At 64.9% G+C, this 56,646-nt stretch carries 52 protein-coding genes and 2 pseudogenes (1 of these 54 only partly in view); 27 read left to right on the top strand and 27 right to left on the bottom strand.

Annotated features, from left to right (window positions below; translation table 11 throughout):
* Nucleotides 1-221, bottom strand: the start of a protein-coding gene (locus FAZ98_RS23265) for an aromatic ring-hydroxylating oxygenase subunit alpha (RefSeq protein ID WP_233272893.1). 1,087 nt of this gene lie to the left of the window's left edge; only the first 221 of its 1,308 coding nucleotides appear in the window; it begins with the start codon at nt 219-221; the stop codon falls past the left edge of the window.
* Between the two features lie 137 nt (nt 222-358).
* Between FAZ98_RS23265 and FAZ98_RS23270 the strand changes: the two genes are divergently transcribed.
* The 5 genes from FAZ98_RS23270 (at nt 359) to FAZ98_RS23290 (ending at nt 5,668) form a co-directional block, all read left to right on the top strand.
* The gene (locus FAZ98_RS23270; protein WP_158954486.1) at nt 359-1,009 is read left to right on the top strand and encodes a TetR/AcrR family transcriptional regulator; all 651 of its coding nucleotides are present in this window, start codon (nt 359-361) and stop codon (nt 1,007-1,009) included.
* 47 nt (nt 1,010-1,056) lie between these two features.
* A complete protein-coding gene (locus FAZ98_RS23275; RefSeq protein WP_158954488.1) occupies nt 1,057-1,647 on the top strand; it encodes a TetR/AcrR family transcriptional regulator in 591 nt (196 codons plus the stop codon).
* A gap of 306 nt (nt 1,648-1,953) precedes the next feature.
* The gene (locus FAZ98_RS23280) at nt 1,954-3,261 is read left to right on the top strand and encodes an MFS transporter (protein WP_158954489.1); all 1,308 of its coding nucleotides are present in this window, start codon (nt 1,954-1,956) and stop codon (nt 3,259-3,261) included.
* Nucleotides 3,262-3,441: 180 nt separating this feature from the next.
* Nucleotides 3,442-4,539: a porin gene (locus tag FAZ98_RS23285; protein ID WP_233272894.1), complete on the top strand. Its 1,098-nt coding sequence runs from the start codon at nt 3,442-3,444 to the stop codon at nt 4,537-4,539.
* 46 nt (nt 4,540-4,585) lie between these two features.
* A complete protein-coding gene (locus FAZ98_RS23290; protein ID WP_158954493.1) occupies nt 4,586-5,668 on the top strand; it encodes a porin in 1,083 nt (360 codons plus the stop codon).
* 21 nt (nt 5,669-5,689) lie between these two features.
* On the opposite strand, the gene FAZ98_RS23295 is transcribed toward FAZ98_RS23290, so the two are convergent.
* The 5 genes from FAZ98_RS23295 to FAZ98_RS23315 form a co-directional block, all read right to left on the bottom strand.
* Nucleotides 5,690-7,252, bottom strand: a complete 1,563-nt coding sequence (locus tag FAZ98_RS23295; protein ID WP_158954495.1) for a methyl-accepting chemotaxis protein — start codon at nt 7,250-7,252, stop codon at nt 5,690-5,692.
* A 437-nt stretch (nt 7,253-7,689) separates the two neighbouring features.
* Nucleotides 7,690-7,977: a PTS sugar transporter subunit IIB gene (locus tag FAZ98_RS23300; protein ID WP_158954497.1), complete on the bottom strand. Its 288-nt coding sequence runs from the start codon at nt 7,975-7,977 to the stop codon at nt 7,690-7,692.
* A gap of 14 nt (nt 7,978-7,991) precedes the next feature.
* Nucleotides 7,992-8,453 carry a PTS sugar transporter subunit IIA gene (locus tag FAZ98_RS23305; protein ID WP_158954499.1) on the bottom strand — a complete coding sequence of 154 codons (462 nt, stop codon included), beginning with the start codon at nt 8,451-8,453 and terminating at the stop codon, nt 7,992-7,994.
* A 39-nt stretch (nt 8,454-8,492) separates the two neighbouring features.
* Nucleotides 8,493-9,908, bottom strand: a complete 1,416-nt coding sequence (locus FAZ98_RS23310) for a PTS galactitol transporter subunit IIC (protein WP_158954502.1) — start codon at nt 9,906-9,908, stop codon at nt 8,493-8,495.
* Between the two features lie 382 nt (nt 9,909-10,290).
* The gene (locus FAZ98_RS23315) at nt 10,291-10,581 is read right to left on the bottom strand and encodes a DUF1330 domain-containing protein (protein ID WP_158954504.1); all 291 of its coding nucleotides are present in this window, start codon (nt 10,579-10,581) and stop codon (nt 10,291-10,293) included.
* 266 nt (nt 10,582-10,847) lie between these two features.
* On the opposite strand from FAZ98_RS23315, the gene FAZ98_RS23320 reads away from it, so the two are divergent.
* The 6 genes from FAZ98_RS23320 to FAZ98_RS23345 all read left to right on the top strand — a co-directional run bounded on the left by FAZ98_RS23320 (nt 10,848) and on the right by FAZ98_RS23345 (nt 17,251).
* The gene (locus FAZ98_RS23320) at nt 10,848-11,450 is read left to right on the top strand and encodes an amino acid synthesis family protein (RefSeq protein WP_158954506.1); all 603 of its coding nucleotides are present in this window, start codon (nt 10,848-10,850) and stop codon (nt 11,448-11,450) included.
* Nucleotides 11,419-12,237 carry an alpha/beta fold hydrolase gene (locus FAZ98_RS23325; RefSeq protein WP_158954508.1) on the top strand — a complete coding sequence of 273 codons (819 nt, stop codon included), beginning with the start codon at nt 11,419-11,421 and terminating at the stop codon, nt 12,235-12,237. Before FAZ98_RS23320 ends, FAZ98_RS23325 begins: the two co-directional genes overlap by 32 nt.
* Before the next feature lies 1 nt (nt 12,238).
* Nucleotides 12,239-13,210 carry a flavin reductase gene (locus tag FAZ98_RS23330; RefSeq protein WP_158954510.1) on the top strand — a complete coding sequence of 324 codons (972 nt, stop codon included), beginning with the start codon at nt 12,239-12,241 and terminating at the stop codon, nt 13,208-13,210.
* Between the two features lie 10 nt (nt 13,211-13,220).
* Nucleotides 13,221-14,258 (top strand): LLM class flavin-dependent oxidoreductase, encoded by a 1,038-nt coding sequence (locus FAZ98_RS23335; RefSeq protein ID WP_158954512.1) that lies wholly within the window; start codon nt 13,221-13,223, stop codon nt 14,256-14,258.
* 12 nt (nt 14,259-14,270) lie between these two features.
* A complete protein-coding gene (locus FAZ98_RS23340) occupies nt 14,271-15,740 on the top strand; it encodes an aldehyde dehydrogenase (protein ID WP_158954514.1) in 1,470 nt (489 codons plus the stop codon).
* 95 nt (nt 15,741-15,835) lie between these two features.
* Nucleotides 15,836-17,251, top strand: a complete 1,416-nt coding sequence (locus FAZ98_RS23345) for a purine-cytosine permease family protein (RefSeq protein WP_233272895.1) — start codon at nt 15,836-15,838, stop codon at nt 17,249-17,251.
* Between the two features lie 81 nt (nt 17,252-17,332).
* Here FAZ98_RS23345 and FAZ98_RS23350 read toward each other — a convergent pair whose 3' ends face one another.
* The 14 genes from FAZ98_RS23350 to FAZ98_RS23415 form a co-directional block, all read right to left on the bottom strand.
* Nucleotides 17,333-18,895, bottom strand: coding sequence for a methyl-accepting chemotaxis protein (locus FAZ98_RS23350; RefSeq protein WP_158954516.1), 1,563 nt, complete (start codon nt 18,893-18,895; stop codon nt 17,333-17,335).
* A gap of 22 nt (nt 18,896-18,917) precedes the next feature.
* Nucleotides 18,918-20,378, bottom strand: coding sequence for an NADP-dependent succinate-semialdehyde dehydrogenase (gene gabD / locus FAZ98_RS23355; RefSeq protein WP_158954518.1), 1,461 nt, complete (start codon nt 20,376-20,378; stop codon nt 18,918-18,920).
* Nucleotides 20,379-20,468: 90 nt separating this feature from the next.
* Nucleotides 20,469-21,638: a porin gene (locus FAZ98_RS23360; protein ID WP_158954520.1), complete on the bottom strand. Its 1,170-nt coding sequence runs from the start codon at nt 21,636-21,638 to the stop codon at nt 20,469-20,471.
* Between the two features lie 182 nt (nt 21,639-21,820).
* Nucleotides 21,821-22,528, bottom strand: coding sequence for a GntR family transcriptional regulator (locus FAZ98_RS23365; RefSeq protein ID WP_158954522.1), 708 nt, complete (start codon nt 22,526-22,528; stop codon nt 21,821-21,823).
* A 12-nt stretch (nt 22,529-22,540) separates the two neighbouring features.
* A complete protein-coding gene (locus FAZ98_RS23370) occupies nt 22,541-23,629 on the bottom strand; it encodes an ABC transporter ATP-binding protein (RefSeq protein WP_158954524.1) in 1,089 nt (362 codons plus the stop codon).
* A 17-nt stretch (nt 23,630-23,646) separates the two neighbouring features.
* Entirely contained in the window at nt 23,647-24,444 is a 798-nt protein-coding gene (locus FAZ98_RS23375; RefSeq protein ID WP_158954526.1) for an ABC transporter permease, read from the bottom strand.
* A gap of 1 nt (nt 24,445) precedes the next feature.
* The gene (locus tag FAZ98_RS23380; protein ID WP_158954528.1) at nt 24,446-25,327 is read right to left on the bottom strand and encodes an ABC transporter permease; all 882 of its coding nucleotides are present in this window, start codon (nt 25,325-25,327) and stop codon (nt 24,446-24,448) included.
* Nucleotides 25,328-25,490: 163 nt separating this feature from the next.
* Nucleotides 25,491-26,537 carry an ABC transporter substrate-binding protein gene (locus FAZ98_RS23385; protein ID WP_158956429.1) on the bottom strand — a complete coding sequence of 349 codons (1,047 nt, stop codon included), beginning with the start codon at nt 26,535-26,537 and terminating at the stop codon, nt 25,491-25,493.
* Nucleotides 26,538-26,688: 151 nt separating this feature from the next.
* The gene (locus FAZ98_RS23390; RefSeq protein WP_158954530.1) at nt 26,689-27,645 is read right to left on the bottom strand and encodes a flavin reductase family protein; all 957 of its coding nucleotides are present in this window, start codon (nt 27,643-27,645) and stop codon (nt 26,689-26,691) included.
* Nucleotides 27,638-28,624, bottom strand: coding sequence for an alpha/beta fold hydrolase (locus tag FAZ98_RS23395; RefSeq protein WP_158954532.1), 987 nt, complete (start codon nt 28,622-28,624; stop codon nt 27,638-27,640). Before FAZ98_RS23395 ends, FAZ98_RS23390 begins: the two co-directional genes overlap by 8 nt.
* A gap of 354 nt (nt 28,625-28,978) precedes the next feature.
* Nucleotides 28,979-29,668: a GntR family transcriptional regulator gene (locus FAZ98_RS23400; protein ID WP_158956431.1), complete on the bottom strand. Its 690-nt coding sequence runs from the start codon at nt 29,666-29,668 to the stop codon at nt 28,979-28,981.
* A 122-nt stretch (nt 29,669-29,790) separates the two neighbouring features.
* On the bottom strand, nt 29,791-30,315 hold the full coding sequence (locus tag FAZ98_RS23405; RefSeq protein WP_158954534.1) for an HD domain-containing protein: 525 nt from the start codon (nt 30,313-30,315) through the stop codon (nt 29,791-29,793).
* Between the two features lie 246 nt (nt 30,316-30,561).
* A complete protein-coding gene (locus FAZ98_RS23410) occupies nt 30,562-31,692 on the bottom strand; it encodes a branched-chain amino acid ABC transporter substrate-binding protein (protein WP_158956433.1) in 1,131 nt (376 codons plus the stop codon).
* A gap of 629 nt (nt 31,693-32,321) precedes the next feature.
* A complete protein-coding gene (locus FAZ98_RS23415; RefSeq protein ID WP_158954536.1) occupies nt 32,322-32,765 on the bottom strand; it encodes a winged helix-turn-helix transcriptional regulator in 444 nt (147 codons plus the stop codon).
* A 109-nt stretch (nt 32,766-32,874) separates the two neighbouring features.
* Here FAZ98_RS23415 and FAZ98_RS23420 point away from each other — a divergent pair, with 109 nt between their 5' ends.
* Nucleotides 32,875-33,645, top strand: coding sequence for an SDR family oxidoreductase (locus tag FAZ98_RS23420; protein ID WP_158954538.1), 771 nt, complete (start codon nt 32,875-32,877; stop codon nt 33,643-33,645).
* 97 nt (nt 33,646-33,742) lie between these two features.
* Here FAZ98_RS23420 and FAZ98_RS36085 read toward each other — a convergent pair whose 3' ends face one another.
* Complete coding sequence (locus tag FAZ98_RS36085) at nt 33,743-33,976, bottom strand: RcnB family protein (protein ID WP_325072750.1); 234 nt, start codon at nt 33,974-33,976, stop codon at nt 33,743-33,745.
* A 69-nt stretch (nt 33,977-34,045) separates the two neighbouring features.
* Here FAZ98_RS36085 and FAZ98_RS35710 point away from each other — a divergent pair, with 69 nt between their 5' ends.
* On the top strand, nt 34,046-34,243 hold the full coding sequence (locus FAZ98_RS35710; protein ID WP_233272941.1) for a hypothetical protein: 198 nt from the start codon (nt 34,046-34,048) through the stop codon (nt 34,241-34,243).
* A 123-nt stretch (nt 34,244-34,366) separates the two neighbouring features.
* Here FAZ98_RS35710 and FAZ98_RS23430 read toward each other — a convergent pair whose 3' ends face one another.
* Nucleotides 34,367-36,598, bottom strand: coding sequence for a TonB-dependent receptor (locus FAZ98_RS23430; RefSeq protein ID WP_233272896.1), 2,232 nt, complete (start codon nt 36,596-36,598; stop codon nt 34,367-34,369).
* Between the two features lie 440 nt (nt 36,599-37,038).
* Between FAZ98_RS23430 and FAZ98_RS23435 the strand changes: the two genes are divergently transcribed.
* From FAZ98_RS23435 to yddG, 6 genes are all read left to right on the top strand, one after another.
* On the top strand, nt 37,039-37,770 hold the full coding sequence (locus tag FAZ98_RS23435) for a GntR family transcriptional regulator (protein ID WP_158954544.1): 732 nt from the start codon (nt 37,039-37,041) through the stop codon (nt 37,768-37,770).
* 87 nt (nt 37,771-37,857) lie between these two features.
* The gene (locus FAZ98_RS23440) at nt 37,858-39,189 is read left to right on the top strand and encodes an NAD(P)/FAD-dependent oxidoreductase (protein WP_158954546.1); all 1,332 of its coding nucleotides are present in this window, start codon (nt 37,858-37,860) and stop codon (nt 39,187-39,189) included.
* A 123-nt stretch (nt 39,190-39,312) separates the two neighbouring features.
* Nucleotides 39,313-40,644, top strand: a complete 1,332-nt coding sequence (locus tag FAZ98_RS23445) for an MFS transporter (protein WP_158954548.1) — start codon at nt 39,313-39,315, stop codon at nt 40,642-40,644.
* An 87-nt stretch (nt 40,645-40,731) separates the two neighbouring features.
* Complete coding sequence (locus FAZ98_RS23450) at nt 40,732-41,649, top strand: dihydrodipicolinate synthase family protein (protein WP_158954550.1); 918 nt, start codon at nt 40,732-40,734, stop codon at nt 41,647-41,649.
* On the top strand, nt 41,649-43,151 hold the full coding sequence (locus FAZ98_RS23455) for an aldehyde dehydrogenase (RefSeq protein WP_158954552.1): 1,503 nt from the start codon (nt 41,649-41,651) through the stop codon (nt 43,149-43,151). Before FAZ98_RS23450 ends, FAZ98_RS23455 begins: the two co-directional genes overlap by 1 nt.
* Nucleotides 43,152-43,259: 108 nt before the next feature.
* Entirely contained in the window at nt 43,260-44,186 is a 927-nt protein-coding gene (yddG, locus tag FAZ98_RS23460) for an aromatic amino acid DMT transporter YddG (protein ID WP_158954554.1), read from the top strand.
* 146 nt (nt 44,187-44,332) lie between these two features.
* Here the strand turns inward: yddG and FAZ98_RS23465 are convergent, their stop codons facing one another.
* From FAZ98_RS23465 to FAZ98_RS23475, 3 genes are all read right to left on the bottom strand, one after another.
* Entirely contained in the window at nt 44,333-45,241 is a 909-nt protein-coding gene (locus tag FAZ98_RS23465) for an H-NS histone family protein (RefSeq protein WP_158954556.1), read from the bottom strand.
* 94 nt (nt 45,242-45,335) lie between these two features.
* Entirely contained in the window at nt 45,336-45,665 is a 330-nt protein-coding gene (locus tag FAZ98_RS23470) for a hypothetical protein (RefSeq protein WP_158954558.1), read from the bottom strand.
* Nucleotides 45,666-45,884: 219 nt separating this feature from the next.
* A complete protein-coding gene (locus FAZ98_RS23475; RefSeq protein ID WP_158954560.1) occupies nt 45,885-46,658 on the bottom strand; it encodes an alpha/beta hydrolase in 774 nt (257 codons plus the stop codon).
* A 361-nt stretch (nt 46,659-47,019) separates the two neighbouring features.
* Here FAZ98_RS23475 and FAZ98_RS23480 point away from each other — a divergent pair, with 361 nt between their 5' ends.
* Complete coding sequence (locus tag FAZ98_RS23480; RefSeq protein ID WP_158954562.1) at nt 47,020-48,435, top strand: inorganic phosphate transporter; 1,416 nt, start codon at nt 47,020-47,022, stop codon at nt 48,433-48,435.
* A 64-nt stretch (nt 48,436-48,499) separates the two neighbouring features.
* On the opposite strand, the gene FAZ98_RS23485 is transcribed toward FAZ98_RS23480, so the two are convergent.
* On the bottom strand, nt 48,500-48,856 hold the full coding sequence (locus FAZ98_RS23485; protein ID WP_158954564.1) for a hypothetical protein: 357 nt from the start codon (nt 48,854-48,856) through the stop codon (nt 48,500-48,502).
* A gap of 524 nt (nt 48,857-49,380) precedes the next feature.
* Here FAZ98_RS23485 and FAZ98_RS23490 point away from each other — a divergent pair.
* From FAZ98_RS23490 to FAZ98_RS23510, 5 genes are all read left to right on the top strand, one after another.
* Nucleotides 49,381-50,232 carry a transporter substrate-binding domain-containing protein gene (locus tag FAZ98_RS23490; RefSeq protein ID WP_158954566.1) on the top strand — a complete coding sequence of 284 codons (852 nt, stop codon included), beginning with the start codon at nt 49,381-49,383 and terminating at the stop codon, nt 50,230-50,232.
* Between the two features lie 105 nt (nt 50,233-50,337).
* The gene (locus FAZ98_RS23495) at nt 50,338-51,060 is read left to right on the top strand and encodes an ABC transporter permease (protein ID WP_158954568.1); all 723 of its coding nucleotides are present in this window, start codon (nt 50,338-50,340) and stop codon (nt 51,058-51,060) included.
* Nucleotides 51,061-51,088: 28 nt separating this feature from the next.
* A complete protein-coding gene (locus tag FAZ98_RS23500) occupies nt 51,089-51,835 on the top strand; it encodes an ABC transporter permease (RefSeq protein WP_158954570.1) in 747 nt (248 codons plus the stop codon).
* A 26-nt stretch (nt 51,836-51,861) separates the two neighbouring features.
* On the top strand, nt 51,862-52,653 hold the full coding sequence (locus FAZ98_RS23505; RefSeq protein ID WP_158954572.1) for an ABC transporter ATP-binding protein: 792 nt from the start codon (nt 51,862-51,864) through the stop codon (nt 52,651-52,653).
* A gap of 121 nt (nt 52,654-52,774) precedes the next feature.
* Entirely contained in the window at nt 52,775-54,412 is a 1,638-nt protein-coding gene (locus FAZ98_RS23510; RefSeq protein ID WP_158954574.1) for an HAL/PAL/TAL family ammonia-lyase, read from the top strand.
* Between the two features lie 21 nt (nt 54,413-54,433).
* Here the strand turns inward: FAZ98_RS23510 and FAZ98_RS23515 are convergent.
* Nucleotides 54,434-54,988: pseudogene (locus tag FAZ98_RS23515) on the bottom strand (LysR substrate-binding domain-containing protein); the annotation flags it as partial.
* Here FAZ98_RS23515 and FAZ98_RS23520 point away from each other — a divergent pair.
* Together FAZ98_RS23520 and FAZ98_RS23525 are read left to right on the top strand one after the other, a co-directional pair.
* A pseudogene (locus FAZ98_RS23520) lies at nt 54,981-55,904 on the top strand (MFS transporter); the annotation flags it as partial. The pseudogenes FAZ98_RS23515 and FAZ98_RS23520 overlap by 8 nt on opposite strands.
* A gap of 196 nt (nt 55,905-56,100) precedes the next feature.
* Nucleotides 56,101-56,553 carry an ester cyclase gene (locus tag FAZ98_RS23525; protein ID WP_233272897.1) on the top strand — a complete coding sequence of 151 codons (453 nt, stop codon included), beginning with the start codon at nt 56,101-56,103 and terminating at the stop codon, nt 56,551-56,553.
* Nucleotides 56,554-56,646: the final 93 nt, after the last annotated feature.

The raw sequence follows: 56,646 nt of genomic DNA on the forward strand, positions 1-56,646 counted from the left end.
GCGGCAAGGTCTTTCACGAAGTAATCGCCCGCCTTCGGGATCTCCTCCACGCGGCCAACGTGCAGCCACGTCTTCTTGAAGATGTGTTCCTTCTCGCGCTCGTAGTACTCCGGCGAGATATACGGCTCGACCGGGATCGGGCCGGAGCCCAGCTCGGGATAACGGCCGGTCAGCGTGCCTGCCGGTGCGGGGACTTCGGGGGACAGCAAGGTCGTGGACACGATGGCATCACCTCAAAAACGAACATCGTTTAATAATGAATGGTATTCTGTTTTGGAAAAATTTGTCCGTCAAGACCTTTTGTCGATTTCGTGATGGCGCGCGACATTGGCGCGTCGTGGCGAACGGGAGCGAAACCATGAATCGCGGGAAACGGGAGCAGATCGCGCAGGCCGCGCTGGCGCTCTTTCAGGCGCAGGGCTTCACGGCGACGAAGATGGCGCAGATCGCGGCGGCCGCCGGTATGACGGCCGCGAATCTGTACGTGTATTTCGACTCGAAACTCGCGATCCTCTACGAGGTGTATCGCCCGTGGCTGCGCGCGCAACTCGACGCGCTGGGCGCGCAAGTGCGGGCGCAGCACGGCACGCACGCCCGGCTGCGGCGTTTGCTGGTGGGCTTGTGGCACGACATTCCGGGCGCCGACGCGAACTTCGCCAACGCGCTCATCGACGGTCTCGCGCAGCGGCCCGCGCGCGCCGAACCGTCGAGTGCGTTTCTGAACGAGGTGGAAGTGGCGGTGGGCGCGCTGCTGCGCGAATGCATCGGCATGGAGCACGGCGCACGCGTCTTGTGCGGCGACGAAGCGATGCTCTCGCGCCTCATCTGGATGGCGTTCGACGGCTTCGTCATCAACCGGCGGCTCGGCGACGTTCGCGACGTGGAAGCGGTTGCCTCGCTGATCGCGGCGCTCGTGCTCGACGCGGGACCGGGCGGCCCGCCGAACGGGGCGCGCAATGCGCCGCAAACCGCAGCCGGAGCGCGCGCCGGAGCGGGTCTGGCGGCTTGATAGAATGCCCCGAACCGATCACCGCCCTTCCATCAGAGAGCCTTCAAGTGCCGCAAATCAAAAAAGCCGTCAAGCGGGAAGCCATTTTGACGGCCGCGTTCAACGCCTTCAGCGAAAAGGGCTATTCCGCCACGACGATGACCGAAATCGCGCGCCTCGCGGGCACCACGGTCGCCAATCTGTACGTTTATTTCGACTCCAAGCTCGTGATCCTCTATGAGATCTACGAGCCGTGGTTGATCGAGCAACTGCACCGGTTGCGCAGCGAAGTGGCGCTGCTGAACGGCCCGCGCAAGAAGATCGAACGCATTCTCGCGGGCATCTGGGGCGACATTCCGGCCGCCGACAACGCCTTCGCGAACTCGCTGATCGACGCGCTCGCGAGCGCGCCCGCGGGCCTGGCCAAGCCCAACAACCTGCTGGTCTCGGTCGAGAATTTCCTCACGCAACTGCTCAAGGACGCGCTGCCCGCGGAGCGCATCGCGGCGCTGGGCGGCGACCTGTTCGCGCACGTGATCTGGATGGCGTTCGACGGCTTCGTGATCAACCAGCGCATTGGCGATCACCGCGACATCCAGCGCATCACCGCGCTCACCACCACGCTGCTGCTGGGCGAGGCGCCGCGCGAGTCCGCGTGACGGCATGACGGCGTGAAGTAACGCCAGCGCGATATCGAGCTGACATCGACGTGAGATTGGCGCAACGCTACGCCCCAGGATTTTCCCGAACCCCGCACAAATTTATTTTGAAATCTTTGACGTAGCGAAAATGGAATGACATTCTTTATTCGAGCGCAGACGGTCGTCCTTTGTCTGCGCCGGGCTGGCAAGCCGCAGCAAGGCTCTATCATCGGAAGATGACGGCCTTCGCCACACGGTCACCCAAGAGAACTGGCATCGTGCTTGCCTGATTTTTCCGGTAGTTCGTTCGAATAAGTCATCCTCATGGCGGCCATCTCCGAAAGTCCTCACGCTCTCGCCCTCGACCCGCCCGCGCGCACCACGCGCCGCGTGCTGGCCCTTTGCTTCCTCACGATCGTGACCGAAGGCTATGACATCGGCGTCATGGGCACGATCGTTCCCTCCATGCTCGCCGACCCGGTGTGGAAACTCACGCCGATCGAAGTGGGCGCGATGAGCAGCGCCGCGCTGTTCGGCACGTTGTTCGGCTCGTACTTCATCAGCGTGCTCACCGACCTGATCGGCCGCAAACGTCTGCTGATTGCATGCGTCACGCTGTTTTCGCTTTCCATGCTGGGCGCCGCCATCGCGCCTTCGCCGTTTATCTTCAGCGTGATGCGCTTTATTGGCGGGCTCGGGCTCGGCGGCGTGATTTCCGCGGCGGCGGCACTCACGGTCGAATATTCGCCGGCCGCCAGGCGCAATCTCAACTTCGCCATCATGTATTCGGGCTACGCGATCGGCGCGCTGGTCTCCGCCGTGATCGGCATCGCGTTTCTCGGTTCGCATGGCTGGCGCTTCGTGGTGGCGCTAGGCGCGTTGCCGCTGCTCGGCCTGCCGCTGCTCGTGAAGATGCTGCCCGAGTCGCTCGCCTACCTCATGGCGAGCGGCAAGCGCCGCGAAGCCGATCAACTCGCGCAGCGGCTCGGTTTGTCGCTGGCTTCGCTCGACAGCGTCCCCGCGGAAGCGACTGCCAAGCCTTCGCTGGGCGTGGTGCTGCGCGAGGTGTTCTCGCACGGCAACGCATGGTCGACGCTGTGCCTCTGGGTCGCGCAGATCGCCGCCGTGCTCGTGATCTACGGCCTTGGCACGTGGTTGCCGCAACTGATGCGCAAGCTCGGCTACGACCTCGGCTCCAGCCTCTCGTTCCTCGCGATCTTCATGCTGTCCTCGGCGATCGGCGGCATTCTGATCGGCCGCGTGGGCGACCGGCTCGGGCCGCGCAAAACCATCGTGGGCGGCTACATGATCGGTGCGCTGGCGATCTGCGGGCTCGCCGTGAAGGGCAGCGAACTCACCAACTACGTGCTCGTCGCGCTGGCCGGTCTCGGCAGCATCGGCGTGGCCATGGTGCAGCTCGGCTACATCGCGAGCTTCTACCGGCCGTTCGCCCGCGCCAGCGCGACGGGCTGGGCCGTTGGCATCGGCCGTGTCGGCGCCATGGCCGGCCCGATGCTCGGCGCGTGGTTCGCGTCCTCGCATCTGGACGTGCGCCTGAACTTCGTCGCCTTCGCGGTCTCGGGGCTAGTGGCCGCGCTCGCTATCGCCGTGTGCCGGCCGCGCAACGCGTGACATGACACGCCGCGGCGCCGGTTCGCTCCGGCGCCCGGCGTGACGCGTATTTTCTCGCGTACTTCCCCGCTGGCGTTCGCGTTTGCCTTCGCGCTTCTCCCCTCTTCCTTCCTATCCTTAATCGGCATGAGATCACAATTTCGACCTTTCGTTTTATCTATCAGGAATCCTTATTTTCTATTGAGCAGTCTGACGATTTCGCTCGGCCTGACGGCAACGCCCGCTCACGCGCAAAGCAGCGTCACGCTGTACGGGCTGATTTCGGTGGGCATCAGCTATTCGTCGAACGCGGGCGGCAAGTCGCTCACACAGATGACGAGCGGCCCGCAGCAACCGTCGCGCTGGGGCCTCAAGGGCCGCGAAGAGCTGGGCGGCGGTCTCGCGGCCATCTTCGATCTGGAGAACGGTTTTTCGATCACCACGGGCAGCGCCGCGCAAGGCGGCCGCCTGTTCGGGCGGCAGGCGTGGGTCGGCCTCACGGACCCGAAGCTCGGCACACTCACGCTCGGGCGGCAGTACGACGAGATGACCCAGCAACTCAACTGGACCTCCTCGGCCGTGCAGTTCGCGACCTATGGCGCGCACGTGGGCGATAACGACAACGTCTTCAACGTGCTGCGACTGCAGAACGCGGTGCGCTACGCTTCGCCGGATTTCGCCGGGCTGTCGTTCGCGGGGCAATACGCGTTCTCGAACGAGGCCGGCGCGTTCAGCGACAACAGTGCCTTCAGCGGCGGCGTGTCGTATCGGCATGGTCCGTTCCGCTTCTCGGCGGCGATGTCGCAATACAACCACCCGGCTTCGACCAACACCTCGGGCGCCATTGGCGATTCGTACGCGTTCACCTCGCCGTTCGCCACCAGCGCGGGCGGCGCCAACGCCGCAAAGCAGCGCATTCTGGGTGTGGGCGCGGGCTACGACTTCGGCTTCGCACAGGCCACGCTTTCGTACACGAACGTGCTGTTCGATTATCTCGACAGCACGGGCCTGCGCCTCAACAACGTGGAGGCGTCGGTCACACATTGGATCACGCCCACGCTGCAGATCGGCGCGGCGTATATCTATACATTCGGCGAGTCGTCGGCGGCGCAAAAGCCACACTACAACCAGGTGAATCTGGGCGTGGACTACTTTCTCAGCAAGCGCACCGACCTCTATCTGGTTGGCCTGATGCAGCGCGCCGGCGGCAGCGCCCGCTATGCGCAGATCGTGACGACCGCCGCTTCGAGCACGCAATCCGAAACGCAGGTGATCGCGGGCATACGCACCAAGTTCTGATTGCAGGCGCTTCCCATTCGTTTCGCTACACGACTACGCTTCTCACATGAAAACGCTACACGCAGGATTCCTGACTATTTCGTTGCTGGGAACTTACGCTTCGAGCGCGTTCGCGCAATCCAGCATGACGCTGTATGGCAGCATCGACGAAGGTATCGGTTACGTCACCAATGCGAAAGGCAGTTCGCAAACCCTGATGGGCCCGATCAGCGTACCGGATCAGTTCGGGTTCAAGGGCTCGGAAGATCTGGGCGGCGGCACGAAAGCCATTTTTCAGCTGGAAAACGGCTTCTTCTCGAACACCGGTGCGTTCGCTTCGTCGGGCGTGCTGTTCAGCCGCAAGGCGTTCGTCGGTCTTGCCGACAACCGTTGGGGCACACTCACGCTCGGCAAGCAGTGGGACCTCACCGACGACGTGCTCTTGCCGAACGCCAACGGCGCGGTGCAGTACAACTACTTTCTCTACCATCCCGCCAATGTCGACAACGACGCAGTGACGGTGGTGAACAACAGCGTGAAGTATGCGAGCAATCCGTGGCACGGGGTCTCCGCACGCGCCATGTACGGCTTCACGGACAGTTCGACGGGACAAGGCCGCTACGTGGGCGGCGCGCTGCTCTACAAGTCGTCGGCACTGCAACTGGGCGCCGTGTACAGCGACACGCGCAACAAGTCGTACGCGTTCAACACGTCGCTCGGCTACGCGAACTTTCTCGGCCAGAACCTCGCGGGCGGCGTGACTTTCAAGGCGCGCGACACGCAGATCTTCGGCGTGGCCGGCACTTACACGCCTAATCGGCAATGGGCGTTTCATGCCGTCGTGGATACGGTGAAACTCGCCACCGACACCGACTCCGCGCGCGCGACCACCACGGAGCTAGGCGTGGACTGGAACGTCACGCCGTTCGACACGGTGCTGCTGGGCGGCTATCGCACGTGGTTCGCGGGCAAGCAATACACCGCGGCCGGCCTCTCGAATCTTTACCATCTTTCGGTGCGCACCATGCTCTACGCCGAGCTGACGGTCGAGCACGCGGGCGGCGGCGCGCAGGCGGCACTGCTCTCCCTCTCGCCTTCGTCGAGCAGCAATCAGACTTCGGTGCGCGTGGGCGTGCAGCACTTCTTTTAACCCGGCGCCTTTCACATACGTTCAGATCTGAAACGCCCGAATCGCGCCGGTCAGGTGTTCACCCTGATCGGCGAGCGAGCGCGAAGCGGCCGCCGATTGCTCGACCAGTGCGGCGTTTTGCTGCGTCGCGGCGTCCATCTGCGCGACGGCCGTGTTGACCTGCTCGACGCCGCGCTGTTGTTCGTTCGACGCCGTGGCGATCTCGCCCACGAGGTCCGTGACCTGACCGATCGCGCGCGTCACTTCGGTCATGGTCGCGCCCGCCTGGTTAGCGAGCGTGACGCCGTCGCGCACGCGCGCCACCGAAGCGAGAATCAGCGTTTTGATTTCCTTCGCGGCCGTGGACGAGCGCTGCGCGAGGCTGCGCACTTCGGTGGCGACTACAGCGAAGCCCTTGCCCTGTTCGCCCGCACGCGCGGCTTCCACGGCCGCGTTGAGCGCGAGAATATTGGTCTGGAACGCGATGCTGTCGATGATTGCGACGATCTCCGCCACTTCGTTCGAACCCGTGTCGATGTCGCCCATCGTGCGCACGATTTCCTCGACCATGCCGTTGCCGCGACCGGCGATGCTCGACGCCTCCAGCGCCATCGCGCTCACGCGCTGCGCGTGGCCCGCGTTCATGCGAATGGTCGAAGTGAGTTCTTCCATGCTCGACGCCGTCTCCTGCAACGACGCCGCCTGCTGTTCCGTGCGCGCCGAAAGATCGGCGTTGCCCGAGGCAATCTCGTGCGCGCCGTTCGCGATCGAACCGGCGGCGTCGCGCACCTGGCCCACGAGCGCGACGAGGCTGCCCTGCATGTCGCCCATCGAACGCAGCACGCTGCCCGCGGGCGCATGCGCCGCGCCGTCGATCACCCGCAGATCGCCGCTGGCCACGCGCTGCGATACCGCGCCGAGCGCGGCCGGCTCCGCGCCAAGCTGGCGCATGAGGCCACGCGTGATAAGCGCGCCCGCGAGCGCCGCGCAGGCGAGCGAGAGCACGCACAACGCGATCAGCAGCACACGCTCGCGCTCGTACTTCGCGCCGCCCGCGTCGATGCTGGCTTGTGCGCGGCGCTCCGCATAGGTTTCATACACGTTCGCGGCATCGATCAGCCTGGCGAGCAGCGGGCGGCATTGCTCGTCGATGAGCTTGACCGCCTCGTCATGACGCCCTTCTAGTGCCGCCTTGACGATGGCGAGTGCCACCGGGCCATACTGCGTTTCCACGTCGGCGATATGTCCGACCAGCTCGCGCTCTTCCGCGTCCGCGTCGGCGGACTGGCTCACGAGCGCCTGCAGCTTGTCGAGCCGCTCATGCACGTTGGCGTGGGCCTTCATGACGTTGCTTTTTTCCGCGTCGATATCGCTCGCCGCCGTGACGAACAGCAGATCGCGCGCCGAAATCGCACGCCGGTCCACCGCCGTGCGGACCTGCTGCGCCAGTTGCGCGCGCGTGTTCGCCCCCGTGACGAACGCCTCGAAGCGCGCGTTGTCGCTGCCGAGCGCATAGAGCGAGTAACCTGAAACACCCAGCACCAGAATGATCAGGATGCCGAACGAAAGTGTGAGCTTCTGCCGGATGGTGAGTGCGAGCGCCATGATGATCGAGGAGATGACAGGGGGAAATCGGCCGCCGTCGTCACAGCAGCCACAGGCGGCGTGCAGGCGCACGCGTCCCGCGCAATCGATTTAATCGATTACTGAAAATCGGCGGAACGACCCGAATATGCTATTTAGATTTTGGATTCGAGCCGACTATATCGGTTGCCGCGCGCCGGATCAATCGCTATTGCATGACTGAAGCCTCGCCGCAACAGTCCGGCGGGCGGGGCTTTCAGGCCGCGCGCGCGGCGTTCGAGCGATTATTCGCAGCGCAAACGATGCTTTAACGTTTGCGCGCTTCGATAATCGGCTTATGAATCGGAATGGAGAGCAAAATCTCGCTCCAGAAAAAACGCGCCGTGCGAGGCGCGTTTTTTGTCCGGCTCAACCGAAAGCGTTTTTTGGTCGTTGTTTTCGGTCGTTATTCCCGGCGTTTATTTTCTGAGTTCGGCTTCGATTTCATCGAAGACCTTCGCTTTGCCCACGCCGGTAAGAAATGCCAATCCCTTGATCACGGGCTTCGTGACCGAGCCGGAAATGGGTGTGGTCGACACAATGAGATCGACGTTGTCGGCCAGCGAAGGCACTTCGGTTGCCTTGGCCTGTTGCGCGTTGAAGGTCAGCCCGCGCCGTTTCATCTCTTCGGTCACCGCCACGTTCACCGCCGTGGAAGTGGCCACGCCCGTGCCGCAGGCAAAGAGCACCGTCTTTATCTTGCTCATGTTTCTCGCTCCATTTAACCGAATACGGCTTTCGCTTCGTCCAGGGTGGTCGCGGCGGTCAGCCGCTCGACTTTGCCGGCGTCCTGAATCGTGGCGATGATCGCCTGCAGCGTTTCGATCTGCTGGTCTTTGTTGTTGATGGCGAGCAGGAACACAATGCGTACCGGCACGTTCTCGTCGGGGTCTTCCATGTTCGCGAACACCACCGGCGATCGCAGCGTGGCAATGGCCACACCCGCGCGCAGCACATGATGCGGGTCCGTATGCGGCACGGCCACATGGTGCTCGCCTTCGAGCATGAGGCCGGTGGGCAGCTCGCGCTCGCGCGCCACGGTGGCGTCGGCGTAACTCGGTTTCACGTAGCCGCGCGCTTCGAGCTTCGCGGCCAGCAGGCGGATGACGTCCTCGCTGGTGCGGGCGTCACTTTGCAGAACGATCACATCGGGGTCGATAAACGCGCCCAGTTGCGTGGCCATCGGGTCTCCTCCTCGGGGGTGGCCGTGCGAGCACGACCTTTACGAGCCAACCTCGATCGTACCCTGTTCCACCTCGTCCGCGCCCGCAGCATGCTCCCAGCCCGGCGAGTTGCGCCGGTAGATCGCGAACGCCGCCGCAATGACGATGAACAGCAGCACGATGCCGCCCACGCCCAGCCATTGAATCGCCGTGATGATCACATACGGCACCCACAGGAAGCCGTCCACGACCGAGGTGATCTGCAGCGCGTCCTTCGGCAGCTTGAAACCGGAAGCCACGGCCGCGTGCGTGAACAGCGGCGCCAGTGCGTTCGCCACGTAGAAACCGATGGCGAGCGTGACCGTGCCGATCACGACCATGCGGAACACGTTGCCTTTGACGAGCGGCGCGGTCATGGCGACGATGAACGGGATCACGGCGAGATCGGCGAACAGGATCACGCGATTTCCCGGCAGCACCACCGACAAAATAATGGCGATGGGCACGAGAATCAGCGAGGACGAGATCGCCGAGGGATGACCGATCAGAATGGCCGAGTCGAGACCGACCAGCAATTCGCGGTCGCCGGTGCGCTTGCGCACGAACTCCTGCGCGGCGTCGGACACGGGCAAGAGACCTTCCATCAGCACCTTCACCATGCGCGGCAACAACAGCATGACGGCGGCCAGCGTCATGCCGGTGCTGAGGATCTTCGCCAGCACCACGTCGAGCGAGCCCGCGTTGTAAAACGCGATCACGCCCAGCACGAGGCCGAGCACGAGACCCAGCACCACCGGCTCGCCGAATACACCGAAGCGGCGTTCGATGGTTTCCGTGTTGATGTTGATCTTGTTGATGCCGGGAATGCGGTCGAGCACCCAGTTGAGGATGATGGCGATAGGCAGGATCTGCGCGGAGGCCAGGTGCGGCACCGAGACGCCCGGCACGTCGTAGAACTGCTGCACGGCACGCGCGGACCAGTCGGCGAACAGCAGCGAGAGCGCGGCCACGGCGGCGGCCACGGCAATGCCATAGGCGAGGTTGTCGGTGGCCGCGACCACCAGCGACCCCACGAAGGCGAAGTGCCAGAAGTTCCACACGTCCACGTTCAACGTGCGCGTCCAGCGCAACAGCAGCAGCGCGATATTCACGGCAATCGCCACGGGAATCACCCACAACCCGACCGAGGAACCGAACGCGATGGCGGCAGCCGAAGGCCAGCCCACGTCGAGAATATCGCGGCGAATACCGGTATTCGTGACGATGGCCTGCGCGACCTGGCCGATCGAGGTGAACATCAAACCCAGCACGAGATTGATACCGATGAACGCCACCCCGATCGTGACCGCCGCGCGAAATGCCTTGCCGGCTTTCGCGCCCAATACCAGCGCGATCACGAAAATCACGATGGGCAGCAATACCGTGGGACCTAATGCGTCGATTGCGGCTTTTATCTGCGTGAGAATGACGTCCATAATCTCCTCCAGATTTTTCTTGATTAATGACGCAAAGACTATCTGAATTTCGACGACAGCGTGACTTCCCGTGGCGCGGCGGTTAAGCGTCGATCGAGCTTACGCGCGCACACGACTCCGGCGTTCGTCGCGCAACGAGAACGCCTGGTACTCCGTAGTAATGGTGTTGCCTTGTCCAGCGCGTGGCAGCGTGACGGCACCCGTCACCGCGAATGAGACCTTCGCGCCGCTCGACCTGCACATTTGTATTTCACGATATCACTTCGTACAGTCGATACACAAGCATTCAGCATCGTGAAAGCCTTGGACCAGGGTCAGTCCTGATGCGCGGAACGGCGGCGAACGTTGCCGCCTCGCCGCCGCCCCGCTGCGACCTCGCCGCTCAGCCTGCCAGTCCTTCGACGATCGAGATCTGTGCGACGCAATGGCCGTCGCGCTTACTCTTCGCTTCCTGATACTCGGGCGAGCGATAGCACGCGAGCGCCGTCTCCATGTCCTTGAACTGGATCACCACGTGACGCGCGAACGGCTCGCCTTCGAGCACTTCGGAAGCGCCGCCGCGGGCGAGAAACACGGCGTCGTACTTCTTGAACGCCAGCGGGGCGATGTCGGTGTAGCCCTTGTATTGCTCGGGGTCCAGCACGTTGACATGAGCGATCCAGTACGCAGCCATTTCTTTTCCTCTCCGTTTTCAAAATCGATTGGCAAATCGCCGCGATGTCGTGCCGCAAATCGTCTTCCGGCGCGACATCGGCAGGCGATCTTCTACCACTTTTTGCGACCGCCCGACCCATTCGCGCGCAGCGCGCAACCGTGCCGAAATTGCGCAAACCCTTTCCCAGCTTGGGTTTGCCGGATCGATAGGGTTAACACGCATGGTACGTCATCATATGGCATACCAAAATGCGACACATCATCAACGGACTCCAGAACCTTGCTATGAGCCTGATTCGCAAATCCATTCTCCACGTCGAAAACGTCTTCGTGGACGGCGCCAAAGCTGCCGCGAAGCCGCTGAAGTTGATCGGCGCGGCGGCCATCATCAAGAACCCGTGGGCGGGCCGCGGCTATGTGGAAGACCTCTCGCCGGCCATCCGCGAACTGGCGCCGCAATTGAGCGAGCACCTCACGAAGCTGATCCTCGACGAAGCGGGTTCGGGCGAAGCGGTCGAGGCATTCGGCAAGAGCGCCATCGTCGGCCTCGACGGCGAACTGGAACACGCGTCGGCGCTCATCCACACGCTGCACTTCGGCAACACCTACCGCTCGGCCGTGGGCGCCAAGTCGTATCTCGCGTTCAACAACACGCGCGGCCCGGCGAATGCGCCGCTGCTGATTCCGATGATGGACAAGAACGACGAAGGCCGCCGCTCGCACTACTTGACGCTGCAGTTCGCGATCGCCGACGCACCGGCCGCCGACGAAATCGTCATCGCCATCGGCGGCGCCACGGGCGGCCGTCCGCATCACCGCATCGGCGATCGTTACAAAGACCTTGCAGAACTCGGAAATGACCTCAACAACCCTGCCGCTGTCAAATAATCGCGTTGCGCATTACGTCGAGCAGGGCCACGGCGAACCGCTGGTCCTGATTCACGGCGTGGGCATGCAGGCGGGCGCGTGGTATCCGCAAATGAGCGAGCTATCGCGCGACTTTCGCGTGATCGCCGTCGACATGCCGGGCCACGGCGCGAGCACGGCGCTCGATGCGAACGCCGGCCTGCAGCAGTTCGTGGCGTGGGCGATCGAGTTCATCGAGGCGCTGAACGCCGGTCCCGTGAATCTCGCGGGGCACTCGATGGGCTCGCTGATCGCGGCGGGCGTCGCGGTCACGCGGCCCGATCTGGTCAAGCGTGTGGCCGTGCTCAACGGCGTGTATCGTCGTACCGGAGAAGCGCGCGACGCCGTGCTGCAACGCGCCGCCGAGCTGCGTTCCGGCACCATCGACATCGAAACGCCGCTCAAGCGCTGGTTCAACGCCGAAGAAGCGCAGCAGGTCGCGGCGCAGCGCGTGGAAGCGTGGCTGAAGTCCGTCGATCTCGCCGGATACGCCACCGCGTACACGGCCTTCGCGCGCGGCGACGAAGTCTATGCCGACGGCTGGCACAGCATTGCCTGCCCCGCGCTCGTGCTCACCGGCTCGGACGACCCGAACTCGACGCCCGAGATGGCGCGGCAAATGGCCGAAGCCGCGCACCAGGGCCGCGCCGTGGTGATCGACAACGAGCGCCACATGGTGAACCTGACCGCGCCCGAAGCCGTCAACCGCGCGCTGCGCGCGTGGCTCGACACCGAGCCGCTGGCCGAAACCCTCAAGTCGGAAGTGTGAGATGAGCCAAACCACGAGCGAAACCACGAGCCAGGTCGTCAACCCGGCAACGAGCCTCGACATCGCGAAGCAGAAAGCGCGCGAACTGCGCGACGCGTTCGGCGCGTTCATGACGGGCGTGACGATCGTGACCACCGCGAGCGACGACGGCAAGCCGCTCGGCTTCACCGCGAATTCGTTTTCCTCGGTGTCGCTGGACCCGGCCCTGCTGCTGGTGAGCATTGCGAAAACCTCGAGCAACTACGCGACGTTTTCCAATACGGGTCACTTCGCCATCAACATCCTCGCGGAAAACCAGAAGGATTTGTCGAATACCTTCGCGCGACCGAGCGAGGACCGCTTCGCGAACGTGAACTGGCAACTGAGCGAGCACCGCAATCCGCTGCTCGGCGAGGTGAGCGCGTGGTTCGACTGCACCACGCACGCGGTGATCGACGCGGGCGACCATGCGCTGCTCGTCGGCAAGGTCGAGGCGTTTCACTCCGCGGGCTTTGCCGGTCTCGGCTACTACCGCGGCGGCTATTTCACGCCCGCGAAGGTCTCGGCCGAAGTGATCGCCGGACCGAAGGTGATCGTGAGCGCGATCATCGCGCGCGACGACAAAGTGCTGCTCACGCGCACCGCCGACAACAAATGGAGCCTGCCTTCGAAGGAGATCGGCAAGGAAGGCGCGGATAAAGCGCTGGCCGAACTCTTCGCGAAGTACCAGCCGGATGCCTCGGCGAGCTTCATCTACTCGGCGTACAACAATACCGAAACCCACTACCAGTACATCTCGTTCCTCTGCAGCGCGCCCGACGAGGCCGCCGTGGCAGGCGAATTCGTGAGCCTCGAAGGTATCGAAGCGAGCGAGTTCCAGGACGGCGCCCTTGCGAGCATGCTGCAACGCTACCGCAAGGAAAGCCAGTTGAAGAGCTACGGCATGTACTACGGCGACCACAGCAACGGCACGGTTCGCCCGCTTCTTTCCTAAAGGTTATCCCATGCGTTTTTCGCTTTTCGTACATATGGAGCGCGTCGACGAGTCGGCGACCCAAAAGCAGCTCTACGACGAGATGGTCGAACTGTGCCAGATAGCGGACCGCGGCGGTATGCACGCCGTCTGGACCGGCGAGCATCACGGCATGAACTTCACGATCGCGCCGAATCCGTTCCTCAATCTCGCGGATCTCGCGAACAAGACGAAGAACGTGCGACTCGGCACGGGCACGGTGATCGCGCCGTTCTGGCACCCGATCAAGCTCGCGGGCGAAGCGGCGATGACCGACATCATCACCAACGGCCGTCTCGATCTGGGCATCGCGCGCGGCGCCTATTCGTTCGAGTACGAGCGGCTGATGCCGGGCCTCGACGCATGGGGCGCGGGCCAGCGCATGCGCGAACTCATTCCCGCCGTGAAGAAGCTCTGGGAAGGCGACTACGCGCACGAAGGCGAGTTCTGGAAGTTCCCCTCCACCACCTCCTCGCCGAAGCCGCTCCAGCAGCCGCATCCGCCGATCTGGGTGGCCGCGCGCGATCCGAACAGCCACGAATTCGCCGTCTCGAACGGCTGCAACGTGCAGGTCACGCCGCTGCATCTGGGCGACGAAGAAGTGGAAAAGCTCGTTGGCCATTTCAACGCCGCGTGCGAGAAGTTCAGCGAGATGCCGCGCCCCGAGATCATGCTGCTGCGCCACACCTACGTGGCGAGCAACGAAGACGACGCGCAAGTGGCCGCCGACGAAGTGAACACGTTCTACAACTACTTCGGCGCATGGTTCAAGAACGAGCGTCCGGTCAGCCAGGGCATGATCAAGACGCTGACGAAGGAAGAAATGGCCGCGCACCCGTTCTACACGCCGGAAGCGATGCGCAAGAACAACGTGATCGGCACGCCGGAAGAAGTGATCGCGCGCCTGAAGGCGTACGAGTCGCTCGGCTTCGACGAGTACTCGTTCTGGATCGACACCGGCATGAGCTTCGAGCGCAAGAAGGCATCGCTCGAACGCATGATCAACGACGTGATGCCTGCGTTTCAGTGAGGGCGTGAATCCATGAGCTTTCAGTTTCAGCTGTATATCGACGGCCAGTTCGAAGCGGGCGCCGCGAGCTACGGCAGCGTCAATCCGGCCACCGGCGAAGTGTGGGCGCAGATGCCCGAGGCGCGCACCGGGGAAGTCAACCGCGCGGTGCAGGCCGCGCATCGCGCCTTGAGCGACGCCGCGTGGGCCAACCTCACGGCATCGGCACGGGGCAAGCTGCTGTACAAGCTCGCCGATCTCGTCGAAAAGGCTGCGCCGCGACTCGCTGAAATTGAAACCAACGATACCGGCAAGATCATTCGCGAGACGTCGAGCCAGATCGCCTATGTGGCGGAGTACTACCGCTACTACGCCGGTATCGCCGACAAGATCGAAGGCAGCCACATTCCCGTCGACAAACCCGACATGCAGGTGTGGCTCGATCGTCAGCCCGTGGGTGTGGTGGCCGCGATCGTGCCGTGGAACAGCCAGCTGTTCCTCTCGGCCGTGAAGCTCGGCCCGGCACTCGCGGCCGGCTGCACGGTGGTGCTCAAGGCTTCTGAAGAAGCGCCGGGCCCGCTGCTCGAATTCGCCAAACTCGTGCATGAAGCGGGCTTCCCGCCCGGCGTGGTCAACGTGGTGACGGGTTTTGGCGCGCAGTGCGGCGCGGTGCTCAGCAGCCATCCGCTCGTCGACAAGGTCGCCTTCACGGGCGGCCCCGAAACGGCGAAGCATATCGTCGCCAATACGGCCAACAATCTCGCCAAGGTTTCGCTCGAACTGGGCGGCAAGTCGCCGTTCATCGTGTTCGCCGACACCGACATCCAGAGCGCGGTGAACGCGCAGGTGGCGGCAATCTTCGCGGCGAGCGGCCAGAGCTGCGTGGCCGGTTCGCGCCTGTTGATCGAGGCTTCGGTGAAGGACGCGTTCCTCGCCATGCTGGTGGAACGCGTCGGGCGCATTCGCGTGGGTTCGCCCAACGAGATGACGACGGAATACGGCCCGCTGTGCACCGAAAAGCAGTTGCGCAAGATCGAAGCGGTGGTCGCGAGTTCGGTGCGCCAGGGCGCGAAAGTGCTCGCGGGCGGCGAGGCGATCGACCGCGCGGGCTACTACTATGCGCCGACCATTCTCGATTGCACCGGCGTGCCCAACGCCGACAGCATCACGACCGAACTGTTCGGCCCGGTGCTTTCAGTGGACACGTTCACGACCGAGCAGGAAGCCATCGAAAAGGCCAACAGCACGGTCTACGGTCTCGCGGCCGGCATCTTCACGACCAACCTCACGCGCGCGCACCGCGTGTCGAAGCGGGTGCGTTCGGGCATCGTCTGGATCAACACGTATCGCGCCGTTTCGCCGCTCGTGCCGTTCGGCGGCTTCGGTTTGTCGGGTCACGGCCGCGAAGGCGGTTTTGCCGCCGCGCTCGAATACACCACGACGAAGTCGGTGTGGCTGCGCACCTCGGACGACCCGATCAGCGACCCGTTCGTGATGCGCTAGGCCAACGCGGTTTCAGCCGTATCGACTCAATAGCCGTAACCGTTGCATCGCGCCGCGCTCGTGGCGCCATGCAACGCGGTAATAAAGATGGAGACATGATGACCCAGCCGGCGAACGATAACAGCGTTCTGACCATCGAAAGCAATTCGATCGACTATGTCGCACCGGAAAACCGGCACGGCAAACCGGTCGATCTCTTCACCCTGTGGTTCTGCACGAATGTCGCGCCGCTGGCCGTCATTTCCGGCGCGACCTCGGTGCTGATTTTCCACCTCGACATCGTGAGCGCCGTGCTCGCCATTGCGGCGGGCCAATTCTTCGGCGCGATCTTTCACGCGCTCACTTCCGCGCAAGGCCCGCTCGTGGGCGTGCCCCAAATGATCCAGAGCCGTGCGCAGTTCGGCCGCTACGGCTCGCTGCTCGTGGTGGGTTTCACCACGCTCATTTACCTCGGCTTCTTCGTTTCGAACATCATTCTCGCGGGCAAGACGCTGCACGCCGCCGCGCCGCCCGTGCCCATTCCGGTGGCGACGGTGCTCGGCGCCGTGCTCGCCACGCTGGTGGGCGTGATCGGCTATCACTTCATTCACCGCTTCAACAAGATCGGCGCATGGTTCATGGGCAGCGCGCTCGTGATCGGCTTTATCCTGATGGCGCCGGGCCTGAACGCCAGCGTGCTCGAGCAAGGTCATTTCGACCTCGCGGGCTGGTTCGCCATGTTCGGCCTGTGCGCCGTGTGGCAGATCAGCTTCGCACCCTACACGTCCGATTATTCGCGCTATCTGCCCGTCTCCACGGGCTTCGTGAAGACCTTCGCGTTCACGTATTTCGGCACCTCGCTCGGCACGATCTTCGCGTTCGTGTTCGGCGTGGTCGCGGTGAGCACCGGTCACGCCAGCGACGCCATGGAGGCGATCCGCACGCAAACCGGCATGTTCGGCTACGTGCTGATCTTTCTCTTCCTCGTCAACATCATCGGTCACAACGGCATGAATCTGTACGGCGGCGTGCTCTCGTGCATCACGGCCGCGCAGACCTTCCGTCCGAACTGGGTGCCGGGCCGCACCGTGCGCGTGATCGTCTCCGCCGTGCTGCTGCTCGCCTCCACCGTTACCGCGTTGTGGGCATCAAAGAACTTCATCGCGATCTTCCTCAATGCGATCTTCGCGATGCGCATCGTGCTCGCGCCGTGGATCGCGATCAATCTCGTCGACTTTTACGTCGTCAACAAGCGTCACTACCTCGTCTCGGAGATCATCAGCAGCAACGGCGGCGTGTACGGCGCATTCAACGTCAAGGCCATCGCGCTCTATGTGTTCGGCATTGTCGTGCAGGTGCCGTTCATGGAAGAGAGCTTCTTTCACGGTCCCTGGGCGTCGATTCTGGGCGGCGCCGATGTCTCGTGGATGGTGGGTCTCGTCGCCACCGCACTCGCCTACTGGCTGCTCTCGCCGAACGGCGGATCGCGTGCACCGCGACGCGCGACCGCTCGCGTCACGGCCCAGGAGTAAGCGCCCCGCCAACTTTTCGATGGCGACAAAAAACCGGCTCGTTGTTCGCAACGAGCCGGTTTTCTTTTTACCGCACGCGGCTTAGATAGGCTTCTCGACGACGAACACCGAGACCGCGCGCTTCAGTTCCATGGCCTGATCTTCGAGCGACTGCGCGGCAGCCGCTGCCTGCTCGACCAGCGCCGCGTTCTGCTGCGTGACCTTGTCCATCAAATTCACGGCTTGATTGACCTGCTCGATGCCGCGGCTCTGCTCGTTCGAAGCCGCCGCGATCTCGCCAACAATATCGGCCACCTGGCGAATCGCAAGTTTCACGTCCGCCATCGTGCCGCCCGCCGCGTGCGCCTGCTGCGCGCCGCTGCGGATCGTCTCCACCGAAGAACCGATGAGTTCCTTGATCTCGCGCGCCGCCGTGGCCGAGCGCTGCGCGAGCGAGCGCACTTCGTTCGCGACCACGGCGAAGCCGCGGCCCTGATCGCCCGCGCGCGCCGCCTCCACCGCCGCGTTCAACGCCAGAATGTTGGTCTGGAACGCGATACCCTCGATCACGGCCGTGATCTCCGAGATCTGATCCGAACTCCCGCTGATGCGTTGAATGGCCTCGACCATGCCGTGCACCGCTTCGTTGCCCGCTTCCGCCATGCCCGAGGCGCGCGTGGCGAGCGTGCTCGCCTCGCGCGCGTTGTCGGCGTTCTGGCGCACGGTTTCGGTCAGTTGCGTCATGCTGGCCGCCGTCTCCTCGAGCGAGGCGGCCTGCTCCTCGGTGCGCGAAGACAGATCGAGATTGCCCGCGGCGATCTCGCTGGACGCCGAAGCAATACGGTCCGCACTGGAGCGCACGCCGCCCACCATGCCCGCGAGGCTCAGGTTCATCGCCTGCATCGCGCGCATCAACTGGCCGGTTTCGTCCGTCGAGGTGACCACGATACGATGCGTGAGATCGCCTTCGGCCACGCTAGCCGCCGCCGTAACCGCCTGCCGCAACGGCCGCGAAATCGCACGCGAGAGCCAGCGCCCCGCGAGCACCGAAGCGAGCACGGCCATCAGCGAAGCCGTGAGCACGCTCACGTAGATCGTCGTGCGCAAGGACTCGAGCTGCGCGCGATCGTCCTGCACGCGCGCCTGCTCGTAGCGCTCCAGCTGGCTCACCGCCGCGATGAGTTTCCCGGTGCCCAGATACGCGCCGAAACTCTCCGTGAGCGTGGACAGATCGCTCACGCTCACGGCGAACGCATCGACTTGCTTGCGCGTTTGCACGAGCGGATCGACCACGGTTTTCAGCCAGCTCTCGTAGGCTTCACGGCCTGCGTCCACGAGCGCGTCGCCCGCGGGCGTGGTATCGATCGTGCGCAGTTTCGCGAGCTTCGCGTTGAAGTCCTCGCGATGATCGACGATCCATTGCTGGTGCGAGGCCTTGCCGTTGAGGTTGTTTGCCAGCACGGCCCAGATGATGTTCAGATAGTCGCCCGTGCCGTCTTTCAGCAGTTGCAGAACCTGCCCGGACGCTTCGATTTGCTGCTGCTTGCGGTCGATGGCGTGAACGCTGTACAGGCAAATGCCCGCACTCACGCCAAAAACGGCAATCGCGCCGGAAAACGCCAGCGTGATCTTGCGGGCGATGGGAAGGTGATGAAGCGTTTTCATTGAGGACTCGCTAACCCGCCGGTCAGACCGCGAGGCAGAGGTACTTGACGACCACATAATCGTCGATGCCGTAGTGCGACCCTTCGCGCCCCATGCCCGACTGCTTCACGCCGCCGAACGGGGCCACTTCGTTCGAGATCAGCCCCGTGTTGATGCCGACCATGCCGTACTCGAGCGCTTCCGCCACTTTCCATACGCGGCCGATATCGCGGCTGTAGAAGTAAGCGGCCAGGCCGAACTCGGTGTCGTTGGCCAGGCCGATCACTTCGTCATCCGAAGCAAAGCGGAACAGCGGCGCGAGCGGCCCGAAGGTCTCTTCCTTTGCCACCTTCATCGCGGGCGTGACGTCGCGCAGCACCGTGGGCTCGAAAAAGCCATGGCCGAGCGCATGACGCTTGCCGCCCGTAATGACTTGCGCACCCTTCGCGAGCGCGTCTTCGATGTGCGATTCCACCTTGAGCACGGCCGCTTCGTTGATGAGCGGACCTTGCGTCACGCCCGCCTCGGTGCCGGGCCCGACCTTGAGGCCGCTCACGGCCTGCGCGAGCTTCGCGGCGAACGTGTCGTACACGGCGTCGTGCACGTAGAAGCGATTCGTGCACACGCAGGTCTGGCCGCTGTTGCGATACTTCGAGGCGATAGCGCCCTGCACGGCGGCATCGAGATCGGCGTCGTCGAACACGATGAACGGCGCATTGCCGCCCAGTTCGAGCGAGACCTTCTTCACGGTCGCCGCGCACTGGCTCATGAGCAAACGGCCCACCGGAGTCGAGCCCGTGAACGAGAGCTTGCGCACGATGGGATTCGACGTGAGTTCGCCGCCAATCGCCTTCGGGTCGCCCGTCACTACGCTGAACACGCCGCGCGGCACGCCCGCGCGTTCGGCCAGCACGGCCATGGCGAGCGCGGAAAACGGCGTGGCCTCCGCGGGTTTGACGACGATCGTGCAGCCCGCCGCGAGCGCGGGTCCGACCTTGCGGGTGATCATCGCTGCGGGGAAATTCCACGGCGTGATGGCGGCGCACACGCCCACCGGCTCCTTGACCACGACAATGCGCTTGTCGCTCGCGGGCGTGGGGATCGTGTCGCCGTACACGCGCTTGCCCTCTTCGGCAAACCATTCGAGAAACGACGCCGCGTAGGCGATCTCGCCCTTCGCCTCGGCAAGCGACTTGCCTTGCTCCGTGGTGAGGATGAGCGCGAGATCGTCGGCGTTCGCGATCATCAGATCGTGCCACTTGCGCAGGATCGCGCCGCGCTCCTTCGCCGTTTTCGCGCGCCACGCGGGCCACGCCGCGTTCGCGGCGGCGATCGCCTCACGCGTTTCGCGCGCGCCCATCAAGGGCACGCTGCCCACGCGTTCGCCCGTTGCGGGATCGCTCACGTCGAACGTTTCCGTGCCGACGGCGTCCTGCCATGCGCCGTCGATAAAAGCCTGTTGACGAAACAGCTGCGGGTCCTTCAAACGGGTTGCCAATGCCATGACTGATTTCCTGAACGAGTTGCACAAAACAGATCGCGCGACCCGGCAACACACCGGATCGCGCGACATCAAACGAGAATCGAACTGCGGTTAGAACTGGTGATACATGCCGATGCGCACCATCGTCTGACGGTTGTTCGATGAAGCCGAACCCACCGAATAGTCGAAGATGTCGGCATTCGAAGCGGCGCCGGCCGCCTTCTGCCACACGCCCATCGCGTAGATCGAGGTGCGCTTCGAGAGCGCGTACGCCGTGGTGAGGCCGACCTGGTGATAGATCGGAATCTGCTGGCTATAGCCCACGTTGCCGTGCGTGTACACGTATTGCGCACCCACGTACCATGCCGAGGTGAGGTTGTAGCGGCCCCATGCCTCGTAGTTGGTGAAGATCACCGTGCCGCGCGTGCCGTTGGCGTCGTTGAACTTCGTGTTGGTGTAGTCGAGGCCGAGCGTGGCCGAACCCAGCGCGTAGTTGACCGCCGCGCCGAAGATCTGCTCGTTGGCCGGATTGCCCACGTAGCTGAACGGTCCGCTCGCGCCGATCGCCGCGCCCGTGGTGTTGGTCACGAAGTCGCCGTCGCTGAGCAGCACACCCGGATTCTTCGCGTACAAATACGCGCCTGCGAAATTGAAGCCGCCGAACGCGTAGTTCGCGCCCAGGCTCCACAAGCCCGTGGTGCCGCGCCCCGGCGCATTCGTGTTGGTGAACGAATACAGGCCGCCAAAGGTCAGGCCGCCGAGCTTCGGGCTCGCGTACTTGATAGCGTTGTCCACGCGGAACGAGTTGTCCGTGTTGTCGATGTCGCCCGCGTGCACGAGCGGGCCGCCGAGCTGGCCCGGCGCGGTGAGCGGCTGCAGATAGTCGACCACCGAGTCGTACTGGCGTCCGAGCGTGACCGTGCCGAAGCGCGCGTCCGAAAGCCCCACATAGGCCTGACGCCCGAACAGCCGGCCGCCCTGGCGGCTCTGGCCGTTCTCCGTGCTGAACCCCGCTTCGAGCTTGAACAGCGCGCTCAGGCCGCCGCCCAGGTCTTCCGTGCCCTTCAGGCCCCAGCGGCTGCCGTACACGCCGTCGTAGGTGCCGTCGCGCATGCGCCACAGCGAATGGCCACCGCTGTTGTTCACATAGTCGATCCCTTCGTCGATCACGCCATACAACGTGACCGACGACTGCGCGTGCGCGTTCGACGCGACCAGCGCGCTCCCCGCCAACAGCCACGATGCCCAGATAACCGGCTTTTTCACACTACGCTGCTTCATGCTGCTCCTCTCCTCGTCAAATGCGCGACGGCTCCGCCGTAAAACACGGCGGCCGCAGGTTGTGATGCGATTTTTTTCAATACTTAGTGATGCGAACGATGTGGTTTGCTGCTATTGCCGTTATTCGTCCTGCTGAGCTTTCATGAATCCCGAAGCACCACGCGGGTGCGATTTCCACCACGCTAGCCCGCGCGTTTCAGCAGCGCCTGCTCCTGCCCTTCGGCCAGCAACTGTTGCGCAATGGCCGCCACGCGGCGCACATGCGTGACCGCCGCCACGCGCGCCGCCGCCGCGTCGTGCTCGCGTATCGCCGCGAGAATCCGGCGCATCTCCTGCACGGCCTGTGCGCCGCGGTCGTCGGAAGCGATGGTCAGCGCGCGCAGCCGGTTGATACGCGCCGTGAGCGACTGCACGATCTCCCATGCCACGAGTTTGTTGCCCGCCGTGAACATGCGCTCGTAGAGCGCCGTGGTGAGCGCGCGCACCTCGCGATACTCGCGGGCGTGAAAGGCACGCTCGATGGTATCGATCAGCGCTTCGAGTTCCGCCACGGTGTTGGCGTCGGCGAGGCGCGCGCACGCGGCCGCGGCTTCGCCTTCGAGCAGGCCGCGAATCTCGTAGATCTCCGTTGCCGTCGCGAGGTCGAGTATCGCGACGATCGGCCCTTGATTCGCCAGCGTCGCCACCAGACCCTCGGTCTCCAGATGCCGCAGCACCTCGCGCACCACGGTGCGGCTCACGCCCAGCTCCTCGCACAGCGCGCGCTCGACCAGCCGGTCGCCGGGCTGGAAGCGCGCGTCGAGAATGGCGCTGCGCATCTTCTCCAGCGCCAGTTCTCTCAGCGTGGTCGTGCGGCGCTCGACTTTCAGTGATGGGGACGCGTGCTGCATTGCCGTGTCCGCTCAAGCCTGCGCGAAGAGACGCACGTCGCGCGCGTCCCAGTCGATCCACGCCTGCGTGCCGATCACGATGCCGCTGTCGCGATGATCGCCGGCCGGCATGCGCACCGACATGTCCTGCTGCCAGGGCGTCGTGACCGCGTAGTGCATGGCGTCGCCGAGATAGGTAATGTCGCGCACCGTCACCGGCAGCCCCGCCGTGTCCTTCGCGACCTCGGCGGCGCGAATGCGGATCTGTTCGGGGCGCACCATCAGCGTGCCGTCGCCGCCCACGGGCAGCACGGTCTCGCTGGCCGCCGCCACGCTATGGCCGCTCGGGAACACGGCGCTCGACTGCGCCGCGTCGCGCGAGGTGATGCGCACGGGCAGGAAGTTCGAATTGCCGATGAAGTTCGCCACGAAGCGCGAGGCCGGATTCGCGTACAGCTCCTCGCCGGTCCCGCATTGTTCGATACAGCCCTGGTTGAACACGGCAATGCGGTCCGAGAGCCGCAGCGCTTCTTCCTGATCGTGCGTGACGTAGAGGATCGTCACGCCGGTTTCCTGGTGAATGCGGCGCAGTTCGAGCTGAATTTCTTCGCGCAGCTTCTTGTCGAGCGCTGAAAGCGGCTCGTCCATCAGCAGCACGGGCGGGTCGTAGGCCAGCGCGCGCGCGATCGCCACGCGTTGCTGCTGACCGCCCGACATCTGCGCGGGCATGCGGTCGCGGAACGCCGAGAGATGCACGAGCGCGAGCATCTCGTCGACCTTCTTGTTGATCTCGGCTTCGGGACGGCGGCGCACGCGCAGCGGGAACGCGATGTTCTGCCCCACGGTCAGATGCGGAAACAGCGTGTAGCGCTGAAACACCATGCCGATATTGCGCTTGTTCGGCGCGACCGAAAGCAGCGGCTTGCCGTCGAGCAGCACGCGGCCCTCGGTCGGCTCCTGAAAGCCCGCGACAATGTAAAGCGTCGTACTCTTGCCCGAGCCCGACGGCCCGAGAAAGGTCATGAACTCGCCTTTGCGCACGTCGAGCGAGACCTGGTCGATGGCGACCACGTCGTCGTAGGTCTTGCGCAGGCGCTGGATTTGCAGGAATGCGGAAGTCATGGCTGTTACCTCAGGGTTCAGGCTCTGGCGCGGCGCAATACGGCGCCCGCCAGCATCAAAACGGTTGTCAGTCCCACCAGCAGCGAAGAGGCCGCCGCAACCACGGGCGTCAGGTCCTGGCGCAAGGTTGCCCAGATGCGCACGGGCAGCGTTTGCAGCGTCGGGCTCGACATGAAGATCGACACCACCACTTCGTCCCACGAAGCGAGAAAGGCGAAGATCGCGGCGGCGAACAAGCCGAGCCGGATCGCGGGCAAGGTCACGCGCAGCTTCACTTCGAGCGGCGAGGCGCCGCAGATCAGCGCGGCGTCTTCGAGCGCGGTATCGAAACTCGAAAGCGAGTTGCTGATCGAAATGATCGAGAACGGCAGCGCGATGATGAGATGGCCGATCACGAAGCCCGTCATCGTGCCGTTCAGGCCAATGCGCAGGAAGAAGGCATAGAGCGCCACGGCCAGCACGACCACGGGCAGCACCATCGGCGTGAGGAAGAACGCCTTCACCGCGTTGCGGCCGCGAAATTTGCCGCGCACGAGCGCGAGCGAAGCGAGAAAGCCGATCAGCACCGAAAGCGCCGTGACGATCACCGCGAGCTTCGCGCTCGTGAGCAGCGAGTCGAGCCAGCCCGGGTCGGTGAACAACTGGCGATACCACTCGAGCGTCCAGCCCGGCGGCGGAAAAATCAGCCACTGTGAGTCGCCGAACGAGAGCGCGACGATGAACACGATGGGCAGCAGCAGGAACAGCGCAACGGCGGCGCCGATGGCGAGCAGCGCATAACGCAGCGCGCCGAGACGGTCGAAATCGAGCAACATGTCAGAGCCCTCCGTTACCGGCGCGCGCGCCCGTGAAGCGCAGTTGCAGCGCGTAGAGCGAGAGCGTCACCGCGAGCAGCACGAAGGCGGCGGCGCCCGCGAGACCCCAGTTCAGCAGTTCCTGCACGAGTTGCGCGACCAGTTCGGCGAGCATCATGTATTGCGCGCCGCCCAGCAGCGCGGGCGTGACGAAGTAGCCGAGCGCCATCACGAACACCATCAATGCACCCGAGGCAATACCGGGCATGGCGAGCGGCACGAGAATGCGCCAGAACGCTTGCCAGCGGCTCGCGCCGCACACGGCCGCGGCACGCAGCGTGGACGGGTCGATGCCGCGCAGCGTGGCGTGCAGCGGCATCACGAGAAACGGCAGCATGATGTACGTCATGCCGATCGTCACGCCCACCAGGTTGTTGACGAGCGCGAGCGGCTCGCTGATGAGACCCGTGGCCATCAACAGGCGATTGATCGGGCCGGTCGCCTGCAACAGCACCATCCACGCGAAGGTGCGCGCGAGTAGGTTGGTCCACATCGACAGCAGCAGAATGGAGAACAGGAACGAGCTGAGCTTGCGCGGCGCGATGGCGAGCAACCAGGCCATCGGGAAGCCGATCAGCACCGTCACCGCGGTCACCACCGTCGCCACCAGGAAGGTATTGCCGAACACGCGCAGATACGTGGACGAACCCAGCAACTGCTCGTAGTTGTGCAGACCCGCCGTGGGCTCCAGCACGCTGCGCAACAGCAGCGAGAGCACCGGCAACATAAAGAAGATCACGAGGAGCACGAGCCCCGGAATCAGAAGGCGAATGTTGCGCCAGTCGCGGCGCGCTCGCTGGGGTGTCGCCGGGGGACGGGCGACGCTGCTTAGTACGTTGGGCATGGGGTCTCCTGCATCGGTGCTGCCGCTGTCTTGCTGCTGTTCCGCTGCTATTTCATTCAGTGCGATTGCGCTGCTTTTGTGCTGCGACTTCTGTCGCTACCTGGGCTGCGGTGCGCCGCGCATCGACATCACGCGCGAGGCGCACCGCACGGCCTGCCCGAACTTACTTCGACTGCCACGCGTACCAGCGCTTCGCGATCGCGTCGCGGTTGTCGGCCCAGTACTTCATGTCGAGGTTGATCTGCGAGCTCTTGTACTGGTCGGGCAGCGTCTTCGCGACCGCCGGCGGCATCAGCGCGGCCGACTTCACGTTGATGGGCGCATAGCCCGTGTCCTGCGCGAATTTCGCCTGCGCCTGCGGGCTTGTCGCGGCGGCGAGGAACTTCATCGCCTCGGCCTTGTGCTTCGCGCCCTTCGGGACCACCAGCATGTCGGCGGCGGTCAGATTCTGGGTCCACGAAACGCCCACGGGCACGCCCGTCTGTTCGAGCGCGTGCAGCCGGCCATTCCAGAACATGCCGATGGGCGCCTCGCCCGAGGCGAGCAACTGCTGCGACTGCGCGCCGCCGCTCCACCAGACGATGTTGCTCTTGATGGTGTCGAGCTTCTTGAACGCGCGGTCGAGATCGAGCGGATAAAGCTTGTCGGCGGGCACGCCGTCGGCGAGCAGCGCGATTTCCAGCACGCCCGGCGCGGACCACTTGTAGAACGTGCGCTTGCCGGGGAATTTCTTCGTGTCGAACAGATCGGCCCAGGTTTGCGGCTGCGCGCCCTTGTAGGTCGACTTGTTGTAGCCGAGCACGAACGAGTAGTAGAAGCTGCCCACGGCGCTCGCGCTGGAGAAGCGCGGGTCGAGCTCGTCCTTCTTGACCACGGCGTAATCGATCGGCTCGATCAGGCCGGCCTTCTGCGCCGCGTAAGCGAAGTCGCCTTCCACATCGACGACGTCCCAGCTCACGTTGCCGCTATCCACCATCGCCTTGAGCTTGCCGTAGTCGGTCGGGCCGTCCATCAGCACGTTGACGCCGCTCGCCTGCGTATAGGGTTGCGCCCAGTCCTTCTGCTGCGAAGACTGTGTCGTGCCGCCCCAGCTCGTGAAAACGATGGGGTCGGCCGCGCGCGCGGGCGCGCTCGCGCAGGTCGCCGCGAGCGTGGCCGCGCACAGCGCGATCAGCGGTTTTGTCGTCAGGGGGCGTGTGCTGTTGCTCATCATCGGTGTCCTTGCGTTTTTCGGTGTGGTGACGCTGCGTTGATTGCGTGATTCGTTGCGTGATTCGAACAGAGGTCTCTCAGCATCCTGCTTATTGATTCGCTATCCTGATCGTCTCGCCAGGTTGGGGTCGCGCGGTGCGCGAACAGGTCTAGTGCGCAACGGCGAGCGGCTGCACCTGCCCCGCTTCCGTGTCGCCGACGTAGATGCCGTAGGCGTCTTCGCTGCGCTCGCGCACGTAGCGCTGCAACATCGAACGCTCCGCTTCGTCGCGCACCGCCTTCCACGGAATCTGCGCAAGCGGGACGATGTGGATCGCGCTGTCCATCATCGCCGCGTGACTGCTGTGCACGCGCCCGCGGTAGTACACGCGCACGCTCGCCGAAGGGCCACTGCCCGACTCGAACACGGCGAACAGAAAGTCGAGATGCGCCGCGAGGCCGAGCCGCGCGAGCACGCCGCGCAGGCTCGCCGCGTCGCTCTGCGGTTCGAGCTTGACGCCCGCGGGCAATTGCAGGCCGCCCTGCGTTTCCAGCAGCACGAGACCGTCGCGATGTTCGAGAATCGCGCCCACCTGGGCGCGTGCGCCGGTTGCCGCGAGCGCGTCCTGCGAAAGACTGAAGTTCACGTACGCACCACGGCAGTAGCCGAGCGGCGACGAATGCGAATGCGCGAAGTCCACCACACGGCCGATCAGGATGACGTGATCGCCCGCCTCCACCACCTCGTGCGTGCGGCAATCGAAGGTGGCCGCCGCGCCGTCCATGACCGGCGCACCCGTGGCGCGCGCGCGCCACGCGACCTGCGCGAACTTGTCGGGCGACTTCGAGGCGAACACGCCGGACACGCTTTTCTGGTCCTCCGCCAGCACGCTCACCGCGAAGTGATCGGTGACGGAGAAGACGTCGTGGCTCGCGGCGGTCTTCGCGATGCACACGAGAATCAACGGCGGATCGAGCGACACCGAGGTGAACGAGTTGGCCGTGAAGCCGCGCGGCGTGCCGTCGGGCTGGATCGTGGTGACGACCGTCACGCCGGTGACGAACGCGCCCAGCGCGCGACGGAACTCAGCGGCGTCGAAGGCCGGTTCGATACGGAAATCAGACATGGCGCTCTCCTGCGCTTGATTCGTTTGCTGCGCTTGATTCGCTTGCTGCATTCGATGCGTTCGGGTTGTCGGCGCCGGGCCGCGCGGCTGCGTCGAAAAAGGCGAGCAGCCGGGCATTCACGGCATCGGCATCGCTCAGGTTCATCATGTGGCGCGCGTGCGCGATCACGTCGGCGCGGCCCAGCGGCGCGGCGGCCGCCATCGCCCGCGACATCGCGGGGCTCGAATTCGGATCGCACTCGCCGGTCAGGAACAACGCGGGCACGGCGAGTTGCGCAAGACGCCCGACATGCGCTTCGTCGGCAGCCGCGAAGAGGCGGTAGGTGCGCGCATAGCCGTGCGGATTCACCGTGCGCAGCAACTCGCGCACGGTCTGCGCCGCCGCGGCGAGAGGCGCGGGAACGGGGTCGCCGAACCAGCGCGCGAGCGTGGCGTCGATGGCGCTGGCCGTTGCCTCGGTTGCCTCGGCTGCTTCATTCGCTTCGTTTGTTTCGTTTGCTTCGACTGCCGCATCGCGCCCGTCTTGCAGCAGCGCGGCGCGCGCCATCACGGCGGCGCGTTGCGACGGCGTGCGCGCATACACGGCATTCAACGCGGCCACGCTCAGCGTGCGCGACGCCCGCGTCAGCGCGAATTCCAGCGCGACGAGCGCCCCCATCGAGTGCCCGGCCACATGTGCCGTTCGAAGTTCGAGCCCGTCGAACAGGCGTTCGAGCTGGCCCGCGTAATCCTCTAGCGTGGGTTCGGCGGGCGGCAGCGCGCTCGCGCCGTGACCGAGCATGTCGTAGACGACCACTTCATAGCGAGCCGCCGTCAATGCCTCGATTTGCGGCGTCCACACGCTCTGGTTCATGCCCACGCCGTGAATCAGCACGACCGTCGCCCGTGCCGGCGCGGACTTCGGCGCATGCACGCCGTAGCGCGTGCCGGCAAGCTCGCCGTGCGCGACAACGGACTCGGACGACGGGTCGGGCTTCATCGAATTCGGTCTCCACAAGATTATGGTATGCCATACTATCGACACGATTCGGCCGGAAATATTATGGAATACCATAAGTCGATGTAAAGCCGCGACGCGCGCCGGAAGGCTCGCATCGGCGCCTGTCGGGAAATGGGGGAAGGTACGGCGGGAAACGCGCGCCAGCGGGTGGCGCAAACGCGGCGGCCAATAAAAACGCCGCTAGCGAGAGCGGCGTCGTGGGACATGTCGATGGGGGAAGGCCGCGCCCGCACGGGGCACCGCGGACGCAGCAGCCATGCCGCCTGGTGGCGCGGCAGCGGCGGATCGGCTAAAACGTTACGCCCCGCCCTGGTCCGCCAGCGCAAGCGTCGTTCAGGCTTCGGCCGCGCCCTCTTCGCTGCGTTGCGCGAGCGCGGCGAGCGCGAGTTCGGCGGTGCGGCCAATATGCGCGATGGACGCGGCGAAAGCGGCGTCGCCGTCGCGGCGCTCGATGGCGTCGAGCATCTTGTTCATCTCGCGATTGGACTCGGCGCTGCGGCCCGGCGTGGCGATCGTGAGCGCGCGCAGCCGGTTGATGCGCGCGTTCAGCGTCTTGACCACGGCCAGCGAGACGGTGCGCTGCGCGCCCTCGAACAACGCCTCGTAAAAGCGCTCCGTGAAGGCGAGCACCGTGGGCAGATCTCCGGCCTTGAACGCTGCCTCGATTTTCTTGCGGATGTCGCGCAACTGCTTGACGAGTTCCGGCGTGGAATGCTCCGCACACGCGCGCGCGGCATTCGCTTCGAGCAAACCGCGCAGTTCGTAGATCTCGCTGACCTGCGCCGGGTTCAGCTGCGCGACGACCGGTCCCTGGCGCGCGATGACCTCGACGAGCCCTTCCGTTTCGAGATGGCGCAGCACCTCGCGCACAATCGTGCGGCTCACGCCCAGCTCGTCGCACAGCGTGCGTTCGACCAGGCGCACACCCGGTTTGAAGTAGCCCTGCACGATCGCGTCGCGCAGCTTGTCCAGCGTCAGTTCACGAAGGGTCTTGGTTTCGCGGACAACTTTAAGGTCTGACATATGGCAAGTAAGGTGGACGAAGAGAAGTCCGTCGCGCGACCGCTGAATCAGCAAATCCAGCAAAAGGCGACGTGGAATGCCATATTATCTCCCATCCTCGCACGCCGCCAAAATGGCGCGCCTCATGCGGCCGGCTTCGCGGCATATGCCGCATCGAACACGGCTTCCAGCGCGGGATGCACGCCGCGCAGCCCCGCCACCACCGCATGGGCCCAGTCGAAATACTCGCGCTGGCGCCCGGCGGACCAGTCGGCCGGCGGCCTCGCGGCAATATCGCGCAGGTTGCTGATCTTGTCGGCGAGCTTCACGAGCTTCGCCTGGTCGCTGATCTGCGCGGCATGCGCCACTTGCAGGCGCTTTCGCTCCGCCTTGGGCAACGCCTTGTCGTCGGTCACTTCGGTCACGATGCGCGCGACCGTTTCGCCGAAACGACTGGCCAGTTCCTCGCGCGTGGTTTGCGTGTCTTCGATGGTGTCGTGCAAGAGTGCCGCGACCAGCACCGCCTCGTCGGCGACATTGCCTTCGTTCGCCAGTACGTTGGCGAGCGTGATCGGGTGATTGATATAAGGGGATGCCTCGGCGTCCTTGCGGCGTTGATTGCGATGCTTGTCCGCGGCGAACGCCACGGCCTGCAAAATCGTGTTCATGGCTGGCCCGTGTTGTGGTGTCGTATCGCCTTGAATCTTACCGCCAGGCGCGCCAAAACCTGAACGAGGCCGACCACGCACGCGGAGCGCCGTCTCCATCGGCAAAAAAAAACGGGCCACGCCGAAGCGTAGGCCCGTATGCAATCGGCGCGCGCGTTCGCGGCGGGAGAAGCCGCTCCGCGGGCGCGCGCCGCGGCCGGGTACCAGCCGGCCGATACGTCATGACTCCCCTGTTGCTCGTGCGGCTTACTTCACGCCCACGGTTTGCGAAGGCACCCACTTGCCGTTGACGACCTTGTAGACCGTCACGCCGCCGAATTTCAGGTCGCCGTACTGGTCGTACGAGAGTTCGTTGGTCGTCACGCCCTTCATGTTGGTCGCCTTCAGCGCCGCGAGATAGACGTGCGGATCGGTCGAATTGGCCTTCTTCATGGCGTTGAACACGGCCATCGTGCCGTCGTAGGCATACGGCGCGTACAGCTCGACCGGATGACCGAAGCGCTTCGTGTAGCGGTCCGAGAAGTCCTTGCCGCTCGGCATCTGCGCAAGCGGGCTGCCTTCGGAAGCCGCGAGCGTGCCCTCGGCGGCCGGGCCCGCGATCTTGATGAGGTTGTCGGACTGCACCATGTCCGGACCGATCAGCGGCGCCTTGATGGCGAGCGAGCGCATCTGCTTGAGCATCGGCGCGGCCTGCGTGTCGGCGCCGCCGTAGAACACCGCGTCGACATCGGCGGCCTTGATCTTCGTGAGGATCGAGCGGAAGTCCACGGCCTTGTCGTTCGTGTATTCCTGATCGACCACGGTCGCGCCCGCCGCCTTCACGGCCTTGGTGAATTCTTCGGCCACGCCCTGACCGTAGGCCGTGCGATCGTCGATCACCGCGATGCGCTTGAACTTGAGGTCCTTCACCACGTAGGTGCCGAGCACGCTGCCAAGCTGCGTGTCCGAGGTCAGCAGGCGGAACGTGGTGGGAAAGCCGAGGCGCGTGTAATTGGGCGCCGTTGCCATGGCGATTTCGGGAATGCCCGCCTTCGCGTAGATCGGCGCGGCCGGAATGCTGGTGCCCGAGTTGTAATGGCCGATGACCGCGACCACGCCGTCGTCCACGAGCTTTTGCGCGACCGTCGTGCCCGTGCGCGGGTCGGCCTGATCGTCCTGCGCGTCGAGCACGAAATGCACGGGCTTGCCGCCGATCACGGGGTTCGTGGCGTTCATTTCGTCGATGGCGAGTTCCACGCCGCTCTTGAAGTCGGCGCCATAGTGCGCCTGGCCGCCGGTGAGCGGCGCGGCGAAACCGATCTTGACGTCCGTGGCCTGCGCGAAGGCCGCGGTGCTGCCCAGCGCGGCGAACGTGCAGGCAGCGCCTGCCACGGCCATCGCAAGACGATGCGCGCGTAGCGGCGAGCGACTTTCGGTATTGCTCATCAGATCTTTCTCCTCGACTTTGACATTGTTCATGGACGTCGCATCGTTCTTCGTCGCACACACTCTACGTGTCACGCTAAATAAACTCAGTACGACTGATCATCGGCATTCGCGGGTCGAGCGGTCCGGCGTGCAGGCATCCCCGTTCGCACGCCGGGCGGCGGTTCCCGCCAGGTGAACCGTCGCGCCAAAATCGGCAGCGACGCGAGGAAGTATCGCCATCCATATTGCGGGAGACTTGACGGTTTTCGCGACCCAAAGAGACGAATTCGGCATAGTCGCGGCTACGCGGAGAACGGGTTGGATTTCCGGCATTCGCGCCATCCGGGACAACACGTAGACGAGAGGCGCCCGCCCGGCACCGCGGCGGCAAGCCGCGCGGTGCGTGGGTGGCTGGCGCGGCGCAGCCGGCCAGCGGCCACGTGTCGCGCGACGGGATAGGCAGCATGATCCGAGGCCGCTGCGCTGAAACGCCCCGGCCCGGCCATGACGATTTCGGCGTAGTGCGGGAAGGCGTGGCTCGGAAGACCGCGCGCGAGCCGCCGTCATGTGCCAACCGCCATGCGCCATCGGCGAAACTGTCAGGCGCCCGCGCCGCGCTTCCCGTGCAACGTGCGCAATTCGGCTTCGTGCTGCTCGGCCCATTGCCACACGCTGCAAAATGCCGCGCACAGGCTCGTGCCGAGTTCGGTCAATTGATACTCGACTCGCGGCGGCACTTCCGGATACACCGTGCGCAGCACGAGGCCGTCGGCTTCCATTTGACGCAGGGTCTTCGTCAGCATGCGCTGGCTGATCGAGCCCACGAGTTCGCCCACGCGCGTGAAGCGCAGCACGCCGTTCTGCTCCAGCACTTCGAGCACGCACATGGTCCATTTGTCGGCGATACGGCCGAGCACGTCGAGCACGAGTGTGTCGAGCTCGGGCCGCGACTCGCCCACGACGCTCGCCTCGGGCGTGGACTTTTTCGGCGACTTGAACACCACGCGCCGCTCGTCCGGTTTCGTTTTTGCGCTTTTTGCCATAACCATTTCCCATTACTTACACCGGTGTGCGTACGGCACAAACCGGTGCCTACTTCCTGTTTGAGAGTGAATGGCCTACGCTAGCACAACCTCACACAGGAGAGTAGTCATGCAGATCACCGGAAACACCATTCTCATCACGGGCGGCGGTTCGGGCATCGGACGCGCACTGGCCGAGGCCTTGCACCGGCGCGGCAACACGGTCATCGTCGCGGGCCGCCGCCAGGCCGCGCTCGACGAAGTCGCCAAGGCCAACCCCGGCATCGCCACGGCCGTGCTGGACGTGACGAGCGCCGAGGACATCGCGCGTTTCGCCGCGCAAATCGAGCGCGACTTTCCCGCGCTCAACGCGGTCGTGAACAACGCGGGCATCATGCAGCCGGAAAACTGGCGCGCGGAAACGATCGATCTCGCCACGGCCGAGGCGACCATCGCCACCAATCTGCTCGCGCCCATCCGTCTCACGGCCGCGCTGCTGCCGCTGCTGCGCAAGCAGGCGAAGTCGACCGTGCTGACCGTCTCGTCGGGGCTCGCGTTTTTGCCGCTCGCCGCCACGCCCACCTATAGCGCGACCAAGGCCGCGATTCACTCGTTCAGCGAGTCGTTGCGCTATCAACTGAAAGACACGAATGTCGATGTGATCGAAATCGCGCCGCCTTATGTGCAAACGGAATTGATGGGCGCGGCGCAGGCGAGCGATCCGCACGCCATGCCGCTCGCGGCGTTCATCGAGGAAGTCATGCAGATTCTGGAAACGCAGCCCCAGGCGCACGAAGTGCTGGTGCAGCGCGTGCAGCCGCTGCGCTACGCGGCCGGGAAAGAGCTGGAAGGTTACGCGGCGGCATTCACGCAGTTGAATAACGCATTTGCCGCGCGTTGAAGAAAGAAGCGATATCGCGGCGCCTGCGTGAGTCACGCCACGCGCCGGGGCATCGCGGGCGTGGCGCGCTCGAGCGCACGCCACGCCCTGTCGCGCATTAGTGCGCCGAGATCACGACGTTCGCGATCAGGCCGGTCGCGATGGCGGCGAGCACGTAGTCGCCGTTGACGCCCACCCAGTGATAGCCGCGCGGCGGCGCCGAAAGACCATGGCCGTGCCAGTCGTCCACGACGTAGTTGCGGTCGCGGTACTCGCCCGGCAGGCGCTCGCCCTTGTGCCAGTCCGAATGCGGGACCGGGCCGCCCGGACGGCCGATGGACGCGTCGTGCATGGGTGCGCCGCGACCCGGTTGGCCGTGCGCGGGACCGCCGTGGGGCGCGCCGTGGCCGCCAGGACCGCCATGCTGATCGCCGTGTTGATCCGGACCATGGGGTTGCGCGAACGCCGTCGCGGACGCGCTCAGCATGGCTACGAGAACGCAGCGCGCAATCGTCTTTCGATTCATCGTTATCCTCGTGATGGACAGTTGCAGGTGTCGGTCGATCGCTATCGGGCAGGGCTCGTGGTGTCCGCCTGCCGCAGCGAACCGTTGGCGTAAGCAGAAAGCATGCCGCGCCTGACGGCCCGCATAGCGCAGTCACCATAACCGATCGCCATGAAAAAAGCCGGGCGGCTTGCACAGCGCCCGGCTCGTTCGATGACAACGTATTACAACGCGCGATCAGAAGTCCACTTGCGCGGAGAGCAGCACGGTGCGCGGCGCGGCGTTCGTCACGTAGGTGCCCTGCTGGATCCAGTAGCGGCTGCCGAACAGGTTCTCCACATTGGCGCGGAACACCACGTCCTTCGAGGCCACGCGCGTGGCGTAACGCAGACCGACGTCGTAACGCGTCCACGCGGGCAGACGCAGCGCGTCGCTCGAATCGTAGTACTGCGCGCCCGTGTGGATGATGCGGCCGTTCACGCTCAGACCCGCCACCCACGGCAGATCGTAGTCGGCGCCCAGGTTGAAGGCGAACTTGGGCACGCCGCCCGGCGCGTTGCCGTCCTGCGTGCCGCCCGCCGTGCCCGAGACCTTCGGGTCGTAGAACGTCGCGCTCGCCATCAGGCGCAGGCTGCGGAACACTTCGCCGTAAGCGGAGAGTTCGAGGCCGCGCACGCGGGTCTTGCCGTTGTAGCCGTAGACGTTGGTAACGGGATCGGTCACGCCGTTGGGCTGGGCGATCTGGAAGATCGCGGCCGAAGTCATCACGCGGCCCCAGTCGGCCTTCACGCCCGCTTCGTACTGATTCGACTTGTACGGCGCGAACACCTGGCCCGCGTTCGCGGTGCCGGCCGGCGCCGAGCCGCCGTTCGAGAGACCCGACGTGAAGTTGCCGTACACCGAGACGTTCGAGAGCGGCTTGATGACGATACCCGCGAGCGGCGAGATCGCCTGCTGGTCGAGCGTGTCCTGGCGCAGGCCCGTGCCCACGTCGTAGTCGTCCACGCCGATCGTCTGGCGGCGGAAGCCGCCCGTGATCAACAGACGGTCGTTGAAGAACGACATCGTGTCGATCACCTGCTGGCTGTTCAGGCGCGTTTGCGAGCTGCGCTGCGCGTCGCCGCGCGGCACGTCCACGGGCAGCAGCGGCGTCGGGCTATACAGATTCGACGCCACCGAGTCGGTCGCGTTCGCGTAGAAGTAACCGACCTCCTGGTTCAGGCTCGTGAAGCCCGTGACCAGCGTGTGCTTGACGCCGAACGTGTCGAAATGAAAGCGCACGCCCGCGTCGACGGTCTTGGTGCGCGTGTACTGATCGTAATAGCCGTTCGTGACGGTGAAGTCGCCCGCCGAGGTCATGCCGTTCGCGAACGGGAAATTCTGCGCCGAGGTGCCGTAGTGCTCGCCCGCCGCGCCGTACACGGTCACGTGCGGGTTGATGTCGTATTCGGCGCGCGTCATGACGGCCGTATCGCGCAGCTTGAGCTTCGAGCCGGGATACAGGTTGTTGTACGCCGAGGGCACGGCGGGCACGGCCGTCGCGCTGCCAAAGCCGATCTGCGAGCGCAGTTCGTCGGTGTTCTCGGAGACGTTGTACGCGTCGAGCGACCAGCGGAACTGCTTGCCGCGATAGTCGAGCGCGACCGAGCTGTCGCCCTGCAACTGGTTGCCGTGCGCGATGCCGGTCTGACCGTCCTTGATCTGACCGTTGAAGCGAATGCCCCACTGGCCTTCGTCGCCGAAGCGGCGGCCCACGTCGGCGTCCATGCCGAACTGGCCTTTCGACTGATAGAGCGCGGTCAGACGCGTGAGCGGTTCGTCGTCGGCGCGCTTGGTGACGATGTTGATCGCGCCGCCCACGCTGCCGCCCGGGCCCATGCCGTACTCGAGCGAGCCCGGCCCTTGCAGCACTTCCACGCGCTCCAGCAGGTTCACGGGCACGCGCGCCGCCGAGACCATGCCGTACAGACCGTTGAGCGCGACATCGGTCGCCTGCACGTCGAAGCCGCGAATCTGGAACACGTCGCCGAAGCCGCCGCTGCTCTGCTCCGTGCGCACCGAGGCGTTGTTCACGACGATGTCGCCGATCGTGCGCGCCTGGGTGTCGCGAATCATCTCGTCGGTGTAGTTGGTCGTGGCGAACGGCTGATCCATCACGTTGGCCGTGCCGAGCACGCCGACACTGCCGCCGCGCGCCACCTGGCCGCCCGCATAGGGCGCGGGCAATTCGCCGGGTGCGGCAGCGGCCTTCACGACCACGGCGGGCAGCACCGTCGATTGACCGTTCGCTTGTGCGTTCGCCGGGGTTTGCGCCTGAGCGGACTGAGCGGCTGCGCTACCTTCGGTGGACGCGGCCGGCGCGGTTTGCGCGTACGCGCTCGCCTGCAACGCCGTGGCGGCGGCAAGGCCAATGAACAGCCGCTCGACGGCCGAGGCCAGCGCGGTGCGCCGGACGATCTTGTGTTGCATACCCCGTTGCGACATAACCTGGTTCTTCTTCCTGATATCGATAAAAGAGCCGCACGGCGCGAAACGGCATGCTCGATGGCAAGTGACGGCCGCGTGCGAATAAGAATCGTTATCGATTGTAAGATGCAAAATACATTGCGCCCACAACAATCTGACTTTTTTCCGTCGGATTGTGGTGACGAGACCACGTTTCGGGGCGAGATCAAGCCGCCGCGCGCTGATCTCGGCGTCATGACGCCGACGAAGCCACTGAACGGCGTGACGCGCACCGCGCCAAGCCACCCGAGGACGCCACGTCCCTTAAGCTATCGGCTTGGGACGGGGCCTGGCGATCCGTCGCCGTTTACGCAACGAGATCGCCCAGCCAACGCGTAAACCCTTATTTTTACTCCGTCTATTCTCAACCTATACTTTGTCTACAGTTTGTAGACACACGAAACATGTCCAGACAGAAGCTACAGCCGGCCACCGAGGAAACCGATTCGGGCCCGTCGGCGGATCGAAAAACCGTGATGGCGGAGACGCTCCGGCGCCGCATCGTCAGTATGGAGATCGCGCCCGGCGCGGCCCTCGACGAGCTGGCGCTAGCCGACGAGTTCGGCCTGTCCCGGCCGCCAGTGCGTGAACTGCTGCGCCAGATGGCGGCCGAGGGCTATCTCGAACTCGAGCCGAACCGTCCGGCGCGCGTCTCGCCCATGAGCTATCAGTCGCTGCGCAGCTTCTTTCTCGCCGCGCCGCTCATCTACGTCGCGACAACGCAACTGGCCGCCAGCAACGCCACGCCCGACGAGATCGACCGGCTCAAGCAGATCCAGGCGCAATTCCGCACCTCGATCGAAGAAAACGACGTGCAATCGCGCGTGCTGCACAACGACGCGTTTCATCACGCGATCGGCCACATGGCGCGCAATACGTATCTGATGCCCAGCCTGCGCCGCGTGCTGATCGACCATGCGCGGCTCGGCAAGCTGTTCTACCGCGCGCCGGAAACGAGCGACATGCAGCGCGATATGGAAAAGGCCGTGCAGCAGCACGACCAGATCATCGAGGCGATCGCGGCGCGCGACGCGCAGGCCGCGGGCGAACTGGTGCGCAGCCATATGGAGCTGTCGCGCCGGCGCATGGCCGAGTATGTGATTCCGGAAGGCTTGAACGTAGCCGTCCAGTTTTAACCGCCACGCGGCGCGGCGCACGCTTTCCCTGCGTGCGCCGCCAGCCCGGGGCGGGTGGTTCAACACGAGCGATATTGGAATTCAGGAATGCTTAAGGTTACCTCGCTGCCCTCGGACGACAAGATGTGCGGCTGGTATCACACCAGCCCGTCTCGAACGCCGCGCCCCGGCCACACGGGCGAAACGCATGCGCGCTGGGCCGTGGTCGGCGCGGGATTCACGGGCCTCGCCGCCGCGCGCCAGCTCGCGCTCAATTTCCCCGACGACGACATCGTGCTCGTAGACGCCCAGGAAGTGGGCTTCGGTACCTCGGGCCGCAACGCGGGCTTCGCGATCGACCTGCCGCACGACATTGGCGCGGACGACTATATCGGCGACATTCCCACCGCCAAGACCACGCTCAAGCTGAATCTGCTCGGCCAGACGATCCTGCGCGATCTCGTCGACGAACACGGCATCGACTGCCATATGACGGCTTCGGGCAAGTATCAGGCGGCGGTCGAAGATCGGGGCGTGGCCGTGCTCGACGCCTACCGGCGTGGGCTTGACAAACTTGGTCAGCAGTACGAAGTGATCGAAGGCGCCGCGCTGCCGGAACACATCGGCACGTCGTTCTATCGCAAGGCGCTGTTCACGCCGGGCACCGTGCTCGTGCAGCCCTCGGCGCTCGTGAAAGGGCTCGCCGACTGCCTGCCGCCCAACGTCACGCTCTACGAAGGCACCGCGATCACCGACGTCGAATACGGCGAGAAGATCGTGCTCGCGCACCGCCACGGCCGCATCACGGCGGACCAGCTGGTGCTGGCGAACAACGCCTTCGGCATGCGCTTCGGCTTTCTCGAACGCACCATGCTGCCCGTGTTTCTCTATGCAAGCCTGACCCGGCCGCTTACGAACGCGGAGCAGGCGCAGCTCGGCGGCAAGCCGTTCTGGGGCGTGATTCCGGCGGACCCGTTCGGCAGCACGCTGCGCCGCACGCACGACAACCGCATTCTCGTGCGCAACAGTTTCAGCTTCAACCCCGACGGCCGGCCGAAAACGTCATACCTTTCGCGGTTCGCCGACCGCCACCGGCTTTCGTTCGAGCGGCGCTTCCCGATGCTGCCCGAGGTCGAATTCGACTACACGTGGAGCGGTTCGCTCGCGCTCGCGCAAAACCACAAGGGCTTTTTCGGTCAGCTCGCGCCCAACGTGTACGGCGCGCTCTGCTGCAACGGCCTGGGTATCACGCGCGGCACGGTCACGGGCACCCTGCTCGCCGACTGGCTCGCGAACCGGCGCACGGCGCAACGCGGCGAGCTGATCGATTTTCTGCTCGCGACTTCGGGGCCGAACAAGGCGCCGCCCGAGCCGTTCCTCTCCATGGGCGTGAACGCCACGCTCTGGTGGGGACAGCGCAAGGCGGGACTCGAAAGCTAGCACGCTTCACCACGGTGGATTCGCCGCTCGAGCGAACCGCCGCAACCGACTCGTTTTGGGACGCAGCACGGCATGGCGCACGCCAGGCACCGTTGCGCCCATCCACATGGAAGGAGACAGGCAATGTCGAAGCATCGTTTATCCATTGAAGACGTACCCCTCAATGGCTTTCATCAGCTGCTCACCATCCGCTCCAGCGGCGGCTGGCTCATGGACGGTTACGTGCTGAGCATTATCGGCGTGGCGATGGTGCAGTTCTCCGCCGCGCTCGGACTCACGAGCTTCTGGGAAGGCATGGTCGCGGCTTCGGCGCTGATCGGCATTTTCTTTGGCGGGTTCATCGGCGGCTGGCTTTCGGATCGCATGGGCCGCCAGAAGCCGTACTTCTTCGGACCGGTGATCTTCTTCGTGTGCTCGCTCGCGCAATTGTGGGTGCAGTCGGGCGAGGCGCTGTTCGTGCTGCGCTTTCTGATCGGCATTGGCGTGGGCATCGAATATCCGGTGGCGGGTTCGCTGCTGGTCGAATTCATGCCGCGCAAGTATCGCGGCCCGCGCCTCGCCATGCTCACGATCATCTGGTTCCTCGGCGCGGCGCTCGCCTATATCGTCGGCAATCTGATCCTGAGCACGGGCAATCCCGACGCCTGGCGCTGGGTGCTCGCGAGTCCCGCCGTGATCGGCCTCGCGCTGTTCGCGGTGCGCATCGGCACGCCGGAGTCGCCGCGCTGGCTCCTCAGCAAGGGCCGCGCCGCCGAGGCCGAAGCCGTCATCAAGAAGGTCTACGGCGCCGCGTTTTCGCTCGACAACCTGCCCGAGGAACACACGGAAAAGAAAATCACGCTGTGGGCACTGCTGCACTCGGGCTACGGCAAACGCATGTTGTTCGTCACGGTGTTCTGGAGCTGCTCGGTGATTCCCGTGTTCGCCGTGTATTCGTTCGCGCCGCGCGTGCTGCAGGCGCTGCATCTGACTGGCCAGTGGGAATCGCTCGGCTCGGTGGCGATCACGCTGCTGTTCGTGGTGGGCTGCATCCTGGCGACCCGCGTCATCAATACGCTCGGCCGCCGCGCGATGGTGATCCACAGCTTCCTGTGGTCCGGTCTCGCACTGCTCGCGCTGGGAGCCTGCTCGAACGGCGCGGCCATGCTGATTCTCGTGCTGTTCGGCGCGTACGCGGTCTTGATTGGCGGCGCGCAGGTGCTCCAGCTCGTGTATCCGAACGAAATTTTCCCGACCGACATTCGCGCGTTCGCCGTGGGCATGGGCGCATCGCTCTCGCGGATCGGCGCCGCCGTGGGCACCTGGCTCGTGCCGATCGCGCTGAACACGATCGGCATCGGCAACACGATGTATGCGGCCGCGGCCGTGTCGTTCGTCGGTCTCGCCGCCTCGCTGGCGCTCGCGCCGGAAACGCGCTCGCTGAGCCTGCAGGAAGCGGCTTCGCTGAATCACTGAACTCACTCGCAGGCGCGCGGCGTTTCAGGCCGTGCGCTTCTCAACTCCACTTTCTGCAACTCCACTTTCTTCGCGGAATAATCCACCATGAAATTCGAAGGCATCTACACCCCGGCCATCACCCCGCTGAACGCGCAAGGCCAGATCGACAAAATCGCGTTCGCCGAGGTACTCGAGTCGCTGATCGCGGCACGCGTGCACGGCATCATCATCGGCGGCTCGACGGGCGAGTACTACGCGCAGACCGCGCAGGAGCGCTTCGATCTGGGCGCGTGGGCGAAGGAAGTGATCGGCTCGCGCGTGCCGCTCATCATCGGCACGGGCGCCATTCGCACCGAAGATTCGGTCGAGTACGCAAAAGCCGCGAAGGCGATCAAGGCCGATGCGATTCTCGTCGGCTCGCCGCCCTACGCGCTGCCCACGCAGCAGGAAAACGCCGCGCACGCGCTCGCGATCGACCGCGCCGCCGACCTGCCCGTCATGCTCTACAACTACCCCGGCCGCATGAGCGTCTCGATGAACGCCGAGTTCTTCGACCTCGTGTTCGCGCAGTCGAAGAACTTCGTCGCGATCAAGGAAAGCTCGGGCGACATGGGCCAGTTGCACCGGCTCGCGCGCCAGTACCCGAACCTGAGCGTGTCGTGCGGCTGGGACGACCAGGCGCTCGAATTCTTCGCGTGGGGCGCGCGCAGCTGGGTGTGCGCGGGCTCGAACTTCCTGCCGGCCGAACATATCGCACTGTACGAAGCGTGCGTCGTGCAGAAGGATTTCGACAAGGGCCGCCGCATCATGTCGGCGATGCTGCCGCTCATGGACTTCCTCGAAACCGGCAAGTTCGTGCAGTCGATCAAGTACGGCTGCGAAATCGCGGGTCTGCGCACGGGCGGCGTGCGCGCGCCGTTGCAAGCGCTCGACGAAGCGCAGCAAGCCACGCTGCGCGACATCGTCGCCGCACTCAAGCGCGAAGTGGCCGCGGCCAGCGGCAGCGCGGGAGGCCGTGCCTGATGACGCAACTGCTCTCCGCCCAGCAATACGCGGCACTCGCGGCGAAGCTGCGTTTGCCCACGCAGGCCTTCGTCGACGGCAAGTTTCAGCCGGCGCGCTCGGGCGCCACGTTCACGAGCGTGAATCCCGCGACCGACGCGCCGCTCGCGCAAATCGCCGCGTGCAATAGCGACGATGTCGATTTCGCCGTCGCCCGCGCACGCGCCGCGTTCGACGACGGCCGCTGGCGCTCGCTTGCGCCGTCGCGCCGCAAGAGCGTGCTGCTCAAGTTCGCCGATCTGCTCGAACAGCATGCGCACGAACTCGCGACGATGGAAAGCCTCGACAGCGGCAAGCCGATTCGCGAATGCCAGAACACCGACGTGCCGGAGACGATCCACACGATCCGCTGGCACGCCGAACTCATCGACAAGATCTACGACAACACCGCGCCCACGGGGGCGAACGCGCTCGCGCTCGTCGTGCGCGAACCGATCGGCGTGGTCGGGCTGGTGCTGCCGTGGAATTTCCCGCTGCTGATGCTCGCGTGGAAGATCGGTCCGTCGCTCGCTGCCGGTTGCTCGATCGTGGTGAAGCCTGCGAAGGAAACCACGCTCACGGCCCTGCGCGTGGCCGAACTCGCGCACGAAGCGGGTGTGCCCGCGGGCGTGTTCAACGTGCTGCCGGGCGGCGGCAAGGAAGTGGGCGAACCGATCGGCCGCCACGCCGGCATCGACATGGTCAGCTTCACGGGATCGACGGAAACCGGCCGCCGCTTTCTCACCTACGCGGCCGAATCCAACCTCAAACGCATCGTGCTCGAATGCGGCGGCAAGAACCCGGCCGTGGTGTTGCGCGACGCGCAGGATCTCGACGCGGTCGCGCAGCACGTGGTCAACGGCGCGTTCTGGAACATGGGCGAAAACTGCTCGGCCTCCTCGCGGCTGATCGTGCATGCCGAAATCAAGGACGCGCTGCTCGAACGCATCGGCGCGCAGATGCGCGACTGGTCGATGGGCGACCCGCTCGATCCCGAGCACAGGCTGGGCGCGATGGTGAGCAAGGCCCACTTCGAGAAAGTGCGCTCGTATCTGGAACATGCGGCCGCTGAACGCATGCGCGTGAAGTTCGGCGGCGACACGCGCGGCGGCGTGTTCGTCGAGCCGACCGTGGTGGACGAGGTGGCGGCGTCGAACCGGCTGTTCCAGGAGGAGATCTTCGGGCCGGTGCTTTCGGTCACCTCGTTCACGGAGATCGACGAAGCCATCGCCTTGGCCAACGACTCTGTTTATGGCCTCGCGGCCTCGGTGTACACGAGCGACCTCAATCACGCCATTCGCGTTTCGCGCGAGATTCGCGCGGGCGTGGTGACCGTGAACTGCTTCGGCGAAGGCGACGTGACGACGCCGTTCGGCGGCTACAAGCAGTCGGGTTTCGGCGGCCGCGACAAGTCCGTGTGGGCGCACGACCAATACACCGAAATCAAGACCATCTGGATCGACGTGCCCTCGTATTACGCCTAGCGCGCTCCGGTCGCGGTATCCTTCCAGATTGCTTTCCCGATGGCCGCGACCGGCCATTCGTCCCGGCAAGCCGATTATTCGACGTTTCAAAGAAGCAGGCAGAAAAGCATGACGAGCAAGAAAAAAGCAACGCTGATCGGACTTATCGCCGTACTGCTGTGGGCGTCGATCGTCGCGCTCCTGCGCGGCGTGAGCGAAAGTCTCGGCGCAACGGGCGGCGCGGCCATGGTGTATTCGGTGGCCTCGGTGTTCCTCGTATTCACCGTCGGCTTTCCGAAACTGCGCGAATTTCCGCGCCGTTATCTGCTCTGGGGCAGCGTGCTGTTCGTCGCTTACGAACTCTGTTTATCGCTTTCCATTGGCTATGCGAATAACGGCCGTCAGGCGATCGAAGTCGGCATGGTCAATTATCTCTGGCCGACATTCACGCTGGTTTCCGCCATTCTGTTCAATAAGCAACGCGCGAATTGGCTGGTCGTGCCGGGCTTCGTTTTGTCGATGCTCGGCATCTGCTGGGTGCTGGGCGGCGACCAGGGTCTCGATTTGCCCGGCATGCTTGCCAATGTGAAAGACAATCCGCTCAGTTACGGCCTCGCTTTTCTCGGCGCGTTTATCTGGGCGGCGTATTGCACGGTCACGGCGCGCATTGCCCAAGGCAAGAACGGCGTGACGCTGTTCTTCATGCTGGTTTCGCTGGTGCTGTGGGTCAAATACGCGACGGAAGGCGGCGGCGCGATGCATTTCGATCTGCACGCCATCGTGTATCTGTTGCTGGCCGCCTGCGCAATGGGATTCGGCTATGCCGCCTGGAACGTGGGCATTCTGCACGGCAACGTCACGGTGCTCGCGGGCGCGTCGTATTTCATTCCGGTGTTTTCGGCCGCGATTGCGGCCGTGCTGTTGCATGCGCCGCTCTCGTTGCCCTTCTGGCAAGGCGCGGTGATGGTGTGCGGCGGGTCGATCCTGTGCTGGATCGCCACGCGCAGCCGCCGCGACGACGTGGCCTTGCGTATGGAAGCAGAAAAAGGCTCGTAAGACACACGCGGCGGAAAACCGAATACGCTTTCGGAACCAGAAATGACATCGCGCACCGCACGCTTTATCCAGTAACGATAAAGCGAGGGTGCGCGTAGGTATTACGACCGGACCGCGGCGGAACCGCAGTAAAGCCGTGCCGAGACTTAAGCGGCCGGCGTCGTTTCCGGCGTGTTCACCACGGCCGGCGCCGCCGCCGGAGCCGCGGCCGGTGCAACGCTAGCCGGTGCGCTCGCAGGCGTCTTCTTCACGGCCGGGCCCTTACGGGCGACCACTTTCTTCGCGGCCTTTTGCGGTGCAGCCTGTTCGGCGGCTGGCTTCGCAACCGCCTTCTTCGCGACCGTTTTCTTCACAACCGCTTTCTTCGCGACAGCCTTTTCGGCGACAGCCTTCTTGGCCACGGCCTTCTTCGCTACCGGTTCTTTGACCGCGGCAGTCTTCGGAGCGGTCTTGGCGGCGGTCTTCACTGCGGCCTTTTTAGCTGCGGCTTTCTTTGCCGGAGCAGCCGGCTTCGTCGCCTTCGCTACCTTCGCACCCGCCGTTGCCGCGGCACCGTCAGCCTTGGCGATCAGAAACTTCGTGCGATCCTTCGCGCCCGCCAGCCATGCCGGCGCCGGACCGCGACCGCTCCACGTGGCGCCCGACTTCGGGTCGCGATACAGCGCCGGTTGCGGGCCGCGCACATAGTTACCCGCAGCCGCCGACGCCTTTTTCGCCGGCGCCGCGCTCTTCACGCCGCCGTCGACCAGAAACTTCGAGCGGTCCTTCGCGCTGGCGATCCAGCCCGGCGCGCGGCCATGACCCGACCACGTTGCGCCCGACTTCGGATCGCGATACTTCGCCACCGCGCCCGTGCTTTTCGCAGCCGCCGCGGAACCCGGCTTGCGACCACGACGCTTGCCTGCATGAGATTCGATATCGCCGAGCGTCACGCCATGTTTATGCATCAGGTCGCGAATCTTTTCGAGCACGGCCGAAGATTTCGTAACGGCCAATGCTTCGGCTTGTGCCTGAAGCTTTGCGATTTTTGCCTGGATCGATTCGAGCGTCGCCATTGCGTAACTATCCTTTTTGTTTATTCCTTGTTCAGGAACTCAGTGAATTTGACGCACTATGCCACATCGCGCGATGAAATGTGGCGTTTCGGTGTTATGCCGGCGAAAAAACTATCGCGCCATGATTCATTGCCTGCGCAAATGAACGATTGAATCGATAAGTCTGGCCGTTAATAGTCAGCTCATTGCCACCCGAATGGGTGGCTTCCAGAATCTTTCCGACCATCGCATTACGAATGACACCACAGCGTTTCCAGTCAGTGGATTCCTCTCCGGCATCGCCGAGCCAGACATCGCTTTTCTCACTGCCGGAGCGCACCAGAATGAGGTTGGCGCCCGCGTCCAGCGAGCGCTCCAGCCATTCGGCAAGCGTCATCAGCGCTTCTGTTTCAGCATCGATCGGTCCGCGATTCGACGAGTCCATACATTACCTCGGTAGTGGCAGCGGCATGCGTGCATCCGGCGATGCACATCCCTTCGCGCATCGTACCCGAGTCGCGCTCGCCATGGATTACCAGAGTCCGCTCGAATACCATCGTCACCGAATGCAAAAATGCCCCGAAGTCACTCGGGGCATTTCGGCGTATTACAGCGCGGTTGGCGTTGGCACTGCGAAACCCAGCCGGCAATTAAACCGCCACTTTCATTGCGCCGGTTGTCCCGCGGCTTCCAGAATGAGATTCGCGACCTGTTGCGGATGAGACAGCAGCGAAACATGGCTCGAATCGACTTCTATCGTGTGCGCTTTCATACGCTGCGCCATGAAGCGTTCGAGATCGGGATTGATCGTACGGTCTTCGGTCGAGACGGCGTACCAGGTGGGTTTGTCGTGCCAGGCGGCCACGGTCGTTTTGGCCATGGTGATCGCTCGGCCCATCGGCTGTTGCACGGCGTAGTAAGTTTCGGCCTCGGCCGCGGGCAAATCGCCCGCAAAGTCTTTCACGAACGCCTGCTCCGAAAGCTTGCCGTAGTCGCCCGACCATTGCAGACCCGCCGAAGCGGGCGCGGCCGCGAACTTGTGCGTGAGCGCCGGATAATCTTCGCCCGCGTCGGGCGCGCGCGCCGCGATGTACACGAGGCCGGACACCTTGGGGTCGTCGCCGGCCTGGCTGATGACCATGCCGCCGTACGAGTGCGCGACGAGCAACGCCGGGCCGTCCTGCTGCGCGAGGGCGCGCTTCACCGCGTCGACGTCGGCGTCGAGCGAGGTCGTGGGGTTTTGCACCGAGGTCACGTGCAAGCCTTTGGCCTGCAAGAGCGGAATGACTTTCGCCCAGCTCGACCCGTCGGCATACAGACCGTGCACGAGCACGACGTTCTTGACCGGCGTGCCGAGGGCGGGGTCGGCCCACGCGGCATGGCCCGCGAGTGCGACGGAAAGTGCGAGTAATGCCTTGGCGGCCAGGCGGAATTGCATGTCATTCTCCTTGTAGCGGGGTGGTGGTCTCGCGCTCAATGGCGCGTCACTGGCACTAACACGGCGTCGTGCGGCTTATTCCAGAGAATTTTCACGAGACTCATTGCGCGCGAGGCCGGCTCATGTCGACCGAGAAGCGAAGTCGAATTGATTGGCGCGCTCGTCATCGTCTATTTACTTAGCCATCCCAATCATTTTTCCCACACGTAAGCGCATCGGGCCACGCATCTGGAATCGCTCGGGAGAAAAATAGGGTCACGCTGTCATGCAAGATTCACGCTCGCGGGCATGCCGCTCGCGTGATAGCCGGGCGGCGCGTCGGCACAACGAGCGCTCTCTTCCTTTCCTGCAAGGACCTGACATGCTCGCTCACTTTGCTCCGTCGTCGGCCGTGATCGTCGCGATGCTCGTCGTGTGTCTCGTCATGGTGCTCGCGTTCGAGGCAAGCAATGGCTTTCACGACTCGTCGAACGCGGTCGCCACGGTGATCTACACGCATTCGCTACAGCCGGTTCAGGCAGTGGTCTGGTCCGGCGTGATGAATCTGATCGGCGTGCTGGTGGGCGGCATTTCCGTCGCTTATGCGCTCGTCGAAATCCTGCCGCCCGATGTGCTTACGCCCCCCGACGGCGCGCCCGCCGTGCCGATGCTCGTCGCCATCTTCGCTTCGGCGCTGTTCTGGAACGTGCTCACGTGGGCCTTCGCGATTCCCAACAGCAGCTCGCACTGCGTGATCGGCTCGCTGATCGGCGTGGCCGCCGCCGACGCGCTCATCAAGTCGCGCAGTCTCGCGCAAGGCGTGGACTGGCATCAGATCTCGACGGTGCTCAAAGGGCTCGCGATCTCGCCCGTGCTGGGCTTCTTCATCGCGGGCGGCCTCTATCTCGCGCTACGGCTCATCGTGCGCAAAGGTCACCTGCTCGAACCGCCGAAGGAGAACCAGCCGCCGGTCTGGTGGCTGCGCGCTCTGCTCGTGCTGACCTGCACGACCGTGAGTTTTTCGCATGGCACCAACGACGGCCAGAAAAGTATCGGCCTCATCATGCTGACGATCATCGGCTTGCTGCCGGCCACTTATGCGCTCAATCCCGGCGCGGCCGAACAGATGGCGAAGCTGCCCGCTTACGCCACGCAGGCCGAGCCGCTGATCGCCGCGTATGGCGACGACATCAAGGCGCAAGGGCTCGCCGCCGCGCAGGCGCTCGCGCGCGCCCAGCCGCAACTTGCGCATCAGGCCGAGGAGCTACGCGCCGATCAACCGGCGGTCGACGGCGAACGCGCGACGCGCTCGCAGTTGCGCGGCTATGTCTACGACGTGGTTTCGCAGATGAAGTACGTGAGCGAGCAGTCGAGCGTGCCCGCCCCGCAGCGCGCGCAAGCGAAGCAATTGCTCAAGTCGATGAGTCTGCCGGTGGAATACGCGCCGTGGTGGGTGCGTTTGCTGAGCGCCATCTGTCTGGGCGCGGGCACGATGGTGGGCTACAAGCGCGTGGTGCGCACGCTCGGCGAGCGGCTCGGCCGCCAGCACATGACGCCGGGCCAGGGCGCGGCCGCCGAACTCGTGGGTTCGGCGCTGATCGGCACGGCGGGCTTCACGGGCTTGCCGGTGAGCACGACGCACATCATCACCTCGGGTATCGCGGGGACGATGGCCGCGAGCGGCCAGGGTGTGCAAGGCGGCATGATCGTGCGCATCATCCTGACCTGGCTCATCACGCTGCCCGTGACGATCGGGCTCTCGGGCTTACTGTTCTATTTACTGGCGGGAAACTTCTAGGCGATCGACGGCCTGCCGAAAACCGGAAGGGCGACGAAAAAACAACGAAATACCCGTGCGCCGTTCAGGTTGTCGCGCCTTGCAGCGCTTCCTGGCAGAGCACCATCATGCGCTGAACCATGGTGGACGATTCGTTCAGATCCATGTCGTCGGTAAAAAGTACGGAGACGCTCGACAGGCGCACCGCCACGCCCGCGTCGAGCAGATCGTCGCGGGCGATCTTCAGCGCGAGCTGACCGAGCAGCACGCGGTCGAGCCAGTGCATCGTCGCGTTCTGTTTGCGCAGCCAGCGATGCGTGCATTCGACCACGTGATCGACACGCCACTCCTGCGTGAGCGCATACGAACCCGCGGCGATCGCCACCAGAAAACACAGCAGCTCGGGGCGCGCGCTCGTGGTGTCGGTGAATTCGAGTTTCATCGTGTAACGTCCCTAAATGCGGTCTCTCGTTGCGATACGTCGCGTGTTGGGCACGGCGGCGGCGCGAGAGGGATTTGACTCTGTTGCGCGCCAATCCGATAAGTTCCGCGGCCCGGCTTCGATTCACGCATGGTCCACTATCTGAGGCCAAAAATGCGTGCGTCAACCCACGAGAGGAACCGGCGAGCCTCGCCGCCTTGCTTGCCGCACATCCATGGCAACCTTCACGCCAACATTCACGGCGGCGACAATCAAAGGTAGCGCAAACCCGCGACGCGTGCAGTCACGCAGGGCGGCGTTATGCCTGCGCTAACGGCGCGCGCTGGCCTTTCCTGAAAGACGTTCGTAAACCCATTCGTGAATTGCCGAAACTTCGCCTGGGATTTACCCGAAGACGGCATGTTTTCTTTTTGACTCGCTTCCTTTATTCAGGTTGATTGCGTATCTTGTCTAGACAAGCTGCAAGGCGCCTGACAGTGCGCCTCCCGTCAGATTTCATCCGGCTCAATCACAGGAGTGTCGTCATGCGGTCGATGTACAGCAAGTTGGCTAGAGGACTTATGAGCGCCGCCGTCGGCGCGGCGCTGTGCGGGGTCGCGCAGGCGAAAGACGTGACGATCGCGTTCGAAGGCGGCTACGCCCCCTGGAACCTCACGCTACCCGGCGGCAAGCTCGGCGGCTTCGAGCCGGAACTGGCGGAAAACCTCTGCGCGCGTGCCCAACTGAAGTGCAATTTCGTCGCGCAGGATTGGGACGGCATGATTCCCGGTCTGCAAGCCGGAAAGTTCGACGTCCTGATGGATGCGATCTCGATCACGCCCGAGCGCGAAAAGATTCTCGCGCTTTCGAAGCCGTATGCGTCCACGCCCGCGACCTTCGCCGTGACCGACACGAAGATCCTGCCGAAGGCGAGCGCCGCCACGCCGCCGCTCACGCTCGCCAACGACGACAAATCCAACGTGCCCGCCGTACAGGTGCTGCGCACCGCGCTCAAGGGCAAGACCATCGGCATCCAGTCGGGCACGGTCTACACGCGCTTCATCAACGAAAACTTCAAGGACGTGGCGTCGATCCGCGTCTACAAGACCTCGCCGCAACGCGACCTTGATCTGGCCAACGGCCGGATCGACGCATCGTTCGACGACGTGACCTACTATGCCGCCAATGCGGACAAGAAAGACGCCACGCCCACGGTCACGGCCGGCCCGCTGATCGGCGGCCCGATCTGGGGTCCGGGCGAAGGCCTCGCGTTCCGCAAGCAGGACGCGGCGCTCAAGGCGAAGTTCGACGCGGCGATCACGGCCGCCATTGCCGACGGCACCGTGAAGAAGCTCTCCGAAAAGTGGTTCAAGACCGACGTGACGCCCGCGCACTGAGCGGCGCGGCGCACGCACGACACGGGCGCGCCAGCGGCCCGTGCAAGCGCGGCATCGTCGTCATGCGCCGATGCCGCGCAACCTGACGCTTCAAGAGGTGGTGCAATGGCTCTTTTGCAAATGCTCGGTTTCGGCTCGGAAGGCTGGGGCGGCGTGCTGCTGCTCGGCGCGCTCATGACCGTCGCGCTGACGATCGCCGCGCTCGCGATCGGCGCGGTGTTCGGCGCGCTCGTGGCGGCGGCGAAGCTCTCGCGCTTTCGCACGCTGCGCGTGATCGGCGACTTCTACACCACGGTATTTCGCGGCGTGCCCGAATTGCTCGTGATCTACCTGTTCTATTTCGGCGGCTCCTCGCTGGTTTCGTCGATCGGCCAGTGGTTCGGCGCCGACGGCTTCATCGGCGTGCCGCCCTTCGTGATCGGCGCGTTCGCGGTGGGCATGATTTCGGGCGCGTATCAGGCCGAGGTCTATCGCGCGGCCGTGATCGCGGTGTCGCGCGGCGAACTCGAGGCGGCGCGCGCGATCGGCATGCCCACGCTCGTGATGGCACGCCGCATTCTGATTCCGCAAGTGTTGCGCTTCGCCCTGCCCGGCATCGGCAATGTGTGGCAGCTGAGCCTCAAGGACTCGGCGCTGATCTCCGTCACCGGTCTCGCCGAATTGCTGCGCGCAAGCCAGGTCGCGGCCGGCTCGACGCACGACTACTTCCTCTTCTTCGTCGTGGGCGGCTTGCTCTATCTCGTCATGACGGGCGTGTCGAACCGCGTGTTCGGCCGGGCGGAAGCCATCGTCGGCCGCTCGTTCAAGCGCAACTTCGCACGTAACTGATACGCCGTTCCGGCAAGGCGCCCCCATCATGCACATCGACTTCGACTTTTTATTCGATACGACGCGCCAGCTCGTCGCCGCGGTGCCGACCACGCTCGGGCTGTTCTTCGCCTCGCTCGTGATCGGCGGGCTGCTCTCGCTCGTGATCGTCACGCTGCGCGTGTCGCCGCACTGGCTGCCCAACCGCTTCGCGCGCGCCTACATTCTGGTGTTTCGCGGCTCGCCGCTGCTGATCCAGATGTTTCTCGTCTACTACGGGCTCGGCCAGTTCGGCGTGATCCGCGAAAGTTTTCTGTGGCCCGTGCTGCGCGAGCCCTACGTGTGCGCCGTGCTCTCGCTCGCGCTGTGCACGGCGGGTTATACGGCCGAAATCATTCGCGGCGGTCTGATGGCCGTGCCGGTCGGGCAGATCGAAGCGGGCTACGCCATCGGGCTTTCGGGCTTCTCGCTGCTGCGCCGCGTGATCGGCCCGATCGCGCTGCGCCAATGCCTGCCCGCCTATTCGACCGAAGCCGTGCTGCTCGTGAAGTCCACGGCGCTCGCCAGTCTCGTTACCGTGTGGGAAGTCACGGGCGTCGCGCAGCAGATCATTCAGCAGACCTATCGCACCACCGAAGTGTTCATCTGCGCCGCGCTGATCTATCTGTGCCTCAACTTCATCGTCGTGCGCCTGATCGGGTTGCTCGAACGGCGTCTGTCGCGCCATCTGCGTGCCGCGCCCGCCGTCGCGCCCAGCCCGGCCCCCACGCTCGAAACGCAACGCGCCGCCTCCTGAGCGCGCCTCAATTTTCGGAGAAACGTATGAACGCAGTCGCACCGGTCGCCCTCTCCGTGAGGAACATCCACAAGTCGTTCGGCGAGCATCACGTGCTCAAGGGTATTTCGCTCGACGCGCACGAAGGCGACGTGATTTCGATTCTCGGCGCGAGCGGTTCGGGCAAGAGCACGTTCCTGCGCTGCCTGAATCTGCTCGAAATGCCCGACGACGGCGAAGTCGCGCTCGCGGGCGAAACGCTCAAGATGAAGCGCCGCCGCGACGGCAAGATGCAGCCCGAAGACCGCCGCCAGGTCGACCGCGTGCGCTCGCAGCTCGGCATGGTGTTCCAGAACTTCAATCTCTGGTCGCACATGACGGTGCTCGAAAACCTGATCGAAGGCCCGATGCGCGTGCTCAAGCGCACGCGCGCCGAGAGCGTGGAGGAAGCCGAGGCGCTGCTCGCCAAGGTCGGGCTCGCCGAAAAGCGTGGCCACTATCCCGCGCATCTTTCGGGCGGCCAGCAGCAGCGCGTGGCCATCGCACGCGCGCTCGCCATGCATCCGAAGGTGATGCTGTTCGACGAACCCACCTCCGCGCTCGACCCCGAACTCGTGGGCGAAGTGCTGCGCGTGATGCGCGCGCTCGCCGACGAAGGCCGCACGATGCTGGTCGTCACGCACGAAATGGGCTTCGCGAAGCACGTGTCGAATCGCGTGATGTTCCTGCATCAAGGTCAGGTCGATTCGGACGGCACGCCCGACGAAGTGTTCGGCGACAGCAAGACCGAGCGCTTCCGCCAGTTCGTGTCGAGCCATCAGGACCGCAACGCGCACTGAATCGACGTACCCGATCGACGTACTCAATCGACGCACTGAATCGACGCATCGGGTCGACCCGGCCAGCCGGCACATTGAATTAACGCATCGCGCCGTACCACGTTTCGAGCAGGAAGCCATCATGTCAGTCATTCGTTCCGCGCGCCCGCTCGACTGGCGCGACCTCTGCGCCGTTGCCGCGGGCGCGCCGCTCACCCTGGCAACGGACGCCCGCGAGCGGATCGGCGCCGCGCGTGCGCTCGTCGAGCAGATCAACGCGCGCGGCATCCGCGCGTACGGCGTCAATACCGGCGTGGGCGCGCTCTGCGACGTGGTCGTCTCGCCGGCCGAGCAGCACGCGCTCTCGCACAACATCCTCATGAGCCACGCCGTGGGCGTGGGCGCGCCGCTCGGGACACAGGAAACCCGCGCGATCATGGCCGCCGCCATCAACAACTATGCGCACGGTCATTCGGGCGTGCGCGTCGAAGTGGTCGAACGCCTCGTCGCGCTGCTCGAAGCCGACTGCCTGCCCGAAGTGCCCGCGCTCGGCTCGGTCGGCTACCTGAGCCACATGGCGCATATCGCGCTCGTCTGCGTGGGCGCGGGTCACGCCCGCTGGCACGGCGAACGCGTGAGCGGCGCCGAGGCGCTGCGGCGGCTCGGGCTCGCTCCGCTCTCGCTCGAAGCGAAGGAAGGCCTGAGTCTCGTGAACGGCACGCCCTGCGTGACCGGCCTCGCCGCGCTCGCGCTCCAGCGCGCGCATTGGCTGCTCGATTGGGCCGATGCCGTGGCGGCCATGAGCTTCGAAAATCTGGGCGGACAGATGGCGGCCTTCGACGCCGCTTCGCTGGCGTATCGCGTCTCGCCGGGGCTGGCGCAGGTGGGCGCGCGCATGCGCGCGGCGCTCGCGGGCAGCGGCCTGCTCGCGGCGGCGCTCGGCCGCCGCACGCAGGACCCGCTCAGCATGCGCACGATTCCGCACGTGCACGGCGCGGCGCGCGACGTGCTCGCCGCCACGGCCGAGGTGGTGAATCGCGAACTCGCCTCGACCACCGACAACCCGATCGTCGCGGGCACGCCCGACGAGCCCCGCGTGTTCTCGCAGGCACACGCCGTGGGCGCCTCCATCGCGCTGGCCATGGACAGCCTCGCCGCCGCCGTCGCGCAGGTCGCGGCGATGGCCGAGCGCCGCCTCGACCGCCTCGTCAATCCGCTCGTGAGCGGCCTGCCCGCGTTCCTCGCCGAGGCGAGCGGCACGCGTTCGGGCTTCATGATCGCGCAGTACACGGCGGCGGCACTGGTCGCGCAAAATCGCCGCGAAGCCGCGCCCGCCAGCCTCGACGGCGGCGTGACCTCGGGATTGCAGGAAGATCACCTGTGCCACGCCACGCCGGCCGCGCTCAAGGCGCTGGCCGTCATCGAAAATAGCAGCCGCATTTTCGGCATCGAATTGCTCGCGGCCGCGCAGGCCTACGACCTGCAGCCGGTTTCCGCCGAACGCGCGCCTTATACGGAAGCGCTCTATGCGAAGGTGCGCGCGGCGCTGCCGCCGTATCGCGACGACCGGCCGCTCGCCGACGACATGGGCCGCGCCTTCCGCATGATCGCCGACGGCGGCCCGCCGCCGTTGCCCGTCTTCACGGCGCCCGCGACGCCCGCCTCGCCTTCCTCGCCGGAAGGCTGGGCGCCCGGCGAGCCCATGGCGATCGCGCACGCGCATACGGCCTCGGCGAATGACGCGATGCCCGGGGTGATGGGCGCGTTCGTCGGCCCGTAGCGCCCCGCGCCTCGGCGCCCGTCACCCCAGTTCCGCACCCAGAAACTCCACGAACGCCCGCACGCGCGCCGAAAGCTGGTGCCGCTGCGGGTACACCGCGTAAATGTCGGCGCCCGGCGTGCGGTACTCGGGCAGCACGACCACGAGCCGCCCATCGGCGAGATACGGCTCGATGTCCCACGCCGCGCGCATGAGAATGCCGTGCCCGTCGAGCGCCCACTTCACGGCGATCTCGCCGTCGTTGGTCGCGAGGTTGCCGTGCACGCGAATCGCCTCGGTCCTGGCATTCGCGCCGCGCTCGCTCGTGAGGCGCCAGACGCCGTACGCTTCGTCGCCCTGACGAATGCCGATGCAGTTGAAGCGCACCAGATCGTGCGGCGACTGGGGCGTGCCGTGCTTCGCGAGGTACGCGGGCGCCGCGCACAGCAGCCGCCGGTTGGCCGCGAGCCGCCGCGCGATCACGCGCGAGTCGGGCGGCTCGCCGAAGCGGATGCACACGTCGTAGCTGTCGTCGGTCAAAGGCGGCGGCGTGACCGAGAGCTGCAACTGCACGGACACCTGCGGATACTTCGCGAGCCTGTGGTTCCCGTCGCGCCAGCGCGCGCTGGCCGCCGCGTGGTTCATGGCCGCCGCGCCCATCTCCACGGCCATCGGCTCGCCCATTTCCGGCGCGATCATGCAATTGCCGCCCCTCTTCGGTCTTGCCGACTGGCAACTGCTCTACGTGCTCGAAGCCGTGCCCGCCGTGCTGCTCGGCTTCGTGGTGCTGCGCCGTTTGACCGATAGTCCGTCGAAGGCGACCTGGCTCGCCGCGGCGGAACGCGACTGGCTGATCGCGAAACTCGCGCAGGAAGCCGCCGCGCGCGAGGCGCAGGGCGGTCACACGAGCGGCGCGTGGAAGGCGCTCAGCGACCCGCGCGTGCTCGCACTCGCGCTGATCTACTTCGGCACCTCGGCGGGTTTGTACACGCTCGGGCTGTGGGCCCCGCTGATGATTCGCCAGTTCGGCTTCAGCGCGTTCGAAACCGGCCTGCTCAACGGCATCCCGAGCCTCGTGGCCGTGGTCGCGATGGTGGCGTGGGCGCGCCGCTCCGACCGCACCGGCGAGCGCACGTGGCACGTGGTCATTCCGTGCGTGCTGGCTTGCGCGGGTTTCATCCTCGCGGGTCAGGCGAGCACGGCGTTCACCATCGTCGGCGCGCTGCTGATCGTGAACGTGGGTATCAGCGCGGCGAAGGCGCCGCTCTGGGCCATGCCCAGCCTGTTCCTCTCGGGCGCGGGCGCGGCGGCCGGTATCGCCACGATCAATTCGCTCGGCAATCTGGGCGGCTTCGTCGGGCCCGCCATGATCGGCTGGCTCAAGCACGAGACGGGCAGTTACGAAGCGGGGCTCTACTTCGTGGCCGCCACGCTCGCAGTGTCCGCCATCGTCACCTTGCTGCTGAGCCGCAAGGGCGGCACGCGCTCCGTGGTGGCGCAGGTCGATCACTGAATCGCCCGGGCAACCGGCGCGACGTCATCGCGGCGACGTCATTGCGATGTCGATGTCGATGTCGATAACGTGACGCGTGTCGCCGCGCAGGCGGCTTCGAAGGCCGCTTGCGCGTATGATCGTCGACGCCACCGCGACACCTTCGCAACAGCCGCGCGCGGATATGGCCCCTGCAACGCCTGCTCTGGAGGTGGACGTGTCCCGCATCGACGATCGCAGCGAAACTCAAGCCGAGGTGCCCGAAGTCATCCGCGCCTTCTATCACGCGTTCGAGCAGCGCGACGTGACGTTGCTGCGCGCCGCCGTCACCGAGGACTGGCAATACCTGCCCACGCTCGCGCCCAATAGCGAAGCCCACGGCGCCGGGCAGATGGCCGCGATCTTCGCGCACATGAGCGCCGCGTTCCCCGACATCCACATCCAGATTCTCGACGTGGTCGCGAACCCGCAGAAAGTGGGCGTGCGCGCGCAGGTGAGCGGCACGCAGGAGGGCGAGCTGTTCGGCATTCAGGGCAGCGCGAAGCCAGTGCGCTTCGCGATTCACTCGTTCCACGAATTGCGCGACGGCCTGATCGCCAGGACCTGGCATCTGGAGGACTGGCTTTCCGTGTTCCAGCAGATCGGCGAATTTCCGGGCGGCACGCGCTAAGGGTTCCGGCGGCGCGATCTCGCCGGCACCACGTTCGACACGCGCTTTGCCGATACCCGCGCGGGCGGCGGCAGCGTGAACGCGATCTTGTTA

Source organism: Paraburkholderia acidisoli (assembly GCF_009789675.1).
GTDB lineage: Bacteria > Pseudomonadota > Gammaproteobacteria > Burkholderiales > Burkholderiaceae > Paraburkholderia > Paraburkholderia acidisoli.

Coding starts and splice junctions, on each gene's coding strand:
- FAZ98_RS23270 (WP_158954486.1), top strand. CDS start 359: ATGAATCGCGGGAAACGGGAGCAGATCGCGCAGGCCGCGCTGGCGCTC.
- FAZ98_RS23280 (WP_158954489.1), top strand. CDS start 1,954: ATGGCGGCCATCTCCGAAAGTCCTCACGCTCTCGCCCTCGACCCGCCC.
- FAZ98_RS23290 (WP_158954493.1), top strand. CDS start 4,586: ATGAAAACGCTACACGCAGGATTCCTGACTATTTCGTTGCTGGGAACT.
- FAZ98_RS23295 (WP_158954495.1), bottom strand. CDS start 7,252: ATGGCGCTCGCACTCACCATCCGGCAGAAGCTCACACTTTCGTTCGGC.
- FAZ98_RS23300 (WP_158954497.1), bottom strand. CDS start 7,977: ATGAGCAAGATAAAGACGGTGCTCTTTGCCTGCGGCACGGGCGTGGCC.
- FAZ98_RS23305 (WP_158954499.1), bottom strand. CDS start 8,453: ATGGCCACGCAACTGGGCGCGTTTATCGACCCCGATGTGATCGTTCTG.
- FAZ98_RS23310 (WP_158954502.1), bottom strand. CDS start 9,908: ATGGACGTCATTCTCACGCAGATAAAAGCCGCAATCGACGCATTAGGT.
- FAZ98_RS23315 (WP_158954504.1), bottom strand. CDS start 10,581: ATGGCTGCGTACTGGATCGCTCATGTCAACGTGCTGGACCCCGAGCAA.
- FAZ98_RS23320 (WP_158954506.1), top strand. CDS start 10,848: ATGAGCCTGATTCGCAAATCCATTCTCCACGTCGAAAACGTCTTCGTG.
- FAZ98_RS23325 (WP_158954508.1), top strand. CDS start 11,419: ATGACCTCAACAACCCTGCCGCTGTCAAATAATCGCGTTGCGCATTAC.
- FAZ98_RS23330 (WP_158954510.1), top strand. CDS start 12,239: ATGAGCCAAACCACGAGCGAAACCACGAGCCAGGTCGTCAACCCGGCA.
- FAZ98_RS23335 (WP_158954512.1), top strand. CDS start 13,221: ATGCGTTTTTCGCTTTTCGTACATATGGAGCGCGTCGACGAGTCGGCG.
- FAZ98_RS23340 (WP_158954514.1), top strand. CDS start 14,271: ATGAGCTTTCAGTTTCAGCTGTATATCGACGGCCAGTTCGAAGCGGGC.
- FAZ98_RS23345 (WP_233272895.1), top strand. CDS start 15,836: ATGATGACCCAGCCGGCGAACGATAACAGCGTTCTGACCATCGAAAGC.
- FAZ98_RS23350 (WP_158954516.1), bottom strand. CDS start 18,895: ATGAAAACGCTTCATCACCTTCCCATCGCCCGCAAGATCACGCTGGCG.
- gabD (WP_158954518.1), bottom strand. CDS start 20,378: ATGGCATTGGCAACCCGTTTGAAGGACCCGCAGCTGTTTCGTCAACAG.
- FAZ98_RS23360 (WP_158954520.1), bottom strand. CDS start 21,638: ATGAAGCAGCGTAGTGTGAAAAAGCCGGTTATCTGGGCATCGTGGCTG.
- FAZ98_RS23365 (WP_158954522.1), bottom strand. CDS start 22,528: ATGCAGCACGCGTCCCCATCACTGAAAGTCGAGCGCCGCACGACCACG.
- FAZ98_RS23370 (WP_158954524.1), bottom strand. CDS start 23,629: ATGACTTCCGCATTCCTGCAAATCCAGCGCCTGCGCAAGACCTACGAC.
- FAZ98_RS23375 (WP_158954526.1), bottom strand. CDS start 24,444: ATGTTGCTCGATTTCGACCGTCTCGGCGCGCTGCGTTATGCGCTGCTC.
- FAZ98_RS23380 (WP_158954528.1), bottom strand. CDS start 25,327: ATGCCCAACGTACTAAGCAGCGTCGCCCGTCCCCCGGCGACACCCCAG.
- FAZ98_RS23385 (WP_158956429.1), bottom strand. CDS start 26,537: ATGAGCAACAGCACACGCCCCCTGACGACAAAACCGCTGATCGCGCTG.
- FAZ98_RS23390 (WP_158954530.1), bottom strand. CDS start 27,645: ATGTCTGATTTCCGTATCGAACCGGCCTTCGACGCCGCTGAGTTCCGT.
- FAZ98_RS23395 (WP_158954532.1), bottom strand. CDS start 28,624: ATGAAGCCCGACCCGTCGTCCGAGTCCGTTGTCGCGCACGGCGAGCTT.
- FAZ98_RS23400 (WP_158956431.1), bottom strand. CDS start 29,668: ATGTCAGACCTTAAAGTTGTCCGCGAAACCAAGACCCTTCGTGAACTG.
- FAZ98_RS23405 (WP_158954534.1), bottom strand. CDS start 30,315: ATGAACACGATTTTGCAGGCCGTGGCGTTCGCCGCGGACAAGCATCGC.
- FAZ98_RS23410 (WP_158956433.1), bottom strand. CDS start 31,692: ATGGCCGTGGCAGGCGCTGCCTGCACGTTCGCCGCGCTGGGCAGCACC.
- FAZ98_RS23415 (WP_158954536.1), bottom strand. CDS start 32,765: ATGGCAAAAAGCGCAAAAACGAAACCGGACGAGCGGCGCGTGGTGTTC.
- FAZ98_RS23420 (WP_158954538.1), top strand. CDS start 32,875: ATGCAGATCACCGGAAACACCATTCTCATCACGGGCGGCGGTTCGGGC.
- FAZ98_RS36085 (WP_325072750.1), bottom strand. CDS start 33,976: ATGCACGACGCGTCCATCGGCCGTCCGGGCGGCCCGGTCCCGCATTCG.
- FAZ98_RS35710 (WP_233272941.1), top strand. CDS start 34,046: ATGCTGATCGCCGTGTTGATCCGGACCATGGGGTTGCGCGAACGCCGT.
- FAZ98_RS23430 (WP_233272896.1), bottom strand. CDS start 36,598: ATGCAACACAAGATCGTCCGGCGCACCGCGCTGGCCTCGGCCGTCGAG.
- FAZ98_RS23435 (WP_158954544.1), top strand. CDS start 37,039: ATGTCCAGACAGAAGCTACAGCCGGCCACCGAGGAAACCGATTCGGGC.
- FAZ98_RS23440 (WP_158954546.1), top strand. CDS start 37,858: ATGCTTAAGGTTACCTCGCTGCCCTCGGACGACAAGATGTGCGGCTGG.
- FAZ98_RS23445 (WP_158954548.1), top strand. CDS start 39,313: ATGTCGAAGCATCGTTTATCCATTGAAGACGTACCCCTCAATGGCTTT.
- FAZ98_RS23450 (WP_158954550.1), top strand. CDS start 40,732: ATGAAATTCGAAGGCATCTACACCCCGGCCATCACCCCGCTGAACGCG.
- FAZ98_RS23455 (WP_158954552.1), top strand. CDS start 41,649: ATGACGCAACTGCTCTCCGCCCAGCAATACGCGGCACTCGCGGCGAAG.
- yddG (WP_158954554.1), top strand. CDS start 43,260: ATGACGAGCAAGAAAAAAGCAACGCTGATCGGACTTATCGCCGTACTG.
- FAZ98_RS23465 (WP_158954556.1), bottom strand. CDS start 45,241: ATGGCGACGCTCGAATCGATCCAGGCAAAAATCGCAAAGCTTCAGGCA.
- FAZ98_RS23470 (WP_158954558.1), bottom strand. CDS start 45,665: ATGGACTCGTCGAATCGCGGACCGATCGATGCTGAAACAGAAGCGCTG.
- FAZ98_RS23475 (WP_158954560.1), bottom strand. CDS start 46,658: ATGCAATTCCGCCTGGCCGCCAAGGCATTACTCGCACTTTCCGTCGCA.
- FAZ98_RS23480 (WP_158954562.1), top strand. CDS start 47,020: ATGCTCGCTCACTTTGCTCCGTCGTCGGCCGTGATCGTCGCGATGCTC.
- FAZ98_RS23485 (WP_158954564.1), bottom strand. CDS start 48,856: ATGAAACTCGAATTCACCGACACCACGAGCGCGCGCCCCGAGCTGCTG.
- FAZ98_RS23490 (WP_158954566.1), top strand. CDS start 49,381: ATGCGGTCGATGTACAGCAAGTTGGCTAGAGGACTTATGAGCGCCGCC.
- FAZ98_RS23495 (WP_158954568.1), top strand. CDS start 50,338: ATGGCTCTTTTGCAAATGCTCGGTTTCGGCTCGGAAGGCTGGGGCGGC.
- FAZ98_RS23500 (WP_158954570.1), top strand. CDS start 51,089: ATGCACATCGACTTCGACTTTTTATTCGATACGACGCGCCAGCTCGTC.
- FAZ98_RS23505 (WP_158954572.1), top strand. CDS start 51,862: ATGAACGCAGTCGCACCGGTCGCCCTCTCCGTGAGGAACATCCACAAG.
- FAZ98_RS23510 (WP_158954574.1), top strand. CDS start 52,775: ATGTCAGTCATTCGTTCCGCGCGCCCGCTCGACTGGCGCGACCTCTGC.